This window comes from Fibrisoma limi BUZ 3 (assembly GCF_000296815.2).
GTDB lineage: Bacteria > Bacteroidota > Bacteroidia > Cytophagales > Spirosomataceae > Fibrisoma > Fibrisoma limi.
This window is the reverse complement of record NZ_CAIT01000006.1, coordinates 1,669,803-1,727,473: the sequence shown is the minus strand read 5'-3', so window position 1 is coordinate 1,727,473 and position 57,671 is coordinate 1,669,803. Positions and strand designations below refer to the sequence as shown.

General features: G+C 55.2%; 46 protein-coding genes (2 of these 46 cut by a window edge). 22 read left to right on the top strand and 24 right to left on the bottom strand.

Going from position 1 to position 57,671, the window contains the following annotated elements; genetic code table 11:
* The 15 genes from BN8_RS31775 to BN8_RS15045 all read right to left on the bottom strand — a co-directional run.
* Window positions 1–820: the 5' portion of a glycosyltransferase family 4 protein gene (locus BN8_RS31775; protein WP_009282777.1), read on the bottom strand. It extends 401 nt beyond the left edge of the window; only the first 820 of its 1,221 coding nucleotides appear in the window; its start codon is at window positions 818–820; its stop codon lies off the left edge, out of view.
* 11 nt (window positions 821–831) lie between these two features.
* Window positions 832–1,635: a glycosyltransferase gene (locus BN8_RS15110; RefSeq protein ID WP_009282776.1), complete on the bottom strand. Its 804-nt coding sequence runs from the start codon at window positions 1,633–1,635 to the stop codon at window positions 832–834.
* Between the two features lie 206 nt (window positions 1,636–1,841).
* Window positions 1,842–2,231, bottom strand: coding sequence for a nuclear transport factor 2 family protein (locus tag BN8_RS15105; protein ID WP_192579052.1), 390 nt, complete (start codon window positions 2,229–2,231; stop codon window positions 1,842–1,844).
* 48 nt (window positions 2,232–2,279) lie between these two features.
* Window positions 2,280–3,023, bottom strand: a complete 744-nt coding sequence (locus BN8_RS15100) for a nuclear transport factor 2 family protein (protein WP_009282774.1) — start codon at window positions 3,021–3,023, stop codon at window positions 2,280–2,282.
* Between the two features lie 37 nt (window positions 3,024–3,060).
* Entirely contained in the window at window positions 3,061–4,449 is a 1,389-nt protein-coding gene (locus BN8_RS15095; RefSeq protein WP_009282773.1) for a DUF418 domain-containing protein, read from the bottom strand.
* Window positions 4,450–4,565: 116 nt separating this feature from the next.
* On the bottom strand, window positions 4,566–5,000 hold the full coding sequence (locus tag BN8_RS15090) for a TonB family protein (RefSeq protein ID WP_009282772.1): 435 nt from the start codon (window positions 4,998–5,000) through the stop codon (window positions 4,566–4,568).
* A 74-nt stretch (window positions 5,001–5,074) separates the two neighbouring features.
* Window positions 5,075–6,427, bottom strand: a complete 1,353-nt coding sequence (mgtE, locus tag BN8_RS15085; protein WP_009282771.1) for a magnesium transporter — start codon at window positions 6,425–6,427, stop codon at window positions 5,075–5,077.
* Window positions 6,428–6,498: 71 nt separating this feature from the next.
* A complete protein-coding gene (gene rsmA, locus BN8_RS15080) occupies window positions 6,499–7,332 on the bottom strand; it encodes a 16S rRNA (adenine(1518)-N(6)/adenine(1519)-N(6))-dimethyltransferase RsmA (protein ID WP_009282770.1) in 834 nt (277 codons plus the stop codon).
* A 51-nt stretch (window positions 7,333–7,383) separates the two neighbouring features.
* Window positions 7,384–8,394 carry a tetratricopeptide repeat protein gene (locus BN8_RS15075; protein ID WP_144051672.1) on the bottom strand — a complete coding sequence of 337 codons (1,011 nt, stop codon included), beginning with the start codon at window positions 8,392–8,394 and terminating at the stop codon, window positions 7,384–7,386.
* The gene (locus BN8_RS15070; protein WP_040005835.1) at window positions 8,381–9,046 is read right to left on the bottom strand and encodes an RNA polymerase sigma factor; all 666 of its coding nucleotides are present in this window, start codon (window positions 9,044–9,046) and stop codon (window positions 8,381–8,383) included. The genes BN8_RS15075 and BN8_RS15070 overlap by 14 nt, the downstream gene beginning before the upstream one ends.
* 42 nt (window positions 9,047–9,088) lie before the next feature.
* Window positions 9,089–11,311 carry a caspase family protein gene (locus BN8_RS31770; protein ID WP_009282767.1) on the bottom strand — a complete coding sequence of 741 codons (2,223 nt, stop codon included), beginning with the start codon at window positions 11,309–11,311 and terminating at the stop codon, window positions 9,089–9,091.
* Between the two features lie 40 nt (window positions 11,312–11,351).
* Window positions 11,352–12,773, bottom strand: coding sequence for a C1 family peptidase (locus BN8_RS15060; RefSeq protein WP_192579051.1), 1,422 nt, complete (start codon window positions 12,771–12,773; stop codon window positions 11,352–11,354).
* A gap of 82 nt (window positions 12,774–12,855) precedes the next feature.
* Window positions 12,856–13,617, bottom strand: a complete 762-nt coding sequence (locus BN8_RS31765; protein ID WP_144051670.1) for a hypothetical protein — start codon at window positions 13,615–13,617, stop codon at window positions 12,856–12,858.
* A 10-nt stretch (window positions 13,618–13,627) separates the two neighbouring features.
* A complete protein-coding gene (locus BN8_RS31760; RefSeq protein WP_009282765.1) occupies window positions 13,628–15,280 on the bottom strand; it encodes a LamG-like jellyroll fold domain-containing protein in 1,653 nt (550 codons plus the stop codon).
* A gap of 271 nt (window positions 15,281–15,551) precedes the next feature.
* Window positions 15,552–17,189 carry an Ig-like domain-containing domain gene (locus BN8_RS15045; protein WP_009282764.1) on the bottom strand — a complete coding sequence of 546 codons (1,638 nt, stop codon included), beginning with the start codon at window positions 17,187–17,189 and terminating at the stop codon, window positions 15,552–15,554.
* Between the two features lie 198 nt (window positions 17,190–17,387).
* Between BN8_RS15045 and BN8_RS15040 the strand changes: the two genes are divergently transcribed.
* From BN8_RS15040 to BN8_RS15015, 6 genes are all read left to right on the top strand, one after another.
* Entirely contained in the window at window positions 17,388–18,674 is a 1,287-nt protein-coding gene (locus BN8_RS15040; protein WP_009282763.1) for a hypothetical protein, read from the top strand.
* A 75-nt stretch (window positions 18,675–18,749) separates the two neighbouring features.
* Window positions 18,750–19,124, top strand: a complete 375-nt coding sequence (locus BN8_RS15035; RefSeq protein ID WP_009282762.1) for a hypothetical protein — start codon at window positions 18,750–18,752, stop codon at window positions 19,122–19,124.
* Window positions 19,125–19,244: 120 nt separating this feature from the next.
* On the top strand, window positions 19,245–20,723 hold the full coding sequence (locus BN8_RS15030; RefSeq protein ID WP_009282761.1) for a hypothetical protein: 1,479 nt from the start codon (window positions 19,245–19,247) through the stop codon (window positions 20,721–20,723).
* A gap of 79 nt (window positions 20,724–20,802) precedes the next feature.
* Complete coding sequence (locus BN8_RS15025) at window positions 20,803–24,351, top strand: hypothetical protein (protein WP_009282760.1); 3,549 nt, start codon at window positions 20,803–20,805, stop codon at window positions 24,349–24,351.
* 16 nt (window positions 24,352–24,367) lie between these two features.
* Complete coding sequence (locus tag BN8_RS15020; protein WP_009282759.1) at window positions 24,368–25,216, top strand: hypothetical protein; 849 nt, start codon at window positions 24,368–24,370, stop codon at window positions 25,214–25,216.
* Between the two features lie 118 nt (window positions 25,217–25,334).
* Entirely contained in the window at window positions 25,335–26,816 is a 1,482-nt protein-coding gene (locus BN8_RS15015; protein WP_009282758.1) for a WG repeat-containing protein, read from the top strand.
* Between the two features lie 6 nt (window positions 26,817–26,822).
* Here the strand turns inward: BN8_RS15015 and BN8_RS15010 are convergent, their stop codons facing one another.
* Genes BN8_RS15010 through BN8_RS15000 form a run of 3 tightly spaced genes read right to left on the bottom strand, consistent with a single transcriptional unit; the run spans window position 26,823 to window position 28,915 of the window.
* Window positions 26,823–27,659, bottom strand: a complete 837-nt coding sequence (locus BN8_RS15010) for a hypothetical protein (protein WP_009282757.1) — start codon at window positions 27,657–27,659, stop codon at window positions 26,823–26,825.
* Window positions 27,660–27,673: 14 nt separating this feature from the next.
* Window positions 27,674–28,567 (bottom strand): hypothetical protein, encoded by an 894-nt coding sequence (locus BN8_RS15005; protein ID WP_009282756.1) that lies wholly within the window; start codon window positions 28,565–28,567, stop codon window positions 27,674–27,676.
* A gap of 9 nt (window positions 28,568–28,576) precedes the next feature.
* Window positions 28,577–28,915 (bottom strand): PKD domain-containing protein, encoded by a 339-nt coding sequence (locus tag BN8_RS15000; RefSeq protein WP_009282755.1) that lies wholly within the window; start codon window positions 28,913–28,915, stop codon window positions 28,577–28,579.
* A 199-nt stretch (window positions 28,916–29,114) separates the two neighbouring features.
* Between BN8_RS15000 and BN8_RS14995 the strand changes: the two genes are divergently transcribed.
* Window positions 29,115–32,855 (top strand): PAS domain S-box protein, encoded by a 3,741-nt coding sequence (locus tag BN8_RS14995; RefSeq protein WP_009282754.1) that lies wholly within the window; start codon window positions 29,115–29,117, stop codon window positions 32,853–32,855.
* 70 nt (window positions 32,856–32,925) lie between these two features.
* On the opposite strand, the gene BN8_RS14990 is transcribed toward BN8_RS14995, so the two are convergent.
* Window positions 32,926–33,363, bottom strand: a complete 438-nt coding sequence (locus tag BN8_RS14990; protein ID WP_009282753.1) for a WapI family immunity protein — start codon at window positions 33,361–33,363, stop codon at window positions 32,926–32,928.
* 411 nt (window positions 33,364–33,774) lie between these two features.
* Here BN8_RS14990 and BN8_RS14985 point away from each other — a divergent pair, with 411 nt between their 5' ends.
* The 8 genes from BN8_RS14985 to BN8_RS14950 all read left to right on the top strand — a co-directional run bounded on the left by BN8_RS14985 (window position 33,775) and on the right by BN8_RS14950 (window position 40,745).
* Window positions 33,775–34,155 carry a response regulator gene (locus tag BN8_RS14985; RefSeq protein ID WP_009282752.1) on the top strand — a complete coding sequence of 127 codons (381 nt, stop codon included), beginning with the start codon at window positions 33,775–33,777 and terminating at the stop codon, window positions 34,153–34,155.
* Window positions 34,156–34,251: 96 nt separating this feature from the next.
* The gene (locus tag BN8_RS14980; protein ID WP_009282751.1) at window positions 34,252–35,013 is read left to right on the top strand and encodes an MBL fold metallo-hydrolase; all 762 of its coding nucleotides are present in this window, start codon (window positions 34,252–34,254) and stop codon (window positions 35,011–35,013) included.
* Between the two features lie 49 nt (window positions 35,014–35,062).
* The gene (locus BN8_RS14975) at window positions 35,063–35,890 is read left to right on the top strand and encodes a LytR/AlgR family response regulator transcription factor (protein ID WP_009282750.1); all 828 of its coding nucleotides are present in this window, start codon (window positions 35,063–35,065) and stop codon (window positions 35,888–35,890) included.
* A gap of 123 nt (window positions 35,891–36,013) precedes the next feature.
* Window positions 36,014–36,577, top strand: coding sequence for a hypothetical protein (locus BN8_RS14970; RefSeq protein WP_009282749.1), 564 nt, complete (start codon window positions 36,014–36,016; stop codon window positions 36,575–36,577).
* Entirely contained in the window at window positions 36,574–37,572 is a 999-nt protein-coding gene (locus BN8_RS14965) for an alpha/beta fold hydrolase (protein WP_009282748.1), read from the top strand. The genes BN8_RS14970 and BN8_RS14965 overlap by 4 nt, the downstream gene beginning before the upstream one ends.
* Before the next feature lie 129 nt (window positions 37,573–37,701).
* Window positions 37,702–38,742, top strand: a complete 1,041-nt coding sequence (locus BN8_RS14960; protein WP_009282747.1) for an oxygenase MpaB family protein — start codon at window positions 37,702–37,704, stop codon at window positions 38,740–38,742.
* A gap of 76 nt (window positions 38,743–38,818) precedes the next feature.
* Window positions 38,819–40,198, top strand: a complete 1,380-nt coding sequence (mnmE, locus tag BN8_RS14955) for a tRNA uridine-5-carboxymethylaminomethyl(34) synthesis GTPase MnmE (protein WP_009282746.1) — start codon at window positions 38,819–38,821, stop codon at window positions 40,196–40,198.
* Between the two features lie 136 nt (window positions 40,199–40,334).
* Window positions 40,335–40,745: a hypothetical protein gene (locus BN8_RS14950; protein WP_144051669.1), complete on the top strand. Its 411-nt coding sequence runs from the start codon at window positions 40,335–40,337 to the stop codon at window positions 40,743–40,745.
* 32 nt (window positions 40,746–40,777) lie between these two features.
* Here BN8_RS14950 and BN8_RS14945 read toward each other — a convergent pair whose 3' ends face one another.
* Window positions 40,778–42,922 carry a winged helix-turn-helix domain-containing protein gene (locus tag BN8_RS14945; RefSeq protein ID WP_009282744.1) on the bottom strand — a complete coding sequence of 715 codons (2,145 nt, stop codon included), beginning with the start codon at window positions 42,920–42,922 and terminating at the stop codon, window positions 40,778–40,780.
* Window positions 42,923–43,057: 135 nt separating this feature from the next.
* On the opposite strand from BN8_RS14945, the gene BN8_RS14940 reads away from it, so the two are divergent.
* The gene (locus BN8_RS14940) at window positions 43,058–44,515 is read left to right on the top strand and encodes a zinc-binding metallopeptidase family protein (RefSeq protein WP_009282743.1); all 1,458 of its coding nucleotides are present in this window, start codon (window positions 43,058–43,060) and stop codon (window positions 44,513–44,515) included.
* An 82-nt stretch (window positions 44,516–44,597) separates the two neighbouring features.
* On the opposite strand, the gene BN8_RS14935 is transcribed toward BN8_RS14940, so the two are convergent.
* The 4 genes from BN8_RS14935 to BN8_RS14920 form a co-directional block, all read right to left on the bottom strand.
* On the bottom strand, window positions 44,598–45,410 hold the full coding sequence (locus BN8_RS14935) for an endonuclease/exonuclease/phosphatase family protein (RefSeq protein ID WP_040006110.1): 813 nt from the start codon (window positions 45,408–45,410) through the stop codon (window positions 44,598–44,600).
* A 114-nt stretch (window positions 45,411–45,524) separates the two neighbouring features.
* A complete protein-coding gene (locus BN8_RS14930) occupies window positions 45,525–47,255 on the bottom strand; it encodes a RagB/SusD family nutrient uptake outer membrane protein (RefSeq protein ID WP_009282741.1) in 1,731 nt (576 codons plus the stop codon).
* Between the two features lie 24 nt (window positions 47,256–47,279).
* Window positions 47,280–50,603: a SusC/RagA family TonB-linked outer membrane protein gene (locus BN8_RS14925; protein WP_009282740.1), complete on the bottom strand. Its 3,324-nt coding sequence runs from the start codon at window positions 50,601–50,603 to the stop codon at window positions 47,280–47,282.
* 287 nt (window positions 50,604–50,890) lie between these two features.
* Window positions 50,891–52,099 (bottom strand): metallophosphoesterase family protein, encoded by a 1,209-nt coding sequence (locus BN8_RS14920; RefSeq protein WP_040005833.1) that lies wholly within the window; start codon window positions 52,097–52,099, stop codon window positions 50,891–50,893.
* 420 nt (window positions 52,100–52,519) lie between these two features.
* Between BN8_RS14920 and dinB the strand changes: the two genes are divergently transcribed.
* From dinB to BN8_RS14890, 6 genes are all read left to right on the top strand, one after another.
* Window positions 52,520–53,563, top strand: coding sequence for a DNA polymerase IV (gene dinB, locus BN8_RS14915; RefSeq protein ID WP_229368015.1), 1,044 nt, complete (start codon window positions 52,520–52,522; stop codon window positions 53,561–53,563).
* Between the two features lie 373 nt (window positions 53,564–53,936).
* Window positions 53,937–54,719 (top strand): FHA domain-containing protein, encoded by a 783-nt coding sequence (locus tag BN8_RS14910; RefSeq protein ID WP_009282737.1) that lies wholly within the window; start codon window positions 53,937–53,939, stop codon window positions 54,717–54,719.
* Between the two features lie 73 nt (window positions 54,720–54,792).
* The gene (locus BN8_RS14905) at window positions 54,793–55,740 is read left to right on the top strand and encodes a hypothetical protein (protein ID WP_009282736.1); all 948 of its coding nucleotides are present in this window, start codon (window positions 54,793–54,795) and stop codon (window positions 55,738–55,740) included.
* Between the two features lie 77 nt (window positions 55,741–55,817).
* Complete coding sequence (locus BN8_RS14900) at window positions 55,818–56,348, top strand: FHA domain-containing protein (RefSeq protein ID WP_009282735.1); 531 nt, start codon at window positions 55,818–55,820, stop codon at window positions 56,346–56,348.
* 3 nt (window positions 56,349–56,351) lie between these two features.
* Window positions 56,352–57,158, top strand: a complete 807-nt coding sequence (locus BN8_RS14895) for a PP2C family protein-serine/threonine phosphatase (RefSeq protein WP_009282734.1) — start codon at window positions 56,352–56,354, stop codon at window positions 57,156–57,158.
* 5 nt (window positions 57,159–57,163) lie between these two features.
* Window positions 57,164–57,671: the 5' portion of a caspase family protein gene (locus BN8_RS14890; RefSeq protein WP_040005832.1), read on the top strand. It continues 278 nt past the right edge of the window; only the first 508 of its 786 coding nucleotides appear in the window; its start codon is at window positions 57,164–57,166; its stop codon lies beyond the right edge, outside the window.

Genomic DNA, 57,671 nt, shown 5'->3' with positions numbered 1-57,671 from the left:
TGATGAACTGCTGTAATTGCTGAAAGTAGGCCGGCGCGCGGTAGTCGTGCGGGGAGCCGGTGCAGACGAGTACCAGATCGTCTACCCCCCGCTGCCGGAGCAGGCGAATGGCCTCAAACAGCAGGGCGTGATTCTTATGCTTCCAGAACTGACTGGGAAACAGCAGGTATTTTTCCGGTAAACCATATTGCTGGCGGTACGTTGCTACGTCCGGTTCGGACCAGTGCTGGTCGAGGTACATCGTGAACGGCAATACGGCCACTTTATGAGCATAAGCCGGATACAAGCGTACCGCATCGGTATAGCTAAACTGATTGCTGACGATCACCGTATCGGAAAGGCGCATCAGACGCTCAAAGACCCGATTACGAAACGCGATTTCCTTCGCCGGAAAAAACTGGGGCAGGTGAACGTGCTGAAAATCGGTGATCCAGCTTACCTGCCGAACCGACCGGTGCGGGGCAATGATGTCATTGGCCGGAAAGATCGCATCAATCCGCAGCTCTCGTAACAAACGCGGAAAATCATTCGTCGGATAAGCCAGCTTCCGTTCTAAAATGGCTTTACGGAGTACGTAACGGAGTCGATTGGACCATTCGGGGCGTAACGAAGGAAAATAATCGAGTGCATAAAGGCCCTGAACATATGGCCGTACGGGTTGATAATGATCAGGGCTGTGTTGTTCCCGGCGCAGCAGCAGGTGGAAGGCGGCCTGTTGGTCGGGAGGGAGCAGGCTGTTACCGTACAACAATCCCTGCTGGTAATGAACCCCGGCTATCCATCGTGCATTGCCGTAGCCGATCAAACCAATGTTGTTCATGCGTGCGCCGGTTATAAGGTAGACAACAAAGACAGCGCCTGCGCCAGTCGTCGACGCAGCCGGACTTTCAGATTCAGCAGGCCCCAGCGCCGACGAAGTAGCCAACTGTTGCGCTCAAAAAAGTCCAGCAGCCGCATCCAGCCCAATACCGGCCCATGAAACAGTTGCTGGTGGATTTGCTCTATCTCCGTAAAACACCTTTCCGGATCGCGGCTGCTGATACCCCGTTCGCCGAATAAGGCCACGACTTCCGGTACCACCTGACAGGACAAACCCGCGAGCGCCAGCCGGAGGTGCAGTTCGCGATCGGCCGCGATTTGCCAGGCAGGGTTGTAGCGGAACTGCTCAAAAACCGAACGATGATAGAATGTCCCCTGATGATGCAACCGGCATTGCAGCCAGTAGGGTGAGCCGAATTGAGGGTGCATTACGTAGCCCTGCTCGGCATACTGAACGCTGCCCGCCACCACCTTCGCCCGGGTTTCGGTCATGACGTTGCTTATGGTCGCCAGGGTGGATGCGTCGCGAAGCTGGTCGTCGCAGCCCATAAAGTACAACCATTGTCCGCGAGCTTGCTCAATGCCAGTGTTCATGCTGGCGTAAAGGCCCAGACCCGGGCAGACCAGCAGGTGAAGCTGGGGCAGTGCGCTTTTATAGCCAGCAAGAATGGACATAGTACGGTCACGACTGCCTCCATCGACAACGATCACCTCATAGTCCCTAAACACCTGTTTGGTCAGACTACGGAAGCAGCGATCGAGGGTTGATTCACCGTTGAGTACCGGAATGATGATTGAAACTAATGGAGCGTACACTAACCAAACATACTATACGATTACGCAAGTAAAGCAAATTTCTGCTTTGTAACCTACTCGGCGTTGAGTTAACGGTAACTCAATAATATACTTTTACTTCAATACGACAAGAGTAGTTACGTATAGCTAGCTGGTTTCCTTCAATTCATCAACATCTGGGGGCGTAATCTGCGTAGGGATTACGCCCCAAACAAGTCATGTGCTGCTTAAGGCCGGTAATCGAAGTACACCCGGGCGATTTTGCCAGCCTCAATTTTGTACGTTACAATGGAGTTGACTACGCGGCCATCCGAGCGGCCCGTTACTTTTTCGGCCAGCACGACCGTATTGCCAACGGACAACTGACTGATCACCTCGCAATGAACACCGGGATTTTTGGCAAAAAACTGGGCGTAATACTGTTGAAGCTCCTGCCGGGATTTGAACCGCTGTGTCAGCTTATCCGGAAAGACGTACAACCGGGTGGTGTCGCTGTAAGGAGCGGCAAAAGCCTCGGCATCGTGCCGGTTCCAGGCGTCTATCTGCTGCTGAACCAAGCGTTCCGGCGTGGGAGCATTGCTCGTTTGTCCGGCTGCCATGTTGGCTAGCAAGAGCATTCCAACTATTACCAGTAATTCTGCCCGTAACATCAGATTGTTTTACGTTTATTTGATCTTCTCAGCCCGCCAGCCTTCCTGTCCGCCAACTCGATACGCTGCGTGGATGGTTCGCCCAGTTTGATCTTTACGGAAAATCAGCTCATCAGTCCCGTCGAAGCCGCCCGCGTCGCTGTACTGGATAAAGGTCGTATCGGATTGGGGGATCAGTTCGAACCGGGGGCGAAAGGGGATGTTCCCGATCAGCGTATCGCCGGCTTGACTGATGGTGAGTACACGGTTCGGGTCGATTTGGTAAACGCCGACCATGGCCCTGTAGCTGGTTGGGTTAATGGCAACGGCTTTCGGCCGGTCGGGGAGCTTCGTGGACTGTGAACTGGCCAACTGCCACTGCCCGCCTACCTTAACGTACACCGCCGTGTTGAGGCCACGGTCTTCGCGGTTCAGGGCCTTAAGGTAAAAGATCGTACGCGAAAAGCGGATGGCGGTGTGATTGCCGTAGATGCGCAACGGTTCGTTGATCCGTTTCAGGTCCGCCCGCTGACGCGCCAGTCGGCCGGCAGCCGCCAGTTCCAGGTATTCCTGACGCGTATCTACTTTACCAAAACCGTGGATAAACGTGAAGCCCTCGGCCAGCAGGCGGTCAAGCGTTGCCCGGTCCCGCCGGACCAATGCTTCGGTTATTTCACGCTCAACGGCTTCAACCGCCTGAATGGCCTGGGATACGGTTTGCCCATGTAGCCGGGGCATGGTGCCGCCGAGCGTAGCGATCAGCACAAGTACGATTTTCATAGCGGTTCTCCGTTTAATTGTACCGTGGGGCGTATCACTAAGTCGCCGACGCTACGATCAGGGGTTGCTCATCAACGTCACGCTGCATGGGCTGCCGTTTCCAGTACGTCAGTGAGCGCCATACCCATTCCAGCGGTCCCATGCGAAAATACCGGAGCCAGATAGCCGAAAAGAGGATCTGGAATACCCAGATACCCGCCACAACGTAGTAGAGCTCATGAAAAGCCAGCTTGCCGTAGTAGCCCAGGCCGTAGCCGTAGAAAATCAGCGTACAGATCATCGACTGCATCAGGTAGTTACTGAACGCCATCTGACCAACGTTCGCCAGCGCCTGCATCAGCCAGGGCACTACGTTGGAGCGGAAGAGCAGGAGCAGCAGACTGGCATGACCCAGCGCCGTAGCGGCACGGCGAATCTGATACAGGGCCTGAAACGGAAACGAATCAGAGTCAATAACCCGACCCGGGTTTTTGACAAAAGCAACCTGATCCTGAAACGCCAGCCACCCCAGGGTGAGGCCGATGCCGTAGCCGGCGATGAGCGTTATGACGTACAGGCGGGTTGGTAACTTGTTGGAAAAGAAACCCAGTTTAAACAACGCCATACCGATGAAGATCATAGCCAGCGCATCCCAGATGTAATCGTGGTAAAATTTAGTCGACTCAAATTTGACGTTAATCGGCATCAGAAAGGTAAACACCGTTGCGTAGCTCCCCCGCATGTTGGTGATAATCTCGGCATCTTTTTTCGGATCAGGTTTTACCCGTTTCTCCAGGGCAACCCAGGCTTCTTTGGCTTTCGTCTGCTCCGGCGTCAGCTTCTTTTTCTGCTTTTCGAGTTGCAGAGCGGTCAGGTAGCCTTGCCGGTTTTGCTTGGTTTCCAGTCCCTTCATCAGTCCTTTTCCAAACAGAATAACAATACACAGTCCGGCGATGAGTAACAGGCGGACCGGTTTCATCTTCCGGAACGGAAATAACAGTAAGCCGCAGATACCGTAGGTGTAGAGGATATCGCCAGGCCAGAGCAGAATGAACGCGTTGAATAGCCCAAACACCACCAGCCAGAGCGTCCGGCGGTAGTAATAATCAGCCACCCCGTAGAGGTGATCCGGCCGGTCGGGTTTGGCCAGAAACAGCAGGGCGCTGGCCCCAAACAGCATGGAGAACAATGCCCGCATCGTGCCCTCAAAAATCGTCGATACCACGGCATTGGTTTGGTAATCGATATGCGCTGAGGGCAGGCTTAGCAGGGTAACCGCGTGGGTGAACGGCAGACCAAAATACGGAATGTTCATCAGCAGAATGCCCAGCAAGGCAAAACCCCGGATGACGTCGATGGTTTTGATGCGCTCCGTGCGCAGTACAGGACGGATAGTCGGGCGCTCCGGCGCTTCGTCGGCCGTGAGAGAAAGGGTAACGGTTTCCATGTTGACAGATTAAGATTCTGTAAAGTAACGTACTGTCAATCAAGGATTACTGCGTAGTTCTACGCCATATTCGTCCCACGGTCTGGTTTTTAGGGAACGGTAAAACAGGTGGTGCCTTAGCGCTGAGCGTTATACGCACAACCTTCCGGGCAGAACTCAACCGGAATCACGACGTTGACGCGTAGCGGATGCCCGTCCTGAGCGCCGGGTTGCCAGCGGGGCATCAACCGTACTACCCGCAACGCTTCGTTGATGAAGTCTTCCCGCCGACCGTAGTGCAGCCGAATGTTGGACAACGCCCCGTCTTTTTCAACCGTAACCTGAACGAAAACCCGGTCACGAATCCTCTCGTTCAGGGCCGTAGCCGGATACCGAACGGATGTGCGCAGATAGTCCCGCAGGGCATCAATACCACCCGGAAACTGAGGGGGCGTTTCCACAATCATGTAGGCCGTTGTATCCCGGTCCCATTTGTTGGCAGATTCGGCGGATTGACCAATAACAAGCAGTGGCTTGATGGCGAGAACAAGGAGGAACAGGACCGTACGCATGATTAATGGATGCGAGCTGCGCCTGTTTTGCACAACGATAGCCGCGCTACCGTAGCGCGGCTATCGTTTTACGATTATAATTCTGCCAGCAGGGCGTCGGCGATGAGGAAGTAGACACCAATGCCGATCAGGTCGTTGGCGGTGGTAATAAACGGCCCCGAAGCCACAGCCGGGTTGATACCAATTCGATTCAGAAGGAGCGGAGTGACCGTACCCATGAAGGACGCCAGCAGTACGACCGCCAGCAGCGACATAGCGACAACAAAAAACAGGCGCGGTTCGCCAATGAGGAAGGTGTACGTACCGGCAATCAGCCCAACCACCAGCCCGTTGATGATCGCGACCAGCAGGGTACGCAGCAGCCGCTGGCCCAGCGTAGCGTTCAGGCCGGACGTATCGGAGAGGCTTTGCAGAATCAGCGATGAGGTCTGAATACCGACATTACCGCCCGTTGACCCGATGATGGGAATGAAAGCCGCCAGGGCCGCAATTTTGCCCAGTTCGCTCTGAAACCCGTTGATGACCGTAGCGGCCAGCAGACTGCCGACAGCCCCGGCCACCAGCCACGGAAGCTGAACCTTCGACCGCGCCCAGATGGTGTCGTCTTCTTCTACCTCACCCGACAGACCCGAAATGACCTGAATGTCCTCTTCGGCCTGTTCGGTGATTAAGTCCACAATATCATCAATGGTGATCCGACCCAGCAGACGTTTCTGCACGTTAACCACCGGCACAGCATCCAGGTCATATTTCTGCATGACTTCGGCTACCTCAGCCGCCGGGCGGTACGTCTCCACGTATACGATGTCGTCGTCGTAAATGTCGGCGATCCGGGCGGTTTTGCGGGCCAGTACAATTTTCTTGAGCGATACCAGGCCCAGTAGTTTACCCAGATCATCAACCACGTAGACCGCGTACACGTTTTCTACGTTTTCGGCCTGATCGCGAATCTCCTCAATGCAGGCGTTAACGGTCAGATTAACGCTAATCTTAATCAGCTCCTTCTGCATCAGACCGCCCGCTACGTCCTCGTCGTAATGGAGCAGATCGAGGATAAAGCGGGCCTGTTCGCGGTCTTCGAGCAGCGCAATGACTTCTTCCCGCACCTGAATGGGCTGCTCATTCAGTACGTCCACGGCGTCGTCGGAATCCATCTGGTTGATGAACGGAGCGAGTTCTTCCGACGTAAAGGTTTTCAGTAAATCGACGCGTACGGTTGGATCGAGGTTGGAAATGATTTCAGCCCCTACGGTATGGTCGAGAAGGTTAAGTAAATAATGGGCCTGGTCCGTATCGAGTTCGTACAGAATCCCCGAAATATCAGCCGGATACAGGTCTTCCATCTCAACCCGGAGCGTCGTGTCGTCTCCGGCTTCGATGGCCGTCTGGATACGTTCAAGGTATTCTTTGGTAAGTTCGAATGTCATTTTGAAAGGGAAGAAAGGGGAAGAGGGATAAAGAAGGAAAGGGTGGGGAAATGCCCGGTCCCTTTCGTCCGTTATCCCTCTTCTCCCTTTCCTCCGCCCGGCGGCCCGGCTTTTTCCATCAACTGCGTCAAATCCACAAAATCGGCCACACTCAGTTGTTCGGCGCGTTTATCCATGAAGGGGCTGTCGGCTGCGGCCTCCGTTAAACCTAAAGGTTTGAGCGCGTTCCGCAGGGTTTTCCGGCGCTGATTGAACCCGGCTTTGACAACCTGCTTAAATTTTCGCTCGTCGCAGGCCAATTGGTCAACCGCATTGCGCCGGAGCGTAATCACGCCCGAATGCACCTTGGGCGGTGGATTGAACACCCCCGGCTCCACCGTAAATTCATAGTGAATGTCGTACCAGGCTTGCAGCAGTACGCTTAAAATGCCGTAGTCTTTGTTGCCCGGCCCCGACGCAATGCGCTGGGCCACTTCCCGTTGCAACATGCAGACGACCTCCGGTACCTGGTCCCGGATGTCGAGAATGCGGAAGAAAATCTGGCTGGATATGTTGTATGGGAAATTGCCGATAACCGCAAACGGTTCATCCCCGAAATAATCGGGCTTCAGGTTCAGGAAGTCGCCTTCGATGATGCGGTTTTCGAGGGCGGGTACGGTTTCGCGGAGGTACACCACCGATTCGTGGTCAATTTCGACGACCTTGATGCTGTAGGCGGTTTGCGGTAGGAGAAACTGCGTCAGTACGCCCGTTCCCGGTCCAATTTCCAGTACGTTCCGGTAGTTACCATGCCCGCTCAGCAACTCGGCAATGCGCCGGGCAATGCTCAGGTCTTTCAGGAAATGCTGACCAAGATTCTTTTTGGGCTTTACGTACACGGGACCACGGGTTAAATACGGGCGCAAAGGTACGGCTTTACCCTGTTTTTCCCGCCGATGGTCAGAAAGCTTTCCGGTTTACTGTAACTGATTCAGCAGTTTTTGGGCGTCGTTCCGATACGGATGGTTCGGACTGGCCGAGATCTGGTTCAGCAATCGTTTGCCGGGAGCTGGCTGATTCAGTTGCAGATAACTTAACGCACTGTACCAGTCGGCGGCTTCGCGCAGAGGGGCCTTTACCTTATTCAGTACGCGCAGCGCCTGTTCGGGCTGACCGTTTCGCAGGTAGCTCAATCCGGTGTAAAACTGCCGGTACGTATCGAGTCGCCGGTTCGTCGCTGCGTTGGCAGTCGTAGTGGCCGATTCCGTCGGGGCTGCACCAAACAGCGGCTCATCGTCTGCTACGGCCGTATCGGTGGTCGGGGCCGGTGCGTCGGCCGGGCGGGGTTTGGTGGCCTGGGGCCGGACGCGGCTCAGCAGGCGCAGAGCGGCAGCCGGGTCATCGTTGTCAAGCGCGTCGATGGCCGACCGGAGTTCAGCCGGGGCTTGTCCCGCCAGGCGGGGGCGATCGTTGAGATACGGTCGGCTCTGTTCGCGCGTACTGGGCGTTACGGTGGGTACGGAAGTTTTTTCAGGTTCGGTCGTCGGCTCGGCCGGGCGGGTTGGTGTGGGTTCAGTACGCTGCACAACAACCGGTTTTTCGTCTGTTGTCTGGCGGAGTGAGAACCAGATGCCAAGGCTAAGCACAACCGTGCCGATGGCCGCGGCTGCGAGCCATACGGGGCGGAACGAGCGCCGACCGACCGACTGGTCGGTAGGGAGCGGCATCACCCGGCCGTCCTGATCGGCTGGTGCACTCGGTGTTTCATTCGCTGCCTGACTACGTAACTGCTGGTTAATGGCTTCAACCGTTTCGCGGGTACGTAGCTGCTGGTAATTTTGAATGAATGAGCGAAACCACTCCACCTCAGCCGCAAAATCGGACTCGTTGCGTAGCCGCTCTTCAAGGGCCTGTTTTTCGGACTCCGTCAGTTGGTTATGAAGGTACGCATCAATTTGCGCGTAGTCCGCTTCGCTAAATGCCATCACTTGACAACATGTTTAGAGCCCCGGATTGTCGGAGCTGTTTTATGGCTTTGTATTTTAGATTATAGACGTTTCGTATGTCAGACTGCATCCGCTCGGCCACCTCCTTGTCCGACAGTTCCTGGAAGTAGGATAGCTCGATAGCGATGCGTTGTTGCTGCGGCAGTTGTTCTACGGCCTGCCGCAGTATTTTTTGGTAATGACGGCTGGTTTCGTCGTCCATCAGGGCTTCTTCCACACTCGCCTGGGGATCGGTGAGGGTCGGATTCCAGTCGGCCCCGGTCCAGTCCATGGTATTGGTAGTCCGGAAGGTTTCCTGGCGGTAGCGGTCGATGGCGGCCATGCTGCACATCTGATACAGAATGGTCGTGAACTTCACCTGCCGGGTGGCTGGGTCGCTGAAGCGGCCCGCTGCGATGCGCTCCGAAAACCGGCCGAGCTGTTCGTGAAAGATATCCTCAGCCACTTCATCCGATTCTGTCGCAACTACATTTCTTATTCGTTGGCGAATCTGATTTATAATCATCGACCGGGCTTTTTGTATGAAACATTCCCAGGCCCGGTTATACCTCCGCATACCATCCTGCCGACAGAAAGCCCGGTATTGTGCTTCCTGATCATCAAATTCAGAACAGGGGATTGACGGCTGACTCATGAAGGTATCGTGTGGAAGTAGTTGAGTAAAGGGCTTTGGCGCTTAATAGCGCCGGCTTTTCGGCGTTCGGTTCGGTTCCGGTTTACGGTCTATACCCGTTTGTCCGGCCGGACTGGCCGGGGGCTGAACCGGAACGACTGCCGGGGTCACTTCGGCTGGAGCGACTCCCGTAGGCGTAGCGCCCAGTTCGGGTGTTTTGTCGGTCAGATAAAATACCGGAAAATCGCCCGATTCTCCTGGCTTGAACTGCGGGTGCTGATCCTGCTGCAAAACTGTACGGACCAGATCCGGAACGCGGGTCTGCAAATACTGATACAGTTCCTGGACCGTCACGACGGCATCCCGGTTGACATCGGCCTTGCCATGTTCCAGGGCTTCTGAAATGGCTTCGGTAAACGCGCCGTTCTGCCAGGCTTCGTTTTCGTACGACAATTCGTTCTGGCCGCTGCTGCTGACTACCGCCAGACCCGGGGGGGCGTCGGCAATCAAACGACCGGCATCGGCCATATCAACGCCCGCCTTGCTGCCTTCGGGCATCGAAATGCCACCGCTGTGGCAGGCATCCAGTAAAACTACTTTTTTGCACGTAAGGTTATTCAGATTGGCGATAATGTCGTCGCGGTAACTGATCGACGAACTACGCCAGGCGTTATCTGAGTACGATCGGCCCAGAATCCGGAAGTCGTTGTTTTTGATGATCCCGTGGCCCGATACGAACAGCATGACTACGTCCTGGGGCCGGATAACGTCGCCCCGGTTGCCGAGCCGTTCGAGTTCCTCGCGCAGGTCGCCGGCTTTAGTCTGCTCTTTGGCAAACAACTCCACCGCCACGCGGTCGAACAGCCGTCCCTGCTGCGTTTTGAAGATCCGGGCAATCGTCTCGGCGTCATTCTGGGTGTAGCGCAGGTTCGACTCCACCCCGAACGCATAGACGTAGAGGTTAGGCTTGTTGGCCGGGGTATAGTTGACGATGAGCTGGCGGCTACGGATCTCTTTTTGATTGGGCAACTGCACCGCCCATTCTAACGTATCGCTGCCGACGGGCAGGTTGATGGTCCGTTCGACGAGGAATTCCTGCTCGTGGTGCTTCAGCTTTGTTTCTCCCATTTTGTCGCCCTCCGGCAGGGGTTTGCCGTTCAGGTACAACCGCAGGCTCTGCCGCAGTTCGGTCGGGTTGGCTGCGGCCAGTACGGTCGCCTGTAGGTACAGGGTCGGGCTACTGGCCGTATGCGTTCGATTCTGATAGAGCAGCGGGTTGGGTTGCGTCCAGACCACCCGGGTAATGGCTCCACTGCCCGTAACGGTCCGGCCAGGGCGATCCGGCCAGATGCGCAGGCTCTGATCCACTCCACCACTGACGAGTTGCCGGGCCGATCCGAACGATACGCTGCTGACGGCGGCACTGTGGCCGGTCAGGGTTTTTTGTAACTGGCCCGTTGCGGCATCCCATACGCGTATGGTGCCGTCGTCGCTGCCGCTGGCAATCAGCCGCCCGTCGGCACTGACGGTGACAGAGCGTACGATGCTGGTGTGGCCGGTCAGGGTCTGCTCGGTGGCACCTGACTGCCAGTTCCAGACGCGGATTGTAAAGTCTGAACTGCCGGTGATGAGCTTCTGGCCGGTAGGATCAAACGTAACGGCCCGTACTGCCCGATCGTGTCCGTCAAGTGTAGCCAGGGCGCGGTTGGCCTGCCAGTCCCACACCCGGGCCGTACTGTCGGCGCTGCCGCTGGCTACGTGCCGCCCATCGGGGCTGAAGGCTACGGCCAGTACCAGGGCCTGATGACCAGTCAGTTTAGCTAAAGTCGTTGAATTACTCCAGTCCCAGACCCGCACGGCCCGGTCCCAACTACTGCTGGCCAGGCGCTTCCCGTCCGGGCTGAACGCTAGCCCTGAAACGGCGTTGGTATGCCCTTTGAGCGTTGCCAGAACCCGGCCCGAGGTCCGGTGCCAGATAAAAATCAGTCCATCGGCTCCTCCACTGGCTACCATCTGCCCATCGGGGCTGAGCGCCAGGCTGAGTACGGCACTTTTGTGTTCACTGAACCGAAGCAGGGGGCGGCTACCCGCCGTATCCCAAACCGCCACCGACTTGTCGGAACTGGCGCTGAAAACGTAGCGCCCGGTCGAATGAATTGCCACCGCGTTGATGCTCGCCCGGTGTCCCCAGAAGGCTTTTTCCTGGGCCAGAACCGGAAGGGTCGCCAGCCACAGAACGAGCGGAGCGTAGCGATGGAAAACGGTTTTTTTCGTAGCTGCTTTCATGGCAAATGTGAAACCTTAACTGATCGAGTTATGTACCCGTTTAGGGCGCAGACTTTACTTCCAGCACCAACGGCACAATGTCGCCCTTTTCAAAGATAGCAGAAAAGGCCATACGATCGGGTTCGTACTCGATGCCCTGCGATACCAGCCGGCTGCCCAGCGCCCGCCGTAATCGGGTCTGAACATCGCCCGGTGTCTGGCGCATTCGCTCCAGAATACCCGGCAAATCGGCCAGCAGAGGATTGGTACTATACAGCACGCACACGTAATCGGTCGTGGCCTGTTTGATGACGAGCGCGTCGTTAGGACTGGGAATAACCATCTGGTAACCGGCCATCGGCATCAGATCCGTTTCTTCGCTGCTGGCCGTTGGTTGCCCACCAGCATGGGGTGTCCGGCGGGGATAATGAACATTGGGGCTGTCGCCGGGGCTGAAGCTGAACACGCACATGTACTCGCCCGGGCGAGTGCTCTGCGTGACTAACTGAAACATGTCGCCCTGCTTCCAGTTTTTGCGATCCAGTTGATAGAGTCCAGATGTTAGGTGGTGTGGTCGGACGGTGTCGGCCTGTAGGCTGTTACCGTCGTCGGCGAGGTTCACAAACCGGAACGTACCGCCGAGCCGGTGCTGATTGGGTTTCAGTACGGGTTCCGAATCGGCCAGGGGCATAATGATGCCGCAGCGGGCCACCTGATCGAACGCTCCGTATTTCATCCAGAAGAAACCATCCTGGCCCCAGTTTGGTCCGTAGCTGTTGAGCAGCTTGAACGCCTTGCGAAATTCATCGTAGCCAACCACAACCACGGCGTGGAGCAGGGGCCTGGCAGTCTTGTCAATTACCGGCTCATAGTAGTCGGCTGCTTCGGTCAGCTTGCGGAACCCATCGGTCAGTTCAAGGCCCACTACAACCGGCAAGCCGAGGGATACGTAGTACTTGGTCCAGTAGCTTTTGCTGTCGTTGTTTTTGAATACCCGCAAAGGCTTCTTGACCAGCTTCTGTGGGCTGATTTTGGTAGGAAGCGCATCGGCGCAGGTCAGGTCTGGGACATCGCGGAGCCACACGTCGCCATTTTCGGCCAGGTGGTCGGCAATGGTTTCGAGTTTCTGCCCGGCCGCGCAGTTCTTTCCCATCGACAGCAGCGGATAGATCGGTGAGAGAGCAAAGCGTTGGGTAATGGCCTGCGGATCGTCGCGCAGTTTGGCGTCAATCGCTCGTTGAATGGCATAGGCTCCATAGGCGGTGGAGTAGGCCACGCAGGTATTGCCCGTTTGTCGGGCAGGAACAGGGCAGTAGGGCGACCAGTCGATGCGAAGCGGCAGGGTTGGCATGTCCTTTTCGCCGGTGGGACGGGGCGCAGCCGGTACGTTATTGAACGAGACCGGATCGAAAACCAGACCCTGGGCCAGCGTGGCTAAGGGAAGCAGACAGGCCAGCGTCAATAAGCAGGTAAACAGGCGCATGGATGCAAAAAACAGTTCGAGACAGCGATTTATTCGAACGAACGGCCGGAAGTTCATCGCGGGTGGGTTGTCCGACCGGCACTTACCAGCGATAACGCAGGCCGATCTGGGGTGTCTGTGCGGTTGGATGCCACGATACGCTGGGCACCAGCCGACGGCGCTGAGCATCGTTACGAAGCCCCCGCAACAGGGTAGCCGTCACATCGACCGCCCAGATCAGAGCCGCCGTCCGGGCCGCCACCAGATACCGGCGGTTAGCTGCGTTGGCCTTGTCGTAGAACGGTTGCGCGGTTTCAAGTTTTAAAATCCGTTCGTCTTTGTAACGGGCGTACTGCCGGTTCGATTCGGCACGCTGGGTCAGACCGTAGATCAGCAGGCCCGCGTACGCAGCCGTTACCAAAGGGCGCAGCCCTACTTTATGGCGTGGCTGCACAAAAATATTGCCGATGCCCGGCAGAGCCGCCGAAATCAGGGCATTGGCAGGGCCGCCCCCGATGTAAGTCGCCCGCACGGAAGGTACAACCCCGATGGTTACCGTAACGCTGTCGCCTTCGATGTCGGCATCGCTGGCGACGTCCCAGACAATGGTTTTATTACGTCCCGGTGTCTGACCCAACCCAACATTACCCTGCGTACTCCGTACCGGTAGCACCCCTTTCTGTAAACTCTCGGCCGACAGATACACGGAGTCAAGCCGGGTGGCATTGTCCAGATCGTATATAATCTGGTAGCGAATGCCGTCCCGTTTAATGCGTACGTTCGAGACAGACGCCTTCGACTGAGCCAGGCCGTATCCTATCGGTAGTACCCAGAGCAATAGCAGCAGCCCAGTCCATCGCGTCATATGCTTCATGTTACGGCTTGGCAAGGGCTTTGATTTCTGAGTCGAGCAGCGCCCGATTGTAAAGACGAATGTCATCGATTGAACCTTCCAGGTACTGAGGGTCGGCCCTTGACTGGGCGGCAAACCGAAGCGTACCCCCCCGGCAGTCGTCGATGGTATTACTCAGTGGCAGTCGGGTTTCGGTGGCCAGCAACTCGCCGTTCAGGTATATTTTCAGGGTTTGGCCTTCGTAGCAGAAAAGCAGGTGATTCCAGTCGGACGTCGGGGCTCTGGTCGACGTACCAGTCACGGTTTGCCACCCGCGTCCTTTTTTGCAGTCGCTGTTCTGTTTGATCCCGAACAGGCAGTCGATGGGTCTCTGCTGAGCACTTTGGTTAAGAACCGCTCCGTATTGCTCGGCCTCGCCGTCTTCCCAATAACTTTTCGTGAACAGGCTTTGCTGCGTCAGCGTCACCCGGTTGGTAAGCTTGATCCAGAAACCGACGGACAGGGTGCCGGGCCGAAGCAGCGCGTTGTCGGGAACTTCAAAATAATCGTTACGTCCGTCGAAGCTGAAGGCTGCATTAGCCCTGTTGTTGCGATCCGTAGTGAACGTAGCGCCGTTGAGCAGCGACCCATGCAATTTGTTGGGGCTTTTATCTTCCGCGTTGTTATCGGCGGGGTAGTAAGCAATCAGCCCCCGGTCCAGTTCAACATCGGTCTGGGTTGTCAGCGTCTGAACCAGCCCGTACGAAACTCCGGCTTCGTTGACCGCAAACGCCCGATAGTAGTAGCGCGTATCCGGTTTGAGAGCAGACAGCGGTACGATGATTGAACTCCCTACAACCGTAAAAGTGGGAGGCTGCGTCGCGTCATCAATCGTCGGCAGGGTATTGGTGGCAGAATAACAGATACCGTAGCGCGTGGCGGCCGGGTTGCCAACAGAATCGATGCGCATGTAGACCGTCGCTGAGTTTTTGGTCGTGATGGCTGTTTCGGTCGTTACGCCGGCCAGTGCCCATGTCCGGAACGTAACCGGATCACCATACCCGATGCCCGCGCTGTTTTCGGCAAACGCCCGTACGTAGTACAACGTATTGGGCTTGAGGTTGCTGGCCGACAGGCTATAAGGACGGCCGATAAGCGGCACGAAAGGCAGGGTCATTGAGACCGACTGCGGGTCGCCGACGAACGGTTCGCGGGTGCTGGTCGAGTAGCACACACCACTACGGAGAATTGAACCCCGGCCGTTGTCGCTCACGGTGAATGGCAGCGTAGCCGTACTGATCCGAATATCGGTGGCCGGCCCCGTTGACACCAGCGGGAGGGTTACGTCGCTGACTTCGAAGGACTTGACGACCTCCACCTCATCGGCGCATTTATTACGCAGGATAGCCGTTACGGTATAAGAGCCGGGGTTGCTGTAGGTATGCGTAGTCGATAGCTCGGGCGGGGTCGTAATCTTCTGCTGACCGTCGCCAAAGTTCCAGTGTACCTCATCAATGTCTCCGTTGGGCAGCTTCAACCCGAAATTGACCGTAAGCAGGTTTGCTTTGCGATCGATCTCCGCCGAGGGGGTATCGCAGACAGGAAACTCGCGTTCCGGCAAACTCCACGGACCACAGCCCATCAGGACAGTGAGCAGCAGAATATAGATAGCACTATGGACGCGAGAAACAAACATATTTAGATAAAATACAACGAACAAAGTCGGGCTCGTCGGTTTTCAGCACCAATCTTTGTACAAGTATACACCAGATCCGTTTATTTACCGGCCCAAACCGGAATAAGAAATAGTGACTTTTCGTGAAAGGTAACGAAACGGTGGGATGGATTTCGGTAGCCTGCTGGTTTCAGTAGTTTACTGATTCAGACCCATATTGAGCCGGGATGGTTGCATGATCGTGACCGGCTAAACCCAATGCATAACGAAAAAAGCTGAAATCTATTGAGTGTCAGAAATCATTATCGGTCAGTTCAAAATTCTGCTTGACCAGAATAAAACCGTCTTCATCGCCACCGGGGTAATAGATGATGGGTTCGGGCTGGAGCATCTTCTGGATGTTGCCAGGGTCGCGTCGGCGGTTGCCGTTCAGATCAAGAATCAGCCGGACGCGATACCGGCCCGGTTTTAGTCGCGCAAAGGAGTACGTAGGAGTGCCATACACCGACTGTACTACTACGTTCTTTTCGTCCAGCAACTCGACAATATACTTGTCGCCCACCTGCGCAACCGTGGTGGGGTTAATCCGTCCGGCAATGAGCCCGAAACTCTCTTCATCGGCCAGGGTATATTCGTTTTTGACCCGGGCCACCGTGTCGCCCTGCACACTGATGAACGCTCCTTTTTCCAGCCGCAGGAACAAACTGTCGCGCAGATTGACCGACTTCCGGATGATCAGTCGGCCGAAGCTGTTGCTCCAGGTAAAATTCTCGCTCGTCAGAGGTACGGGTTTGGTACTATCGGCGTAGATGCTGACAAGCTCCGGACTGAATTTGCCCACCGGCCGGTTGAAGGTCAGTGTGAATTCAAGATTGGGGTCAATAGGTTCGCCCGGTGCCGGAACGATCTGTACCGCGAACGCCTGGCGGTTTTTGGCTCTGCTTTTCAACGGCGAGAAGTAAACCCGTTCGCGTAGTTCGGTCAGGTTTCCAGCCGAATCCTGGGCAACCACCGTGAGCGGAATGGTATCGGCGGCTGCCCGGTCGGCCGGGCGGAATAGCCGGATCATCGTTGGCGATTCCAGAAACGACACGAGCGTATCGCCAGGTTTCCCGTAGCGCAGCCGGTAGCCGGCAATGCCGCTGCTCAGTTCCAGTCCCAGCGTTTCGTCGGTTCGTTCGCGTCGGGTAATGCGGGGTTTGCCCGTATTCCGAAAAGCCACGAGGTTAATACCTTCGTAGTTGCGATTCAGGTTCAGGATGCTGTCGCGGAAGGCCACGCGCTCGCCCTGGGTGTTGTTGACCAGGTTCAGGTCTTTATCGTCGAAGCCATAGACCCGGTACTGCCCGGCTTTTACGTTCTCGATCCGGTAGTTGCCGTTGCTGTCGGTGCGCGCGAAATACTGCGGTCGTTTCCGCTGAATGGGCAGCGTATCGGTCGGCGAAAAGAGACCAACCAGAAAGCCCAGGACAGGCCGACGCGACTCGTCGTCGACCACCGTACCGCTCAGGCCCAGTGAGTCGATGGTCGGGCCGGTGCTGAATACTACCTTCGTATTGGTGGCGATATTCCGTTCGGTTATGTCCTTGATGGCATCGGCAAAATCAATGGTATAGGTCGTGTTCGGTTGCAGCGGCTTGTCAAACGTTAGCCGGATACCCAGCGGCTGCGACCGAACAAGGAACGTATTGCTATCCTGAGGGGTGATGGTGACCTTCTGCTGAATGTTTTCCGTATTGACGTATTCGTCAAATTCGAGTTCGACGGTTTTGCCCGTGTAGTTGAGCTGTCGGTTCGTCGGTACGCTACGGACGAGCTTGGGCGGTATGGTATCTTTTTTGCCGCCCGGAGGCTGAGCTACCTGTGCACAATTGTGGAACAGGAGCGGAAGTGACAGCAAAAAGAAAAGAATTAGCGAACGAAACTGCATGATTTAGTAAAGGACGTGCAAAGTAAACGCCGTTTCTTCGTTATACGTTACGGCAGTGGTGAAATGGTGTGTGTACTGAGTACGGTAAGTAAAATTTTAAGAAAAATTAAGCGTCTATGAATCGTCGGTGGGGTAGTCTGTTCCCATTTGGTACCTTTGCCGATTATCCGTTTTCCGCATCTGTTTAAACTGTAATACATGATTCGAACCCGATTTAGTTTAGTACTGCTGCTGACTTTTGGAGCGGCCTGGTGGTTTTCGGGGTGTAATCTGGCCCCTCAGGAAGAAACGCCCACGGCCCCCAAAGCTGATACCATCCGCCAGATCAACGTGTTCCTGGAAACATCGGCCAGTATGAACGGCTACCTGCGCGGCAGCACCGAATTTAAAGATATCGTATCGGAACTGGTCACCAAAGCCGCGCAGATTGAGCCGGTACGTCAGCCGCTGGCGCTCTATACCATCGATAAAGACCTGAAGCCGTATTCGGGTGGGGTCAATGCCTTCAATGAAGGCCTGGCGACCACCCCACTGGCGACCGGCAAAAGCTCCGAGCTGCACCGGATTTTTGAGCAGGTGGGCGCTAAAGCCCGCAACGGTGAGGTGGCCCTCCTGATTTCCGACTGCGTACTGTCGTTTCCGGATGCCGAGATCCGGAAGAACCCGGAGATCAACCGTACCGATGCGTCGAGTGTCCTGAAAAATGCGATCAACCAGCAGTTTGCCCAGCTCCGCAAGGATACCATCAGCGCGTCGGTCTATGCCTTCGAATCGGCGTTTAACGGTACCTACTACGACTACCAGAATAAAAAGCAGACGCTCAACGGCGAAAAACGGCCGTTCTACGTCTGGGCCATCGGCAAGCAGCGCGTACTGACGCTATTCAACCAGCAGTTGCAGGAACGCCTGAATGCCAAACCTGAACACCGGCTCGACTTTGGCGCGGGAAAGACCGTAACGGACTATGACCTGTTCTTCACGCTGAACCGCCAGGGCGAAAACTGGGAAGCCGACAAACCTGCCATCAACAACCTCAAAAAAGTGAAGCCCGATGCTCCGGCTGAGTTCGCCATCGGTGTCGACCTGAGCGGCCTGCCGACCTACGCCCAGACGGAGGATTTCCTGACGAAGAACCTGGTGGTATCGGCCGGGAACGCCAGGGTGAAGCTCGTAAAAGTGGAAGAACGCGACGATGTGAAAGACACTGAACGACTGAAAGCCAACGAATCGCGGATGCTGAGCGAGTCGTCGCACGTACTGACGTTCCGGGTGTCGCAGCTTTTCGACGCCCAGACGCCCGTAACTATTACGCTTCCGGTGCGTTATGATACCTGGTACGTCGGCCAGTCGACCATGGACGACCGGACGCCCGAGAATCGGCAGGGCAAGACTTTCGCGCTCGAACACCTGATGAACGGCGTCCGCGAGGCCTACGAGACCGGCGCGGGTTCGTTCCTGAAATTGTCCATCACGCTTAATCAATAGGTATTCGGTTCGTGGTTATTACCCCAGTAACTACGAACCACAAACCACAAACTGTCTTTAAATCGAAACCCCCTCATGTTTACGGCTCTTTACGAACTGTTCATTGGCAAAAACCCCGATCCTACGTACCGCAATGCGGTGTTCACTTCCGTCGGTACACTTACCCTACTCATCATGCTGGTGCTGGCCGCCCTTTTTTACCTGTTGCTGGGGCGCTGGCGGGCCGTTTTTCACCGGACCAGTCACTGGATTCTCACGCTGGTGATTGCCCTCATCATCGGCTTTTCGCTGGCCATCAGCTACGCCAAAGATGCCACCGGCGAACCCAGCGCCGACAGTTATATGTACGGCTTTGCGGGGGTGAATCTATTGTGGGCGCTGATCGTCTTTGTGGGCGCATCAGCCTTGTTCCGGCGTGGTTCTGTGTACGCCCGGCATACGCCATTTTAAGTTAAATAAAGGTGTTTGGTTTACGGTTTTGAGTTTCTAGTTGCTACCTCAGGTCATACCACCGCAGGTAGCGGAGTACAGAAAACCGTAAAACACAAACCGTACAACCGTTTTTACAACATGAAACTTTTCCTCTTCGCAATTGGCGGTACGGGTGCCCGGGTGCTACGCTCGCTGACGATGCTGCTGGCGTCCGGTGCCAAAACCCCCGCCGACCTGACTATTGTGCCGATTCTGCTCGATATGGATATGCAGAACGGCGATACAGCCCGGGCGCTGGATGGGGTAGAACTCTACCGAACCATCCGCAATTCGGCCTACCCGAACGGTAAAGCGCCGGACACGCGGGCGTTCTTCGCGGCTCCGATGCAGTCGCTGGGTACGTTGCAGAGCGACGGTGCCCAGGAGCGCATCGGCGACTCGTTCCTGCCGCAACTGACCGAGCACCAGGGTACGTTCGAGACATTTTTGAACGTCAGCACGATGGACGACATCGACCGCGAACTGCTCAAAACGCTGTACGATAACTCCGCCCGCCCGACCAGCGCCGAACTGAAACTGGATCTGTCGGTAGGTTTTAAAGGCAATCCAAACATTGGCAGCGTAGTGTTCAACGCGCTGGAAGATGCCCCCCTGTACCGGTATTTCGTCGGGGCGTTCAACAACGATACCGACCGGATTTTCATTATCAGTTCCATCTTCGGCGGAACGGGCTCGTCGGGTTTTCCGCAATTGGTAAAACTCCTGCAGGACCCCAGCCAGAAAACACCGATCCGAAACGCCCGGAAGGGGGCCGTGACGGTGATGCCGTATTTTGCGCTGGACGAGAATTCGCAGAGCGCCATCGATCAGAACCGCTTCAACTCCAAAACGAAGGCCGCGCTCTCCTACTACCAGAGTCAGATTCACCTCGATTCGCTGTATTACATCGGCGATAAGCCCGGCGCGAAACTGTATGCGAACGTAGAGGGCGGAGCCAAACAGACCAACAACGCCCACGTGGTAGAGATGCTCGCGGCCGAAGCCGTGCTGGACTTTGCCAACCGGAGCGCGGGCGAATTTGCCGGTAAAACCTACTACGAATACGGGCTCCGACGCGACGACCGAAACCTGAATCTGGTGCATTTCGCGGATGCAACCTACCAGAACGTGCTGCTGTCGCTGGTCCGGTTCTCCTACGCCAGCAAGTTCTACGTCGATTACATTCCGGCCAACCTGCGCGAGTCGTTCGCCAAGAGCCTGAACCTGCCGCAGCAACTGGGTACCGGCACCTATTACGTTGCCCTGACCAAATTCATGGGCGATCTGTACCGGCGGTGGCTGGCCGAAATGGCCGACAATGACCGGCGATTTGATCCGTTCAACTTCGCAACGGATTTCAACGGACTGGTGCGCGAAAAGCAGATTGAAACCAAAACTTTCATGGGTTTCGGCGATAAAGGCATCACCGACAGCTTCCTGCTCAACCAGGCCGGCGACATCGAACCGAAACTCATGGCCCCGTATCCGCAGCCCGAGGCCCGGCTCATGCACCTGCTGATGGCCGTGGCGGATCGCTGCACGGAGAAACTCGGCGACCTGAATCGACAGCTTGTTTAACTACTGGTTCGACGTAGCTGGTACGACCAGCGCCCGAACAGGAACGTCAACCTACGAATCTCAACCTACGAACTGATCAATGCCTCATATCCTTCGCATCGACAACGACCCGAACGTTATTGAACAGAATCACCAGGGCTGGACGGCCAGCAATACTGGCCTGGTGGGTAATCGTATTGAACACATTCCCGATACCATGCTGAATCAGGCGGGAATGGCCGCTAAATCAGGTACGTCCATTCCGTCGCCATTTGCGCGGCTGTACCTGTTCGACGCGGCTTTCCGGCTGGTGATGAACAACCTGCGGCCGTCGCAGCCGACGATGTACCACGTACTGGTATCGCACTGCCTCGACCTGCTCGAACTGTTGTTTCAGGGCGGCAACAGTCCCGATATGACGTATCGCATCTGGAACCGCGCCGACCGGCTGTCGTCGCTGACCCAGAAAGCTCCCTTAGCCAGTTCACCCAATCGGCGTCACCCGCACGCGGTACTGGCCAAGGCGCTCGAACTGGACATGCGGCACGACCTGGCCGACCTGCAGAACGTGACCCTGATCTATTACAAAGGCGCACTGCTGGGCGGTACGTCGCCCCTGACCCTGGTGTTTACCTCGCCGAACTGGGAGCAGGAGCGCCAGAACAAGTTTCTGGACCCACCCAAGAGCAGCACCGGCCGGACGCTGTTTCAGAATGATTACGTACCGCTCGAAAACCGCGACCGGACATTTGTAACCTACCTGAGTCGCCTGTTCGATGAATACAAAGGGCGGTTGCCGCAAAACAGTGGCCTGACGTTGTTCCTGGACAAACTATTCCGCGACAATCCGTATCCGTTGCCGGTTGATGCGGGCCGTACGCTGGCCGACTTCGATCCCATCCGGACGGGCATTGAAGGCAACAGTACGTTGCAGGTCATCGGTGGGCTGCCGCTCTATGCCGTTCGGGCCGACGACGTGCTGGAGGAAATCGAGCGCGACAGCGATTTTGTGATGCTGCCGACGGTACAGCATTATAAATCGGAAACCCGACCTAATGGTGTTCGGACGGACGTGCGTACCCCGCTGGCGCTGGCGTCGCGGATGGACGTACGCGGCCGGTACGTTAAAAATACTGACTGGGACCCGCGCACGGTGATTCCGGCGGCTTCGCTGAATGATCTGAGTGGGGGCGGTTTGCTGGCCGATCGGCGACTGCCGGGTGTTGACAATGTGCAGTACCCGTTCGTGACGACCGACGATTTCCTGGAGGATTTTCTGATTCGGGTGCCGTATAAGATCAACAACGAACGCTTCTTCACGGGAACGCTTAACCGCGCCGACTGCGACTTCCTGCTGCCGGTACGCAAAGAATACTTCAACTTCTTTACGCTCGAAGACCTGCGCGACAACCTGACGCTCGACGTACAGGAAACAAGCGTCGTTGCTACGTTGCGCATACCCGTGCGGGGGGCTAACATCCGCTACGTGGAGTTCCGCCGGACGTACGACCTGAGCAAAACGGAAACCGCCTACAAACTGCCGGTTGGCATGGGTTTCTTCCCGTTCTACCGCATGACGCGCCCCGAGCAGCAGGCCGTGAACCAGTACACGGTGCTGGTCGCTGATGGCAGTACGTCGCAGGCGACAACGGTCGGTTTCTTCCGCTATGCCGATGTGGTGGGGCGGCAGGCACTGCCCGTGGCCCGGCCAACGCCCCGTAGTCCCAAAGACGGCGAGCGGCCCGCGTCGTATTTCTACAAGGTGCCGCAGGCCTTTGACCTGGTCGAACTGAAGCTGTCGTACGAAGGCATTCCGTACCGGGGGCTGGTGCTGCCGCAGTTTCAGCTGGTGGGGGATAATAATTACCGGGAGTTCACCTTCGCCGTTGACTTCGGTACGTCGAATACACACGTGGCCTATTCGGTACGTGACGAAGGCGCTGAGCCGGACGCACTGACGGTGACCGATGCTGATCTGCAAACGGTGCTGCTCAACAAACCGTACAAGGATGCCAACCTGCCCAACGTCTACAGCAGCTATCACCGGCCCATCAGCTTCGGTGACCTGGAGCAAATAGAACCGCTGATCCGACGCGAATTTGTGCCGTCGCTCATCGGGCGGGACCCGCGGCTGGGAACGCCTTTTGCATTCCCGCTTCGTACGACCGTGTACGAGCGCGAGGGCCTGACCGAAGGGGGCGACTACCTGTTCAGTAAGCTGAACCTCGGCTTCAACATCGACCTCGAACAGGGACGGCCGGACGGTAACCGATACCAGACCAACCTGAAGTGGCTGTTCGAGAACCGGCCGCACGATACGTTGAATGATCTGCGGGTTCGGACGTTCTTTGAAACCCTGCTGCTGCTGATTCGGCACAAAGTGTTGCTGAACAAAGGCGACGTAGCCAAAACCCGGATTGTCTGGGTCGCGCCGTCGAGCATGAGCCGCCGGACGCGCAACCGCCTGACGGCCGAGTGGCAACAGGCCGCCCGCAACGTATTCGGAACCGATCAGAATTTCGAGAGTACACCCATTCTGGAATCGCTGGCGCCGTACTTCTACCTCCAGCAGCAGAACGCCATCCTCAGCACAGCCGACGCCGTTAACGTCGACATCGGGGGCGGTACGTCGGATATTATGGTGTTCGCCAAAGGACAGGACCGCTATTTCAATACGTCGTTCCGGTTTGCCGCCAACGACATCTGGGGTGGGGGACTGGACGAAACGGGTTCGCCATCGGCCACGCGCAAAGACAACGGCTTCCTGACAACCTTCATGGCATTCCGGCGCAACAACCCGAGCAGCCGCGCCACCGAAGCCGACCAGACGCTGGACGCATTCATGGACCCGGCCCGCAACATGACCGCCGAGGATGTGATCAGCCTGCTGTTCAAATACGATTCGCATTTCCAGTTCACGAAGTCGATTCAGAACCAGCAGCCGGCGCTTCAGGTGGTGCTGTACCTGCACTACGCGGCCATCATCTACCACCTGGTGCAACTGATCGAAAACCAGTCGAAGCAGGACCCGACGGCCCGCCCGCTGTCGCTACCGCGCTTCCTGACGTTTACGGGCCGGGGTAGCCAGTACCTCAACCTGCTCGGCACCCGCAACGATCTGGTCGACTATACCCGGCTACTGTTTGAAGCTTATTCGGACCTGCCGGTACCGGGCAACTTCGAGATTCTGATGACGCCGAATCCGAAGGAAACGACCGCTAACGGGGCCGTGCGCTATCAGAACGCGCCGGATCGCAACGCGTATCGGAACAACGAGCCAACGGCCTACTGGGGTACAGAGCCCACCGGAACGGCCGCGTTTGTTTACAACCAGACCCGCGCGGGCGACGTAACGCAACAGGCTGGCTTTCACGAGTCGGTGCTGCGTAACGTACAGACGTTCCTGGAGAAAACACTGAAAAATTCGGCTATTACGGGCTTCCTGCGCGAGTTTGAAATCCAGCGGCCGGAAGAGTATTACCAGTTCCTGACCGGGCCGGATCTGATGCACAGCCGGTTGTACGATAGCTACATGCTGGCTAAGATGTCGCTCGAACGCAGCCCGGACCAACTGTTGTCGGAGACGTTCTTCTTTCTGCCGCTTAAACACGCGCTGTACGAACTATCGAAACACATTGCTCAGGCTTAACCCATCCATCTTCATTATGACGAAACAACTGGTAAAAGCAAACTGGCTGATCGGATTGATGGTATTTGGCTTGGCCACGGTCGTGCAGGCACAGGATTCAACCCGCGTGGCATCGGCCGGGAGCGCAGTAATGTACGGACGGTTGGCCATGATTTTATCGCTGCTGGCGTTGATTGGCGTAGTATTGTTGTGGCGTCGAACAATGAATGCACCTGCTTCAGCGCGCGATACGGCCCGGTCGCCGGACGTAAATCAGAGTGTTATCAACGAACTGAGTGGTCGCATAAAAACGCTTGAACAGGAACGGAATCAGACGAAAAAGCGCCTGGACGTACTGGAAAGCAGTCTGGAACAACTGCGTCAGCGGGCGACGGCTCCGCAAAACCAGTTTCGGGAATCGCAGCCGGTTCGTAACGAGCCGATTCCTGACGTACCGTCCCGGACCAGTGCAGCACCACCACAGCCACAACCCGTGCCCGAACCAGCTCCGGCTCCCGCCGTTAGTCAGTCGCAGTCCCGGACACGAACGGCCCCGGCTCCTGCCATGCCCAGCCGGCTTTTCGCCCGGACGGCCGACGTACCCGGCGGGTTCAGCGTGGGGAGTCTGACCGAATCGCCCAGTCGGCCGATGGTGTTTATCATTACGCCGACCGCTCCAATGCAGGCGACCTTCCGCGTGTCCGACGACCCCGAAGCGCAGCGGCTGGCCCTCAGCGACCCGTATTCGTACCTGAGCGAAGCCTGCCAGTATAATTCGAGACCCGAACCGAACAGCCGAATCGTAACGGTTTCGGAGGGACGGCTGAGTTTGCAGGGCGAAATCTGGGTAATTGTGCAAAAAGCGGAAATTAGTTTTACCGCCTGATGTGTTATGTAGGTTGACGGTTGTGGGTTACAGATTGATGAACGGTCGGGCGATACTGGCCGCGTTACTGTACCTTTGGCCGGTAAACAACAACCATCGTACTACGTAGGCGGTATCTATGACGCTTCATGAATTACAGGAACGTATAAAAGAGGAGGTTATTCTGCACGACGGCGACTTGAAAGAGTGGCAGTGGCGACGGAATGGCCTTCTTACCGAAGCCGAACAGGACGGTCTGTCGGCGGCTGAGTTTATGCGGCAGGTCAACGACGTGAGTTATCGCGTCGGGGGCCTGTTTCCGCGTATCCACGCCCTGCGCGATAAAATCACCGACTACGCCCGCGCCGACCGAAAACAACTAACCTCGGGGCATCTGAACGAAATCGTGACGGAAGCCGAACGGCTGACGCTGTCGCGTGCGTTCGTGGCCGATCGCTGGATTCCGTCGATTCTGGCCACCATTCCCGACCCGGCACCCGTTGCCGAGCCGGTGCGCCCGGTTGCTCCACCCACACCGGCACCCGCACCACTGCCACCCCAGCCGGCTGCTACCATCCCGGCTGAACCCACTCCGCAAACATCAGGACTGAGCCGCGATGAGATTCGCCGGCAGGTAGCCGCCCGACTCGATCAGTACAAAGCCGTGAAGCTGATTCCGGCGCAGGCGTTACGTGGTCTGTACGACATCAGCCCGGCTGATGAGCCGATCATTACGGAGGAAGCGTTTTCGTATCTTGTATCAAATTTCTACCAGGCCACCCAGGAGCCGCACGGCAACTCGCTCCGCGACCGGCTGCTGTCGACCGACTGGCATCACCTGCTGCGCGAGGAGCCGACACCCCCACCCGCCGTACCGAAAACCGAACCCGCTAAAGCCAAACCGATCGTTGTGCGCTCGTTTCGGGCTAATCCGGGCCGCGTTCGGAAAGGCGAAGCTGTTATGCTGGAGTGGGAGGTGGAAGGCGTCCCGTTCGTGACGGTCGATGATCTGGGGTCGATGCTGTCGCCAACTGGTCGGGGCCGCGTGATTCCGTCCAAAACGACCAATTATCACCTCTTCGATCCGTCCGATCAGCCGCTGAGCCAGTTGACTGTGGATGTGATGCCGCCCAACCGCAGCGGGTTCTGGGGTGTTCTGTTCGCGGTGGCGCTATTGCTGATGCTGTACTGGTTTTTGCAGAGTACGTTCGGGCAAAAAAATAACCGGGATACGGATCGAGATAGACCCAAGGTTGAAAGGACGACCAGTGAAACGTCGGAAAAAACCACTCCCCAGCGTTCCCGAAAAACCCGTCGAAAGAAAACAACCGACCAGCCGGAAATGACCCGCTCGTCGGATAATGCCTATCGATCCGATGAGCCTGAGGCAATTCCGCGGGCTGCAAAGGCAATCCGTCCCTACGACGACATCCGGGATGAACGGGGCCAATATGGCGAACAACAGGCGTCGCAGGATGGTGAGTGGGGGCTCTGGCTCGACGACCACTGGCTGATCCAGCCGGTTTATGACGACATCAGTGTGTTCAGAAACAAGCGGGCTACCGTTTTGCAGAACGGGCAGCAATACCAGATCGACATCAACGGCGAGCGCATCCGGTAATCGGCCTCAGTCGGGAATGAGTTGCACCTGTAGATTCAGGAACTTAACGGTGGTTGACGCCGAAATAAAGCCGATGCCATTGCCGTTGAACAGCCTGAAATCGTGGGGACTGTTCTCCACTTCGCGCCCATTGATGTAGAAATGCAGTTTGTCGCCGGCCTTTCGAACCGTCAGCGTGTTCTGCACCGGATCAACGGGGACCTTCGGATCGGTCAGCTTACCGGGCATATACTGGGCAAAAGAAGTGCCGTTCACAACTGTTTTGATGGAAACCTGGTTGGTGCCGACGATCCTGAACTGGCAGTTGTTCTCCGCGTCTTTTACCCCGATCAGCAGGCCCGCATCAGGTTTGACGCCGGGCGGCACAACCATATCGACCGTTACGGTAAAAGAGGCTGCCTTGTTCAGGTTGACCGACTGGGGCAATTTAATGTAGCACTGCGCCGGTTTTGGGCTGGGCGGCAGGGCCTTGCGGATGTAATACCCCCCTTTGGCAATTTCAAATTCGTAGCCGTTTCGCCGGCCTACCAGCCATAGGTTGTTGTTGCTTTCGAACGATTCGCGGAACAGCAGCGCGTTGGGCGCGGCCGTTACGGTTCGGGTCGGCGTGGTGGTTGTGGGGCGTCTGGCAACTGCGGGAGCAGTGGCCGTGTCGGGGCGCGGACGGGCGACGGGGGGCGTTGTAGCCGTGGTGGCGGGCGCTACCCTCACCGGCGGGGGGGCAGCGGTTGCTCGTTTGACGCGAATAAATACCCAATCGCTGGTGGCTGACCCGACGGTCGTTTCCTGCGCCCAACTGGTTGTCGACACGATCAGCAGAGTAATGAAAAGGACTAAACGCATAGCTTTCGTGTGTTTCAGAACGAATAATGCAATACCACCGTGGGCTGACCTGCCTGCCAGCCGGGATGCCAGCTAACGCCCGGCGCTGGTCGTCGGTTGTTGCGGACACCCCGGAGGAAGGTCAGGACAACATCGGTTGCCCAGACGACGGCGGCTGCCCGCGTGGCAATATAGTACCGCTGATGCAACTGATTGGCCTGGTCGTAGTAAGGCTCAGCCTCCGTTACGTTACGCTGCTGTTCGTACAATCGGTACTGCTCGCGTGACTGCTGGCGTTGAATGAGCCCATAGGCCATCAGGCCGTAGCAACCGACGGTGACCATCGGTCGGAAGCCAATCACGGGGCGGGGTGTCTGCACAAAAATGTTGCCGATGCCCGGTGCTACAACCGACAGCAATGCCCAGCCCGGTCCGGCCCGGCGCTGACGCGGCTGAAACGTCGTATCGGGGGTGGTAGGTGTTGCTTGCGGCCGGGCGGGTTCGGTGGTGGCCGGTTCCGGTCTGACAGGCACCGGGCGCGGAGATTGGGTAACGGCGGCCGGTGGCGGTGAGGTAGCGCCGGTTCGTTTCACCAGTACGGTAGCCCGGATGTCGCCCTCAACTTCGTAGCCGTTACCCAGCAGGTTCCAGTACACCCGTCGATTCGGGCCGGGGATTACGTTCAGGCCCAGATCGCCGGTGATGTAGGCTTTGCCGGGTAATAAGACGCGGCCCTGTCGGTTCTGGGCGCGAACGTACACCGAGTCGCCGGGCAGATTCCCGCGGATGTTGTAGATGATTTCGATGCGCTGGCTGTTGACCTGCCGGACACGTACCTGCGTGACCTCGACCTGAGCCATTCCCGGAGCGCTGATGAGCAGGAGCAGAACGGGAAGTAACCGAAACAAAAGGAGTACGGGCTGGGTCATACGGTAGGGTCAATTGCGGACAGTAATTTTTTTGGTAGCCGTGAACGAATCGTTGCAGCGGTTGGCGATGACGATTGTAACGGTATAGTCGCCGGGACGGTCGTAGCTGTACGTAACACGAGTACCAACGCGTCCCCGGTTTTTACCGTCGCCGAAGTCCCAGCCCACGGCCCCAATGTCGCCCTGCGCGTTTTCGACGAAAAACGTAACGTCCAGCAGGTCGGCCGTATAGCCAATATCGGCACGTGGCTGTACACAGGTCGGGAACGTTTTGCGTTCCAGATTGAACGGTTCGCAGGCGGTCAGCGCCAGTACCATACCCAGAAAAATGACCCAGATTCGATGCATAAACGCTGTGCAAAGGGAAAAAACAAAGTACGTAAAAATAGACGTATGACTGCCGCGACTTCGATCAATTGGCCAGTCTACGGCCGGAATCGGTATTTTTCGTATATTTAATCGTACGTTATCGTGGAACAGGCCGTAGTCCGCTCCAGGTTAGCCTGTAACCGACGATACGCTCACTAAGTTACTGACTCACTGCCTCATGCGCTGGTCTGCTAAAACCAAAGACGAACTCATAGCCGAAATTAACCGGCTCCATATCTTAACCGACGGTAGGGCGAACCTGACCGACGGACTGCATCCACCGACTTTCGACGTTCGCCAGACGGTCGACCAACTGAATCTGATCGGCCTGACAATCGAGCGCGACGGAACGCTGAGCTACGTGAATCCGTACACGTACCGCGTCACGGCCTGGCTGCCCGACGAGATTGTCGGCAAAAATTTCTTCGACATTTTCATTCCGGCTGCCGACCGTGCCCGGCTGGAGCAGGACTTCGATGAAGCCCTGGACCGGGGTGGCTTCAACGAACAACGCGAAATCACCCTGCTGGCCCGCAGCGGGGCCGTCCGGAACGTACAGCTCAATTCGTTCATCCCGTACCAGGAAAACGGACACGTATCGTCGTTTACGATCATCGGCGAAGATGTTACGAATAAAAAACGCGTGGCGTCGGCTTTGTCGTACACCAACGCCCAGTTGCAGGACCTGGTCGATAACACCAGTGACCTTATCCAACTGCTGACCCTCGACGGTAAATTCATTTTCGTGAACCGGGCCTGGCGCGAGGCTCTGGGCTATGGTTCCGAACAGATTGCGGCCCTGAATCTGCGTGATGTGCTGCACCCCGACTACGTCGAGTCTACCCTGGCTATGCTCAAACGCATTCAGGAGGGGGGGCAACTGCCGTATTTCGAGACGGTGTTCCGAACCAAAGGTGGGCGGACCATCTACCTGTCGGGGAGTGTTAACTGCCGATTCGACCGGGGGCGCCCCACGGCCTTCCGCTGCATCCTGCACGACACAACCGCCAAGATCCGGGCCGAAAAATCGCAGAAGCTGTATTACAGCATTGCGAACTGGATGATCAATACGCCCAACCTCGACGAGTTTTACCACAAGATTCACGAGGAACTGGGCAACATCATCGACGCTCGAAATTTCTTCATTGCGCTCTACGACCAGAGCAAAACGTACCTGTACTTCCCATACTACGTCGATGAATATTTTGGCGGTAATATGCGGTTCACGAAGCGGAAGCTTGGGAACGGCCTGACCGAATACACCATCCGGGCCAACAAACCGCTGTTTCTGTACGAGAAGGACATCCGGCAGATGGCCGAACAGCATACAATCGACCTCTACGGACAACTACAGCCCAAGGTGATGCTGACGGCTCCGCTACGGATCGGCGACGAAATTACGGGCATCATCGGCGTTAAATCGTACGATAACGCGCTGACCTACGGCCCACGGGATCTCGAACTGCTCGAATTCATTTCGGGGCAGGTGGCGCTGGCTATCGCCCGCAAGCAGTCGGAGGTGGCCCTCGACAAGCAGAACGCCCGGCTCAATGCGATCTTCGACAGCAGTACGTACCTGATCTGGTCGGTCAATAAGGCGCTCCAGCTCACCTCGTTTAACCGGAACTATACCCGCTTGATCGAAAGTCAGTTGGGCGAAGTGCCGACCCTGCACGTCAGTACGCCCAAGCTTGGCTGGCGAATGATCGGCGAGGAGAACCGCCGGTTGCTGGAAGAAAAATACCGGCAGGCGTTTCGGGGCGTACCGCAGAACTTCGAACTGTATTTCGAGACCGGGAAAGGCGAAACCTGGCTGGAGTTTCACCTGAACCCGATTCTGCTGGCTGGCGGTGTTATTGAAGAAGTGTCGGGTATTGCCCGCGACATTACCAACCGCAAACGCGCTGAAATTGCGACGCGCCAGAGTGAAGAGAAATTCCGGGGGATCTTTGAAAACCTGCAGGACATCTACGCCCGGGTGGACCGGAAGGGCCGTCTGACGATGATTAGCCCGTCGGTCTTCAAGCGGATGGGCTACACGCCCGAGGAGGTGCTGGGGCAGGACGTTACGCAGTTTTTCCTCGACAAGAGCGTAATCCACCGGGCCATGATCAAACTCGGGCGCAACCGCAGCCTGCGCAACTTCGAAGCGACCATGCGCCGGAAAGACGGCACCGAGCGGCAGTTTATGTTCAACATGCTGCTGCTGAAAGACGAGCAGGGGACGTATTCGGTGGTGGCGGCCCTGGCCCGCGACATTACGGAGTTGAAACGGCAGGCCGCCGAACTGGTTAAAGCCAAGGACGAAGCCGAACGGTCGCTGAAAGTGAAAGAGCGGTTCCTGGCCAACATGAGCCACGAAATCCGTACGCCGATGAACGGGGTGATCGGTATGATCGATCTGCTCACGGATACGCAACTCAATGACGAACAGCGCGAATACGTCCGGACGATCAAACGATCGTCGGAAACGCTGCTGAACATTCTGAACGATATTCTTGATCTTTCGAAGATCGAAGCGGGTAAGATGGTGCTGCACGAAGCACCGGTGGCCCTTAAAGAGATCTTTGAAAAGCTGATCGCGCTGTTCGGTCAGCAGGCCGCTTCCAAAAACAACCGGCTGACGTATCAACTCGCCGAGGAACTGCCGACGTTTGTGATCGCCGATCAGACCCGACTGCTTCAGATTCTGTCAAATTTGACGTCCAACGCCATCAAGTTTACCGAAAATGGTTCGGTGGATGTAGACGTATCGCTGGTGAGCAAGCGTGGCAAGTTTAACCGGATTCGGATAGAGGTACGCGATACGGGTATCGGTATTTCGCCCGAGAACATCAACCTGCTGTTCAACTCGTTCAGTCAGGTCGATACGTCGTCGCGGAAGTCGTTTGGCGGTACGGGGCTGGGGCTGGCCATCTCCAAAGAACTGGCACATCTGATGAAGGGCGAAGTCGGCGTCGAATCGGAGGTCGGCAAGGGCAGCACGTTCTGGTTCATCATCGAATTGAAAGAAACTGCCATCAGCCCGACGCAGCAGACGACCGAAGCCGCCGAAGTGACGCTGGCCAACTTCTTCAGCGAGTATCACCCCCAGGTATTACTGGTCGACGATAACGCCGTGAACCGGAAAGTTGCCAGCGAAATCCTGCGCAAAGCGGGGTGTATCGTCACGACTGCCGCCAGTGGGCCGGAAGCGATTGCCAGCGTAGCGCATGGGGCAGGGGGCAAGGGGCCAGATGCGACTGTAACCACGGTGACCCCCACGCCCGATACCCCACGCCCCACGCCTTTCGACGTCATCTTCATGGACATTCAGATGCCCGATATGGACGGCGTTGAAACGACCCGCCACCTGCGCGAGCAGTTTAAACAATTACCGCCCATTGTTGCCATGACGGCCTATTCCATGCGTGAGGATCGGGAGCGGTTCCTGAGCCAGGGGCTGGACGATTACATTGCCAAACCCATCAGGGCGCAAAGCCTGATTGCGAAGGTAAAGGAACTGGTCGATGCAGGTCAGTCGAAACGTGCGAGTACCGAACTGGCCCGGAAACAAAAGCGCGTAGCCGAAGAAGCCGCCCTACCGGTTATCGATCAGGAAATTGTGGGGCAGCTACACGACATCGGAGGTCAGGAACTGGTCGACAGCGTATTTGATGAGTTCGTGACCGAAGCGACCGAACTCGTCAATGGAGCCAAAGATGCCTTTACGCTCGGCGACATTCCGACTGTTAAAAGTCATCTGCACACGCTGAAGGGGAGTGCCGGAACGATTGGGGTATCGAGGGTGGCTTTCATTGCCCGTGAAGCGGAAGGAAAACTCAAAGTCAACGACTCACGAACGCTGGGCGAGGAATTGAATCAGTTGGATAAAGCGTTCACGGAATTTCTTGATACGTACGCAGCCGTGAAGAAATAGCGGGGCACGGACCACCAGTCCGTAACGATCTGTTATTGCCAGGCTACATTCAGAGCCTGGCAATAACAGGTTAGTCCCGTACCGGAAAATGGCGGAACTGACTCTCCAGGTCGCCGATTGCGTGCTGAAGTTCCGCACGATCGGGAGTTACCGGCATCCAGAATGGCTTACTGTCAGCGTGCCAGTTTGGCTGCGCTTCGTTGCTCATTTTGATGCGTAGCGTATACTGATTGCCTTTGTGGGAAACGTTGTTGAACCCCAAACCTGGCTCTATAAACGTCAGCTTTGGCGACAGTTCCCGTTCGTTGGCAACGGAGCGCATCCATTTCAGCAGCAGCTCAATCTCCCAGGTTGACAAAAGAGGGGCCGTGCGAACGCATTCATGGCCGTTGTAGCGGGTTCTCAGGCTGACAATTAGCCAGTTGCGGTCCAGAAAAAAAGGAGAATCGCTGTATTCGTAGTCGAGTATATTCAGCTCGAAGACGCCTTCGGGTCCGGTCAGTTTCATGGTTAATTAAGGAAAGTTATGAACGGGTACTCGATTCGGAAGTGCCGGTAACAATTAAGTTAATCCGCCGACGGAGGAGGGGCTGCGTCAACGGTCTAAAGCAGAGCTAAAATTCAGGAAGATCAGTGGCGTAAGAGATTTAAAGTTACGTAAAAAATTGATTAAGCGTGTTACCAAATCAAAAAGCTTTGTAAAATTCTGAGTGCCAATACACAAAAACCCGCTCTTGGTCGTTTTATGGGCTAAAATGGAAGTTAGCTGCTACCCGGAAGAGTTTTTTGGGTTTTCACTTTAATCGCTAATTTCACCACTCGAAGAGAGTTTCCCGTTTGAAGTTAGGTCATTGCCCGTATCTTTGACCAGTCTCAATCCAAGCTCTAAAACAGCAAACTGCAAACATCGTACAGTCTTATGTCAGCTTCCAAGCGTGTTTTGATTGCCGAAGATAGTTCCGTTATTCAAAACCTGGCCCGTAAAATTCTTGAGTTTCAGAATTATGACATTACCGCCGTCAAGAATGGCGAACAGGTCATGCAGATTCTGGACAAGGAAGATTTTAGCATTCTGCTGCTGGACATCAACATGCCGGTGATGGACGGTATGGAGTGTGTCCGGCGCGTTCGGGCGCTACCGGATAAACAAAAAGCTGCGGTGCCTATCGTTGCAATCACCGGTAATGCCAAAAACTACACCGAAGAAGAATTCAAGACGGCTGGTTTCAACGACGTGCTGGTGAAGCCCCTCAACTTCGACCGGCTTGTCGAAGTTGTGAACCAACTGACGGATAAATAAGAAACTAAAGGAGGAGAGGAGGAAGGGAAGAAAAGGGAGAAGGGGGACTGCTCTTGTTCCCTTCGCCCTTTCCTCCTTACTCCCCTTCCTCCTTGTATGCTTATCTCTTTGCTGGGAACCGGAACCTCGTCCGGCGTGCCGTTGATTGGCTGCGAGTGTGAGGTCTGCCGTTCGGTAGATTTTCGGGATAAACGACTACGTTCGTCGGTACACGTTGCCATTGACGGACGTAGCTTCATCATTGATACGGGGCCTGATTTTCGTCAGCAGGTGCTGCGTTTAGGGCTGAAGCAGGTTGACGCTGTGGTCTATACGCACGAACACAAAGATCATACGGCCGGCCTGGACGAGATTCGGGCGTATAATTTCCGGTCCGGTCAGGAAATCCCTATCTACGCCCGCGCGTCGGTGCTGGAGCAGTTGCAGCGTGAGTTTGCTTACATCTTCGCCGAACGCAAATATCCGGGCGTGCCGCGCGTTCGTACGCACGAGATCACCAACGAACCGTTTGACATCCTGGGGGTTCGCATCATTCCCATTGAGGTATTACACCACAAACTGCCGGTGTTTGGCTTTCGCATTGGCGACTTCACGTATCTCACCGATCTGAATTACATCTCCGACGAAGAACTGGAGAAAGTATGGGGCACCAGGGTGCTTGTGCTGGATGCCCTTCAGCAGCAGCCTCACATCTCACACTTTACCCTCGATCAGGCCGTAGCCCTGGCGGAGCGTATAGCCCCGGAGCGGACGTATTTCACGCATATCAGTCATAAACTGGGTTTACACCGGGAGGTTGAACACACGCTGCCTCCGCACATCCGGCTGGGCTACGATGGACTTCGAATCAGCCTATAGCTATATTGTAGCGAACATTGAGCAGGTCATTGTCTAATCCGATTGTACTATGACAGGTATCTACCGCGACCGATGGCTGATCATTGCCGGGAGTTTGCTGAGCGGCTACTTTTTCGTGAACATAGGTCAGGAGGAAAGTGTCTTTGCCCTTTGGAATCAATCATTTTACCTGCGTGACATCGTAGGCGCGTCGCTGATTACGGCTGCGGTCTGGCTGGTTGTTCGCACGATAACAGTCTGGCTGGATGGTCGGTACGATTGGTTTGCGCAACCCGCCAAACGGATTCTTGGTCAGTTGGTGTTGGGGGTTATCGGGCCGGTGGTCGTTTCGTTACTGCTGACCATGCTGTATTTCTACTACGTAGTGAAGCAGCCCATCGCCGAGTCTACATATCCTGTTTACGAATTTCCGATTAGTGTCCTGGTCATAGTACTGATCAATCTAGTGTACGTAGGCTTGTACCTGTACCGGAAAGCGACGGTTCCCGTGCCGCCACACCCCGAACCTGCCAGCCAAACGCCAGAACCTACGTTCCGGAAAACGCTCATCGTCAATAGTGGGCTGCGTAATGTTCCGGTGTCTATCGATGATGTTGCTTACATCTATATTGACGAGGCTACAATTTTTTTGACCACGTTCTCGGGTGGGAAATACGTAGTGAATACGTCTCTCGATGAGCTGGCGCGTGATCTGCCCGAACACGCATTTTTTCGGGTCAATCGCCAGTTTATCATCAACCGAAAAGCGTGTAGTTCATACCTCAATGATACGTACGGGAAGTTAAAAGTGGAACTACGGCCAACGTTGCCTAAGGACATCATCGTTAGTCAGCAGAAAGCGCCTGACTTCAAAAAATGGCTTGAAGATAGTCTCTGATTCAACCTGTATTTCTACTGATTCATCCGTTGTTTTTCCTGATTCAGTCAGTATAACTTATTAGTAAATAGTAGGTTATGTTGATTGCAGGTAGTTTTGTCGCCGTAAACAACATCTACTACCATGCAACGAATCTTCTCTACACTCGCGCTGGTTGTCGTTTGCCTGACAACGGCCGGCGGGCAGGCGTTGAGGGTGGGTTACTACGGCGAAACCGTGACTCACTATGGCCTCAAAGCTGCCTACGAACGAAGCCTCCACAGCTACGTTAAGCAACGGAATCGGGCCTGTAAAACCTTTCTGTTCGCGCCGGGACTGGCCCTCTATCGGCACCCTGCCAACCACTATGGAATGATTATCTCCCCTGAATTCGCTTACCGCCGGATTGGTCGGCGCGGAGGAATGGTCGAGGTAGGTATTGCTCCCGCTTACTTTCGCTATTTTCTGGACGCCAAAACCTACAAAGTTGCCGACAATGGTGAATTCCGACGGGTTCCAATGGCCGGTGGGGACGCCTTTTTGCCGACCGTTTCGGTGGGGGTAGGCAGGGATTTATCCGTACGACGTACCGTTCCGCTGATGTGGTTTACCCGCCTGAACCTGATGCAGCAGCGCCCCTACAACACTTCCTCTTTACTACGCTTCAGTCTTGAAGCGGGCATTAACCTTCCTCTCAAAAAATCATGAAACCGATATACAGACTACTAACCTTTTGCTGGTTGCTGGCCGTTGTCGCGTGCAGCGACCGCGATGTACAGCCGGTTGAAGAAACCAATCTGGTCCTACGCCACAAAGGAGCAAACATGCCCATCTGGGTGCGTGGCAACGCCCAGTCGAATAAAATCATCCTGTTTGTTCACGGCGGGCCCGGCGATTGCGCCATGTGTTATCGCTACTACCTTAAAGGCCTCGAAACCGAAACAATGGTCGCTTACTGGGACCAGCGGGTGGCCGGGTCGTCGACGGGGAAGGTGCCTGAGCAGACACTACGGTATGCTCAGTTTGGCGAGGACATGGTTTACGTCGTCAAGCTGCTGAAGCAGCAATATCCCAATGCGCAGATTTATCTGCTGGCCCACAGTTTTGGGGTGGAGCTGGCCTGGCAGTTTCTGACCACCGACAATTACCAGCAGATGGTAGCGGGCGTGATAGCCATCAATGGCATGTACTCGTATTTCAACTGGCTCTTCAACGTACGGGAGTGGGCTCTGCGCGAAGCAGGTCGACAAAACAACGCTGAAGCGGAACAGTATCTGCTGGCCTATCCTGTCACCCCCGAAAATACCGCGACTATCGACTGGCTGGGCATCTACCGCTGGATGTATAAGCTGGGCGGTAATCCGGTGTCGTTGTACAGCGATAAAAAATTCGTGCTGGATTATGCGTTCGCATCGCCGAACACGGCCTTGGCGCAGTTCACCCACGGAAAGGCCTATAGTTATTACGGTGATGTAGAAAGCCGGCTGTTTGAAAAGGGGCCCCTGTTGAAGCAGGTGCGGGTGCCGGTGGGGTTGTTCTGGGGGGGTAAAGACGGGGTAGTACCGGTGGAAGTGGGTCGCGCTACCAGGCAGGTACTGACCAATGCCCCGGTGACGACCGTCGATTTCAGCGAATCGTGGCATGAACCGTTCGTGACCGAAACGGATAAATTCAACCGGGCGGTGCTGGCGTTTGTGCGATAGGGCGGTCCACGTTCAGCGCTGAGCGTATTTCTGAAAAGTGAGCCTGACGAAGTGAAGCGGGGGTAAACCAATTGGTTGCCCCCGCCGTTGTGTAGACAGAGCTGAAACCAACGCTCTGACCGCTTTCGTATGCAAACTACGGTTAAACCAACTCGTACCTTTCCTGATTCTTTACTGGACCAATACCGTCGGCAGGGCGATCCACCGGCCGATGCGGTGATCGCGGCCGTAACGGAAGCAGGCGGGAAAGACGCGTTGTCAACACTGATGCGCTGGCTGGCCGATACCAGTACGTTTGATGCCAGTACGCAGCCTGAGTCAGTGCAGCGGTTCTTTGCAGACTATGGCGTATTGCCTGCCTGGGCTGATCCGGCGCAGATGGCGCGTGGCATGGCATTCTTTCAGAAACAGGCCGGGGCGATTGGTCTGACGCTGGGTCTGTATTCACTACCGTACTGCTACCTTGGTGCCGATGGAGCCCGGGTGCTGTGGATGACCGAGCGGATCAAAAACGATACGGCCCGGCGCTTGCAGGAAACCGGTGAATGGGTGTTCGCCGTCAACAATCCGAAGCAGTGGCAAAGCGGGAATGCGATTCGATACACACTAAAGATTCGGCTGATTCATGCGGCTTCGCGGTGGTTTGCGCTGCATAGTGGCCGCTGGAATATGGACTGGGGGCATCCGATTAACCAGGAGGACATGGTCGGAACCAACGGCGCGTTTTCATACATCGTGATACGTGGTTTGCGAAAGCTAGGGGCTGGCGCCAGCGAAGCCGACGAAGAAGCATACCTCCACCACATCAACGTAGTCGGTTACCTGAACGGTGTGGTTGAGGAGTTGCTGCCCCAAAACCTTCGTGAGGCTTTCCACCTGGATCGGGTCATCGCCCGTCGGCAGTTCGCCCCATCGGAAGCGGGGGTTGGCCTGACAAAATCACTGCTCAACGCGGTCAGTGAGGTAGTGACCAGGAACTCGGCCGGATCGCGGTCGGAGTCGGTGCGGAACCTCGCAGCCGCCCAAATGCGTTTCTTCCTCGGCGATACGTATGCCGATCTGCTCGGTATCCCGGCGGTGCCCGTCGAGAAGCAGTTGGTAGGCATCGTGAACAAGTTGCCGATTTTTCCAGGATTTATACCCACAAAACCGTCTGTGGCCTCTGCGTAATGCTCAGCGTGCTCTGCGTTTGAGAGAAATTAAACGCAAAGGCGCAAAGATTTACGCTGAGAACGCAACGAGGTACATGACTAGTCTACAATTAGAGCCGATCGCGGCTTTGGCCACGGCACCCGGTATTGGCGCAATCGCTGTTATCCGGGTCTCCGGCGAAGGGGCCATTGAGGTTACCAATCGACTATTTAAAGGCAAGGACTTAACACAGCAGCCGAGCCATACGGCGCATTTTGGTCTATTGCGCAATCCCGACGGGTCCATCATCGATGAGGTGCTGGCCACCGTTTTTCGCGCTCCCAAATCATTTACCAAGGAAGATGTGGTCGAGATTTCGTGCCACGGCTCCGAGTTTATCATCCGGCAGATTCTAAACCGGCTGATGCAGGAAGGTGTGCGCCTGGCCCGGCCGGGGGAGTTCACGCAACGAGCGTTTCTGAACGGGCAGTTTGATCTGGTGCAGGCCGAAGCCGTAGCGGACCTGATTGCTGCCGATTCGGAAGCCAGCCATCGCGCTGCCCTGACGCAGCTTCGGGGTGGTTTTTCGAAGCAGCTCAAGGCGCTACGTCAGCAACTGATCGATTTTGTAGCCTTGGTCGAGCTGGAACTGGATTTTGGCGAAGAGGACGTGGAGTTTGCCAAACGCGATCAACTACGTGGGCTGATGCAGGACATCCGGCGCGTGCTGCGTCCGCTGATCGATTCGTTCACTACGGGCAACGCTATCAAAAACGGGGTGCCAACCGTGATTGTCGGTAAACCCAACGCCGGTAAGTCGACACTTCTAAACGCGTTGCTGAATGAAGAAAAAGCCATCGTATCAGACATACCCGGTACAACCCGCGATGTGATTGAGGACGAACTGTTTATCGATGGCATCCGCTTCCGGCTGATCGATACGGCGGGACTGCGCCAGACGACCGATACCATCGAAGCGATTGGCGTGGAGCGAACCCAGCAGAAAATGAGGGATGCCTCGCTGGTGGTGTACCTGTTCGATGGCGTGAATGTCACGCCCGATGAGCTTCAGGATGCTATTCTGGAGGTGCGTGCGTCGGGTAAGCCATATTTGCTGGTCGGCAACAAAGCCGATGCTACGCCGGACGCCAAACGCCAGACACTGAACGAGGTTGTCGGCGAGCCCGTCGTCTGGATTTCGGCTAAAGATGCCCAGATTGACGAGCTGAAAGCGGCCTTGTCGGCGCGGGTACGTACGGACGCGACTGTGCAAACCGGCAGCGCCGTGGTGACGAACGCCCGCCACCTCGAACACCTGGTCGGTACCGACGATGCCCTGGCACACGCGATCAGTGGACTCGATGCGGGCATCTCCGCCGACTGGCTGGCAATGGACCTCCGGCTGGCCTTAAAGCACCTGGGGGAGCTGACCGGTGAGATCACTACGGATGATTTGCTGGATTCGATTTTCTCGCGATTCTGCATCGGTAAGTAAGCGCTGAGCAGGACTCAGCTTAAATTCAGCGTATGATCAGCAAAAGGTCAGCGACCTTTCGGTAGGGCGGCCTTTATTTGTCGGCAATTAGTGACTTAGTGATTGCTCTCACTTAACGATTGCCACTGCTATGAAAATGCTGTTTTTAGTTCTTCTTGTCGGTAGTTCCGGCTACCAGGTTGCTGCCCAGACCAAATCAACTCCCGCGCAGACACTGCAATTTTGCACATCGGTTGGACCGGTAGAGCTCACCATAAAAGGAGATTCCGTGACGGGGCGGTACCTCCTCACGGTCACTCCCGATCGAAAGCGGGGGATCATTAAAGGGACGCTGCACCAGGGCTTACTTACTGGTACATGGGATGACCCGGACGGCGTCGGACGTATTGTTTTTGGCTTTGATTCAGACAGGACCAGATTCATTGCTATCTACAATCAGGCCCGAAATTCTTCAGAGTGGTATAACGAGTGGAAAGGCGTCCTGAAAGCCAATGTCTTTACACTTCCGGAAGCGCAACGGCGAACATTTTCGTGCGAGTGGAAATGAAGTCAGCCCCAACAGCTATGCTCAGCAACTTTCTACAATCTGATGGCTTTCAGATCCGACTGGGGATTCAGCGGAACTGTAAACAACACCTGGTGGCTGGTTTCGTCGTAGCAAAGGCCGTCGTTGGGCAGGTAGGTCAGCGAATCCAGCAGTACCCGCCGACGGTTGGCCTTCGGTGAATCTAAGACAAGCTGAGCACCCCGAGTGGTCCGCCGGACGCGCACAATACCGGTCGACGTCAGTACCCAGCCTGATTCGTCGAGGGGAGAAAGATCGGGGCACACCGCCGTTATCGCTTTCCACTGCCCGACCTGGACTTTCCACAAACCCGAACGGCCTTTGCCGGTGAATAGTAGTTCCGTCCCGTCGGAAGAAAACTGGCTGACGAAGCCTTCGACGCCTAACGGTTCGGACTCTCTTTTTTTATCCAGCCATAGGCGGGACAACTCCCAGCGGCCCTGGCGGAGTGTACTGTAGACCAGGTATTGTCCTGAAGGATGATAAGTTGGAAACGCATTCAACTGTCGATCAGCAAGCAGTGTATCGACGGCCCCGCTGGTCAGATGGACCCGTACAAAGCAAGAGCCGACCGTACCCTGAACGTCGATTACTACCCAACGCTCATCAGGTGAGATGGCGAGGTGCCGGATCGATTGGCACCGAAAATCAGTCAGTCGCTTCGGGGGCGAATCATCGGTCGTCGAACGAATCCAGACTTCCGGGCTGTCATGCTCGTTGGAGACGTAGACTACCCTTCGGCCGTTGTCCAGGAAGCGTCCCTTGCCGTACTGCCGACCGGGCTGGTGTGGGAACAAGTGCTGGGCTTCTTCAGGTCGGCCGAGCGGTACGCGCTGTAGATTGCGATCGGCTTCGTATTGCTCAAAGACAAGCCACGGTCCGGCGATGATTGGATTAAACAAATTAGCGCCTGTCGAGAGAATCAGGGCCGGCGTGTCCGTCGATGCCAACGGTACATCAACCGACCATAAGTTGCTTTTCCCGGCCAGTGAAGCGCCAAAAATTACCCGACGACCGTTGGAATGCCAACTGGAGCCGGAAATGGCTGGGTAAGTCTGGGTCAAGGGGCGAACCTGCCGGTTAGCAAGCTCAAGCGTATACAGGCGTTCGTTACCTGCGGTTAGTTGCTGCTTAAAGGAAATCTGCGTTCCATCCGGGGAGAAGCGGGGGTACATATCACCGGTAACACCGGCGGGTGGGGTGGAAAGCTGCTCTTCAACAAACGTATCCAGCGCCAGTGAATAGATCCGGTACGGCTGTTCCGGGCTCAGCCGGTAGGCGTACACCATGCTTTTGCCGTTGGGATGAATGTCCACGCCGATCAGGTAAGGGCTCGCCAGGCGATAAAGCTGCTGAACGTCCTGCCACCGATCAACGGGCATACGGCATACAGCAGCGGAGCTTTCGGAGAGAATACGGATAAAATACACAAACCGATTGTCCGGGCTCCATACAGGAAACAGGTCTTTACAACCGGGGGCGGGGTGAGTAATCTGAATAGGAACGCCACCGGGAAATGAACTCACATAAAGGGATTTGCCTACAGGGTGCCGGGCGCCGTAGCCATCTTTGGCAAATACCAGACGGGTGCCGTCGGACGAAGCATCGGCCCATAACTCTTCGCCCGGCAGCGAAACGGCCGTGATGATCTCAGGGCGGGCGGGAGTAGCTTGCTCGCGCCCCCACAAAGCGACTCCTCCCCCTATGACCAGTGCGACGAGAAGCAAACCCAGCATCCAGGGATACCGAAAAAGCCGGGCTGGTTGCAACCCGACGGGCTGCTCAACCGGCTCCAGAACAGGCTGGTGGGAGACTAACGTATCCGACTCGGGTGTATGGGTTATCCATTCAACGGGTGAAGTCAACCGGTAGCCGCGCTTTTTGACGGTTTCAATCCGGATCTGGCCAGGAAATCGTTCGGAAGCCAGTCGGCGGATTTTTGAAATGATCTGATGCAGGGTATCATCGCTGACGATGACGTCGGGCCAAACCTGTTGGAGTAGTTCATCTTTGCTAACCAATTCTCCCTGGCGGGTGGCCAGGTAATGCAACAGGGCGATGATCTTAGGCTCCAGCTTGTGACGGACGCCGTCCGGGCCGGTTAATTCCAGCGTCCAGCAGTCGACCTCAATGGTATCAATTCGGAAAACATTCCTCATGGAAAACGACGGGAGTAGGGCGTAGCATCAGTTAAAAATAAGAATAATATCAGCGATTGCGCACGTCCTTCAGGTGCCGGGGTCATTAGCTTGCCGGCTCTATGCATTCCCCGAAGCGTATTAACCAACTATCAAATGTTAACTAAACTAGTTCAATGGGGGCTGGCCTGTCTGCTGAGCGGCTGCTACGTCCCTTTGGTTGCGCAGCCGACCCTAAGCGATGAGCAACGGGTACTGCTGCGCTTTCTGGACGACAACGCTGAACGATTGTACCGGTACAGTGATTCCCTGTGGGCGCTCGCGGAGCCATCCTTTCAGGAGGTTAAATCTGTCCGGCTGCTTACGAGTATACTGCGCTCGGAAGGCTTTCGAATCGAGGAGAATCCAGCCGGGGCGGCAACCATGTTCGTCGCTACCTATGGCCGGGGCAAACCGATAATCGGGCTGTACGGGGAGTACGACGCCGACCCGAATGCCGCCAACATGGCCGTTCCGTACCGACGGGTTGGGTCGGATAATCCGTATGGTCATGGGGCTGGACACAACCTGTTGGCGGTGGGCAGTCTGGGTGCGGCACTGGCCATTAAATACCTGATTGATCAGGGCCGCCTTCAATGTACCGTTCGGTATTTCGGCACGACGGCAGAAGGCGGACTGGGGGGCAAGACGTACCTGGCGCGGGATGGCTATTTCAACGACCTAGATCTGAGTCTGTATTGGCATCCGAGTCCGGTAACGCAGGCCAGTCCCGGTGGCTGGGATGCTTTGGTAGACGTAGCGTTTCAGTTCACGGGTCGTAAACGGCCCATGCGTCTGCCGGAAACAAACGAAAATGCGCTGGATGCTGCCTTGGACTGGCTGTCTGCCGTCCGGCGTTTGCGGGAAACGCTTCCTGCTCCCTGCCGCATCCATTATACCCTGAAAACATCCGGTACCGACCTGCGCTGGGTACCCGATACCATAACGGTTCAGGTCAGGGTTCAAAGCAGCCGACAGACTGTTATTCGACAGGCACTCGACAGTCTCTCGGCTTTTGCTGACCAGTTTAGCCAGTCGCAGCAGGTCACTTATGCTAAAAGGGTATTGCAGGCCAAGCACGAATTTATCCCGAACCGGACAGCCATGCGACTTGTCCACAATACCATGGTGCTGCTGGGGGATCTGCGCTATACACCCGACGAAATTGCCTACGCCAATCAGCTCCAGGCCTATTTGAAGCAGCCCGTTCAGGAACTGTCCGCTCCGCTACGTCCCTTTACGGAGCGGGCGGTCCCCAACGGGCTAAATGGCTACGCCAGTGATATTAGCGATGCCAGTTGGCTGGCACCGGAGGCCTACTTTACCGTCTGCACGCAGCCATTTGTACCCATGCACGACTGGCCGGCTACCGTCTTTACGGGTCATTCGATCGGTCATAAAGGCTTGCTGTATGCGGCTAAAACCCTGGCCGTAGTCATTGATACGTACGTTCGGGACCCTTCGCTGCAACGGGCCATCCGGCAGGAATACCGGGAGCGAACGCAGCATTACCCATACCGGTCTCTGCTGGAACCAGGCCCGATTCCCATCCGGGCGAACTATCCGACCAACTGAAAACCGTCAGGGCCTACTTTACCTGCACCTGCTTGTTCTGGCGCGTCGATGGCTAAAACCCGCACTAAGCCTATCTATTGCCTCACAATACGTTGAGTTCAGCCACGACGGGCAGGTGATCCGACGCGTACTGTTCGTCAATGACCCGTGTTGCGAGGGGTTTCATGGCGTTGGTCGGTCTGAACATGATGAAATCAATGGCGCGGTTCGGGTTGCGAACGGGAATGGTCGGCTGGCAGTTCTGGCAACTGCGCGTAAAATGCTGGTCCAGCAACTGCATCACCTGACTATCCGGCAGGGCATTAAAATCGCCCGCCAGAACTACGGGCAGGTTGGACGTTTTGAACAGATTGACAATCTGGTCGGCCTGGGTGAGCCGGTTTTGCTCTTTCAGATCGAGGTGGGTGCTGGCGAAGATGATTAGTTTCCCTTTGGCGATCTCCACCGTAATAGCGGCAATCGTCCGGGTTTCGCCACCAATGGCCGGGTCGATTGGCAGAATAAGCCGGGTTGAGTCAATAATCGGAAAGCGGGAGAGGACTGCTACGCCATAATCGCCCCCCTGGTGGTCGATAGCTTTGGCGAAAAAGAACTGCATCCCGGTCTGGCGGGCCAGCTCCTTGGCCTGGTTCAGGCCTTTGCCGGAGCGCTCCGTGTTAACATCAACTTCCTGAAGGGCTACCAGGTCCGGTTTGGCCTTGTTGATGACGCGCGCAATGGCCGCTACGTCGATGGTGGTGCCCGCCGAGGGCGGATTGCAGTGATGAATGTTATAGGTCATCACGGTCAGCTTACGAGCGCGTTCAGCCGGCTGATCAGATGATGACACGCGACTGGTAGTTGCCTGTACCGAGACGGAGATAAGCAGTAAGCAAACAGATAAAAACTTTTTCACGGGTTTGATAACAAATAGGGTAATGATTCGCTGAAGATAGGGGGAATAATGGCAGACCCGTTTGCGGGTTGTTGCCGGCAAACGGGTCTGCTGTCGGTTGACATTGTAGCCAATTTACTCCCAGTTCGGGTTCTGGGTCAGGTTGGGGTTGAGCAGGCGCTCCTGCCGCGGAATCGGATACAGATAATCCCGGGCTTCGTTGAACTTCTTGGCAATGTGGCCGTTCACGACAATGTTGCCGCCTTTGTTGCCGTTTTCGAGCACGATCTCGCTGCCCAGTTTGAGGATCTGTGCCCCCGGTACGGTCGGTTTGGTGCCCTCGTAAATCACCAGATCGACCTTGCCGTTACCGTCCAGGTCGTAGTTACCCGGCCCCGGAAAATACATGCCTTTAAACTGTTTGGTCAGCAATTGGCCTTCTTTCCAGCGGATAATGTCATCCCAGCGGAAGAAGTTTTCCATGACCAGCTCGATGCGCCGTTCCCGACGGATTTCCAGAATGACGCCCGAATTGGCACCTCTCAACTGGGTATATAGCTGCGCCTGATACGGGTCCGGATTCGCATTGGCAGCGGCCAGGTTGATGTTGGGCATACCCACCCGGTCACGGATCGGTTTGATCGAGCGGTCCAGGTCCGCCTGGGTCAACGTACCTCGCTCGGCTTTGGCTTCTGCAAAGTTCAGCAGAACCTCGGCGTACCGGAAAATGGGCATGTCCGTAATATCCTTGTTGAACGTATCCCACTTGGGCGCCGACACGAATTTGATGAGTTGGTAGCCCGTGACCGTAGCACCAAATTCGGGAACAAGCTGGGCGTTTTCGCCGATGCGGGTATAGCCGGGTGTCCGGATGGTCTGCGACAGGCGAGGGTCGCGGTTTTTAACCTCCTCGGCAAACTGCATGGTTTCGTAGCCCTTGATGTCCGTGAAGCGCGAACCGTCGGCCATCAGGTAGCTGTTCACCAGCTTCTTTTCCAGGCCGGGCCGACCGTACGAAGCCGTCATGGTGTAATAGTTCAGGTTGTGGTACACCTGCAACTCGTCACTGAAATCCCGCGCCAGAATCACTTCCTCGGCAATGGCGTTGTCGGACGAGAACAGCCGTTGATAGGCCGTCGACGGGGTCGCTTTGTAGATCGTGTAGCCGCTGCTTTTCATCAACTCCTCCGAAGCCGCGATGCTCTCATCCAGAAACTTGTCCGCGTTCGGCAGACTAAACTCAGGATGGTATTTGCGGAACGTACCTTCGTAAAGAGCCAGGCGTGATTTGAGGGCTAAGGCGGTCCATTTGGTAATGGTGCTAACCTGCCGGGAGCCGTCGAGGTTGGCGATGGCGTAGTTGAGGTCGGCCATGACGGAATCCATCACCATCGTCCGCGGGTCGCGGGCTTTGGTCAGCATATCCTGATCCGTCACCTCGATTACGTGCGAGTACCAGGGCACATCCCCGAACCGCTTGACCATCCCGAAATAGAAGTAGGCGCGGAAAAAGCGGGCCAGTCCATTGTACTTGGCCACGGCTTTGGTATCGGGACACTTTCCGGAATTGGCCAGGAAATAGTTGATATTACGTAGCGTTCCCCAACTCCAGCCGCCCCCGCTGGTGGGAACCACCCGGGTGCCCTGCAGTTCGTCGCGTAAACTGGTTTTGACTACGTTGTCCACGTCTTCGTTGTACACATCCTCGGCGGAAGGGAGGGCACTGTAAAACGAATTGGTGTACAACAGCAGGTCGTTTTCGGTCTTGAAAAAAGTTTCCGGCGAAATGGCGTCCTGCGGGACCAGATTCAGGTCGCAGGCCGTCAGCCCCAGGGCCACGGCCAGGCAACAGATTATTTTTTTCATGTCAATGACTAGCTTGAAGTTGGATTAGAACGTGACGGTAAGGCCGGCAGAAATCGTTTTCGACAAGGGGTACGTCCGCCCGTTGGTAGCGTCGCCGTCCAGTTGCTCCGGATCGATATACTTGGTCCGCAACGGCGTGTAGGTCAGCAGGTTTTCACCGCTTACGTACACCCGGGCTCTCGGTACCCGAATCTTTCGGGTCAGCGTCTCCGGAATCGTGTAGCCGATCACTACGTTCTTTAAGCGCAGGTAGCCAACATTCTGAAGGTAGCGGTCGTTAACGGCCTGTAGGTCACCACCGCTGTTCAGGGCTGTATAGCCGCGCAGAATCGGGAAGTAGGCATCCCTATTTTCCGGTGTCCAGACATCGTCGGCGAAGTTGGCCGGGATGAATGAGTAGTACGGACGCGAATACGGTCCCCAGAACTTATCGGCGTTGTTGCCCGGATACCAGTGTTTGCGCCAGATGCCCTGAGCCAGTACCGATAGGTCGAAGCCATTCCAGGACGCCCCAAGGTTGATACCGTAGCGGTAGCGGGCGCGGCTGTTACCGATGATCCGCAGGTCGCCGTGGTCAGTCAGCGTATTGGCGCCCTGATCGATCTTGCCGTTGCCGTCGAGGTCGATAAATTTCAGATCGCCGGCCTGCAGCTTGCTCCAGTCGCCGGGAGCGTTCAGGCGCTGCCGGTTCACAACCGTCTGATCGACAGTATAAGCCTGCGCTTCTTCATTGGTCTGGAAGAACCCATCGATCGAGTAGCCCCAGATGTCACCAATGGTCTGCCCTTCGTAGCGGCTCGACAGAATCTTGTTCGGATTGTCGTACTTGGTTACGGTTGACTTGGAGTCGGAAACAATAAACGAAGCATTGTAGGAGAGCGGTTTTCCGGCCACCTTAACCCGGTCCCGCCAGCCAATGGCCAGTTCAAAACCCGTAGTTTTCAGGTCGCCCGCGTTCTGGGTGGGTACCGTAGCGCCGTACACGGCCGGCAGCACCTGCCCCGGTACCAGCATGTCCGTAGTTTTGCGGGTGTACACGTCGAACGCCAGGTTCAGCCGGCTTTTCAGCAGATCAACGTCCAGACCCAGGTTCGTCGTAGTCGCTTTCTCCCAGGTCAGGTTCGGTGAAATGGGGTTGGGGCTGTCGACGTAGTACAGTTTCTGCCCGTTGTTGATCCAGCTCGACTGGGCCGTGGGCATGATGGGGATGTATGGGTAGAAGCTGGCCGAACTGGTGTTCGATGGCAACTGGTTCCCCAGCGTTCCGTAGGAAGCTCGTATTTTGAGGTTGTTCACGACGTTCCGCAGGGGCGTAAAGAACGACTCCTCGCTGACACGCCAGCCCGCCGATACGGATGGGAAAAGACCATACCGGCGTCCCTCGCCAAAGCGCGACGTACCATCGTAGCGGCCGTTCACTTCGAGCAGGTACCGACCTTCATAATCATAGTTCAGCCGGAAGAAGGCTCCGAACAGGGAGTACTGGTAGGAATCGCCGGACGAGAGTTGTTCGCCGGTACCCAGGTTCAGGTCGTTCAGGCTCTCGGACAGCAGATTCTTCCGGGCCCCGAACAGGCGCTGGTGTTTCTTCGATTCGTAGTTGATCCCCGCCGTTGCGCCGAGGTAATGCTTGCCGAATGTCTGATTAAACGAGGTATAGACGTTGGTCGCGTGCATGGGGTCGAACCACATCGTTTGCCGGTACTGGTCCGTGTTGTAGTTGGGCACCGTGGTCAGGATGCCGGGTTGGATTGAGTACTGCGCTACGGCCGAGCGGTACCAGTCGTCGGCGATGTAGAACGAGAACGAATAGTTGGCAACCAGATTCCAGTTCTTGGTAAAATCAATCGTTGCGGAGTTGATCGTGGTTAGCTCGTGCACCTTCTTTTCGCCACCCGCTACGCCTTTGAGCAGGTTGGCAAACAGACCGTCGCCAATGGAATAGTTGTTTTTCAGCGTATTGTACGTAGCGGTGCCGTCCGGGTTGCGGGGGGCATAGGCGGGCAGGGCGTGTACCGTGATCGCCACAAAGTTGGCGTTAGCTCCACCTTCCAGACCGGGGTACTTGTATTTTGAATCGAAGTACTGGGTGTTGTTGCTGATTTTCAGCCAGGGCGTCAACTGCGCGTTGATCTTGCTCCGCAGAGTGTACTGGGTAAACTTATCCGTGTTGATCCGCATGATCCCATCTTTCTCATAAAGCGACCCCGAGAGGTAGTAGTTGACTTTATCGGTTCCGCCGGAAAGATTCAGGTTATGCTGGCGAGACGGCTGCGTCATGTTAAACAGCGTGTTCCACCAGTCGTAGTTACCGTAGTAGTTGTAGATTTCTTTGCCGTTCACGGTTTTAACGACCGTCCAGGGGCGGGCTGGGTTTTCGGTTTTATCGTACCGGCGTGCTTCCAGTTCCTTGTAATCTTCCTCGCTGTAGCGGGTGTACGTATTGCCGGTTGCCCGCAGAAACGCTTCGTCGTTGAGCCGGGCGTGTTCGTAGCCGTTGGTCAGGAAGTCGGTGCTTACCGTCGGCGTCGACCAGCCGAAGTTGTTGGTGTAGGATATGGTCGTTTTGCCGTTTTTGGCGGTTTTGGTCGTCACCAACACCACGCCGAACGCACCCCGGGCTCCGTAGATCGCCGAAGCCGCGGCATCTTTCAGCACCGAGATGGTTTCTACGTCGTTCGGGTTGATCCGGTTAATATCGCCCGGAACACCGTCGATGAGCACCAGCGGGCCGCCCCCGTTGAACGACGTTTCACCCCGGACGTTCAGGCTGCCGCCCGAGCCCGGCTGACCGGTCCCGAAGGTAATGTTCAGGTTCGGAACGGTGCCCTGGAGGATTTGGGAGAGGTTGTTCAAGGGGCGATCTTCCAGGTCTTTGGCCTGTACTTGCGACACCGCGCCCGTCAGATTGACCTTCTTCTGCGTACCGTAGCCGACCACAACTACTTCGCTCAGGGCTTTATCATCGGGCTTCAGAACAACGTTGAGCTGCGTCTGGTTACCTACCGGTACTTCCTGAGCCGTATAGCCTACAAAGCTGAACACCAGCACGGCGTTGTTGTCCGGAACCAGGAGTTCAAACTGCCCTTTGGCGTCGGTGTTGGTACCGCGCTGCGAGCCTTTAACGACTACGTTTACGCCGGGCAGGGGCTCGTTGTTTTCCGAAGACACTACCTTGCCCCGCACCGATATGGCCTGAATAGCCAGTTGACTTGACACGGGCCGATCGGGGCCGGCCTTAACCGCCACGGTTGACGTACCCACAAAAGTCGCGAGTAGGGCACAGGAAAGCAGACGTATGCCTGTCTTTGTCGGCTGGGCTGCTGTTGCGTTTAGAGGTTTAAGCATGTTTTAGTTAAAAATTAGGCAAAACGATCCCTTACCACGTATCGGCGTGGTATAAGACAAATCCGTTGAAGGGGATTTAACACGAGCCTGAAGGCCTTCAGGTCGCTATGGGCAGGAGACTCCTGGGTACTGCTTACGGGTTAGTCAACATTGAGTTACAACTCTACTGAATAGATATACAAAAGTAAGGTCGGCTGGTGTGGAACGTCAGGATATACGATTATGAAATCGTTAAGATAGTCGTTGATCTCCAACCGATCCGGCGGACTGGTTAGGCATGAAATCCTTCACACGGTCAGCTTTCCGACCGTTTTACCGGCATCGTTGAGCATCGTTACGGTCAGCGCTGCCTTATCGGCCTGAACACTGATGATGGTCCGGCGACCAGCCTGGGGACCTCCGCCGATAACAATCGGATAGGAATGCTCGCCTTTAACGGCTGGGTGAATACCATATTTGTGCGTGTGCCCCGAAATGAGCAGATCGATATTGGCATCGTTCAGGATCGGTCCCCACACCTTGCGGCAGTGCATCGGTCCGTGCCAGTCGCCGGAGTAAAAGAGGGGGATATGGCTGAAAACAACCCGGTACTTAGCCTGCCGAAACTCCTTCTTCCGAACCTCCTGCTTCAGCCACTCGGCCTGCTCCAGCCGGTACTGGTCAAAATCCACGATACCGGCGTACACGGGCGTATCGTCGGCCTTATCCTCCCCCGAATCCAGCACGATGCCATAGACGGGACCCTGCCGGAATGAGTAATAAAACGGTTGGTCATGACCGTCGAAGTAGTTGACCAACTGCCGGGCAAATTTACCCCGGGTTTCATGGTTGCCCCGGGACAGGATAAAAGGAATCTGGGTAGCGAAAAGCGACGTAACGGGCTTGAGCAGGTGATTGACCAACTGATCCTCGTCTGTCTGATAATCAAACATATCGCCGTTCAGGAACACGAAGTCCTTCTCCGGCAACTCGGGTAGTTGCAGCAAATGAGCGAATGAATCGGGGCGGTCGTGGATATCGTTCAGCACCACAAACCGGACCCGGTCGGCATCGGCACTCGGCGTCGTAAACGTGAAGACGTCGCTGGTGAACGTATCGCCGTAGGTAATCTTGTATGGATCAAAACCCGTTAGTGCTTTGGAGCAGATTCGATAGGCGTACTGTTTGCCGGGAAGGAGGTTTCGGAGCGTAATGGCCTGTACTGTGTTGTTGGCTTCGACCAGACCGGCGTTAACGCGGTGGGCTTTCTGGCTCAGTTGATCGGGCGTTTCACCGAACTCGACCCAGCTATACGATGGAACTGTCGTGATCCAGCGGATGGTAATTGAATCAGGGCGGGGTGCCTGGAGGTAGGGGCCGACTTTCAGAATAGGCGACTCATCGGACTGTGTTGGCTGAGCATCCAGCCTGGGGGCGGCCCCTAACCCCGTCATACTAAGCAGACCCATTGACGCGACGAAACGCCGACGCCCGACCTGTTCCTTCCTGTTTTTCATTGATTGAGTAAACTCGAAACCCTATAGAATGACGTAATCGCCAAATTTAGCCGCAAAACTATCACTTACCCGTTAGAAAGCCTGTTAAGGAATGGTTAAGTATATATTAAGAAGTGACGTGTATAAATACGATTTAGGGGTATAAGCAATGTTACCCCAAACCCCTGAAGGGGCTTAGCGCTGCTAATGTCAGGAGATCATATTTAGCAGCGCTAAGCCCCTTCAGGGGTTTGGGGCGATAGCACGCAGCCGGTGGTCACGTACCAGGCGATTCAATTATCATGCTATTAAAATTTGCATTCCGCGTTTCTACAATAATCTATCCGTTATAATACAAATTTGTTGTATATATTGCAGTTGTATACTAAGGCGATTGGTGAAGTGGAAACGGCACCCCAACGGAAAATCATTCACGTTGACATGGATGCTTTCTTTGCATCCGTGGAGCAGCGCGACAATCCCGACCTGCGGGGTAAACCCGTGGCCGTGGGTGGATCGCGGGAGCGGGGCGTCGTAGCGGCTGCCAGCTACGAGGCTCGTCAGTACGGTGTGCGATCGGCCATGTCGTCACTGATGGCCATCCGGAAATGCCCGCACCTGATTTTTGTCAAACCCCGCTTTGAGGTATATAAGACCGTATCGGCGCAGATTCGGACCATTTTCGCCGACTACACGGACCTGATCGAACCACTGTCGCTGGACGAAGCCTACCTCGACGTAACCGAGCGGGCCAGTGCGGACCTGACCGCTACGCAGATCGCGCAGGAAATTAAGGAACGTATCCGGCAGGAAACGCAGCTCACGGCCTCGGCGGGGGTGTCGTACAACAAGTTTCTGGCGAAACTGGCTTCCGACTACCGCAAACCCGACGGCCTGTTTGTGATCAAGCCGCACCAGGGACTGGCGTTTGTGGAGCAACTGAACGTAGGTCAGTTTCACGGCGTGGGGCGCGTTACAGCCGAGAAGATGAACCAGTTGGGCATCTTCACGGGTCTGGATCTCCGCCAGCAGACCGAAGCCTTTCTGACCCGGCACTTCGGCAAAGTCGGCCACCACTATTATTCCATCGCGCGGGCGATCGACGACCGCCCCGTAACGGCCAACCGCGTCCGGAAGTCGGTGGGCTCGGAAAACACCTTTTCTCATGACCTGACCGAGGAGTCGGAGCTGCTAACTGGCCTGGAACCGCTGACCGACGATGTATGGGCGTACTGCGAGCGAACCGGCGTGTATGGACGTACGGTAACGCTGAAGGTGAAGTACGCCGACTTCCAGCAGATCACCCGCAGCCGCACCCTCCCGACAACCGTAGCCAGCCGGAACATCCTGCAACAAATCACCGCCGACCTGCTCACCGGCCTGTTGCCCCTGCCAAAACCCGTCCGACTGCTGGGCGTCTCCATCTCGAACCTGGACACTGTTACTACTACGTCGGCGAACGGGCAACTGGCGCTGGATTTGTGAGAAGAGTAGTTGTTACGGATTTAGCATGAATGCTGATTTGGAAAAAAAACACGACATAGCCGCTTACACAATTTCAAGGTCACATTTGCCAAAGTAACTTTACTATTACTTAGCGTTGATATTATGTTTTGTTAAATTTGTCCCTAAACCTATAAATTATGTGCTATATGATGAGCGTTTACATAACTTTTGACAGACGCTTACTTATCCGATTAGGTAGTTTAAGGATGTATATATAGCAGCTAATTAAGAGGTGCACTGTTGAATTGTTAAGCCGAGATAGTTTTCAGCTTATAACTGAAACAAAAAATTACTTCTTAGTAGCAGGTTAATAATTAGTTTGATATGTTTTGTTGATCCCTTCTAAATCGATATGTCTGTTTCAGTGCTATCCACTAGCGATGATCAATTCGAGAAATGGATTGATCAACTGAGTAAGCTTCCTACATACACTATTGGTCGCGGGGCAAATAACTCAATAGTGATTGCTAATGGTAAGATTAGTGGTCAGCATGCTCGACTTATATATTGTACAAACACAACCTACGTGTTGGAAGACCTCAATAGTAAAAATGGTACATATGTAAACGGAATGCGTATCACTCGCAAAGTGATTGGTGCGGAGGATAAGTTGCGGTTAGCGGATAGTGATTATACAGTTAACCAATTGATGGACTTGCTGAGTAGTAACTTACCTCAACCAGTAATCGCAGAAGCTGCAAAGCCATTACCCAAGGAGTCAGATCATAAGGGGAATGATACTAAACTTAGCTTTACCCAGGAGTTTGCTGAACTCCGGCAGGTTTTCGAACAATACCCAAAGCTGAGAAAAGATTGCCGTAATCGCGAGAAGATGATTCGTACCGGCAGTGTGATTCTGTCCTCTGTTGTAGGAGTAAGTGCTGCATTGGCTACTGGAGGGACTATGTTTCCATTGTTACAAATTATGTCGGGGGCTGGCTTAAGCATGTTAGTTCCTACACTCTGTTCCACTCTTTTATCTACGGAGGAAAAGCTGGAAATTATTGATAAAGAATATCGAGATAAATACCGCTGCCCTAATCCTAACTGTCGTGATCCGTTTGTGAACCGGGAATGGGATCTGCTTGCTCAGCAAAAGGCTTGCCGTCGCTGCCAGGCTATCTGGGTAAATTGATAAACTTTTTTGACTTACCTTTTTTGTTTCAATCCGATTAACTGCTGTCCGTTAACATAAACTAATGTAAAACATGGCACAATTATCCGATCAAACAGATCTGCAAACAGACACGTATGCAGCGGTTCAGCCAGTTAGCAATAGCAACAGCGAATCGAATAAGATCAATAACCGAAAGAAAATGCTCGGAATTGCAGCGGCTACTATGCTACTAGGAGGGGCTGCCTGGGCAATTACGAACAGAAAGGCTGATAATGGCCCAGAATCAGCTTCTAATGAAGAACAAAGCCCTGAATCTCATCCGACCGTACTGAATTTACCTTCTGATATTGATGTGGCGGATCAGGTCACTGATGAAATGTCATTTGATGATGCCTTTCAGACTGCCTCTAAGCAAGTTGGAGTAGGGGGGGTATTTAGCTGGCATGGACGCTGGTATAATACTTTTTCAAAGGATGAATGGAGCAGCCTCTCATTAGAGCAACGTCTGGAATTTACGGAGATGGTTACTCAGGAACACTTGCCTGTCAAACCCTACAGTGTGCCAACAGCTTCATATGTTACGGCGGTTTCAGATCAGGAAACTGTCCAGCCGGATCCGACTATCATTGAGGGATATATGAATGGTCAAAGGGTTATGGGGCTGGATTACAACCTTGATGGGGTTATTGATACGTTAGTGATGAATGGCGCAGATGGCTACACCTATCGGGTAGTTGATGCTACCGGTGATGACGGGCTGGATACAATCATGCAGTATGATTCCATTAAGGATGAGTTGGTGGGAGTCACAAAGCTTGATCATCCTGTTGTGCTAACTAATGATGAGTTCAGTGAGGATTTAGAAGTTAGAATGGGTAAGGAGGTAGTCGATTCTATTCTTGAAACTGATTCAACTGTAAATACGCCAGAAGTAGAAGCTGAGGCCGCGGAAGAGGTGGATAATGTATATCTGGCGGATTCGTATGAGCCGGATGATACGTACATCAACAACGGTAATGTTCAGGAAATGGATGAATAGAGTTCATGGGTGGATTTAGAACGACATTGATTAGTTGCCAGCAATGTGGTCGCCGAATTATGGTCAGGGCTACTGATATGGAGCGCGGCTCAATTGTATGCTCCCATATTGGATGTGGAGCTATCAACGCACTTAACACCGCCTTCTACTATGACGATAGTATTCTTCAGGGCTTGCCTGGTTTTGGCGAACTGACCTATTTAGAAAGCCCGGGGCGCACCTTCAAACTTCACGTAGGCGGCAACATCATCGGTACGGCCGATGGCTGTGATGTCCGGGTTGATCGCTATATGCACGATGGGCGCTGTTTCATTAGTCGTCGTCATTGTACGTTAACCGTTACGTTCGATAAGTGGACGGGGGTGTTACGCTATCAGCTTCAGGACGGAGCTATTGATCCAAATGAGCAGTCTCTTCGATATAGTCTAAATGGTACAATGCTTAATGGAGTTGGACTACAAAAGACCGAGATTATCGATGTTGATAACGGAGGTGTGATTACGTTGGGAGGAATCGATCGCTTCCGACTTTCACATTTTATGATTAATCAGGCGATGCTTGATACGTATAAAGTTGATCTAGCATACGATCCTGACCGTACCCAATAACCTATGCACATTCAACCAGCACAACCGTTTGCATTTTCGTATACAGGTCAACGAACAATTAACCAGGATGCCTTATACCCTGCTGTCGGTACGGCGGACGAACAAGCTCAGCTTTTTGTCGTCTGCGATGGGATGGGAGGAGCCGATAAAGGAGAAGTGGCCAGTCAACTACTATGTACTGCCATAGTGGAGTATGCAGCAACCCTGGGTTATCCTACATTCGATGAAGTGCACATACAAACGGCACTGGATCGGGCGTACGAAGCGTATTATGGTTTCCTACGCCAGCATCCGCTTGTCAACCGTATGGGGTCAACGTTTGCCATGCTCCAACTGCACTCGCAAGGGGCGACAATCGCTCATATTGGCGACAGCCGGGTGTACCAGTTCAGGGACGGAAAGATAATCTTCAGAACGCAGGATCATAAGCAGGTTAATGATATGGTTGAAGCCGGTATTATTACGGCTACTCAGGCCCTTTCGCATCCCTGGCGTAATCGGCTCAGTCGCGCAGTTGTGGCCAGTTCATCCGATACAAATGAACAGTCAGCCAGATCGAAACCAGACGTTACGTTCATCAAAGATATCCATGTAGATGATTACTTCTTTCTCTGTACGGATGGTGTATACGAACAGCTTGACGACCTTGCCCTGGAAGGCATAATGGCGAGTAACATACCTGACCAGGCGAAGGTACAGTCGCTGCTGGCTATGTGCGAAGGTGAGACTAGAGATAATTATTCAGGCTATCTGGTTGGGGTCAAAAGCGTAACTGAAACAAAAACTCTGGAACCAGCCATCGCTTCTTGACGAATATGCTTGTACGTTGTTTGGTAATTTTCGTAGCGTGGGTAGTGAGTCACACGGCAGTGGCTCAAGGACAAACCTATGCTGTGATAATTGGTATTTCCGATTACGAAGCGCTGACTTATCGGAGTGGTGATTTACGCTTTGCTGACCGGGATGCTCGCCAAATGGTTACATTTCTGCGTAGTAAGCAAGGAGGAAACGTACCAGTATCACATATTCGCCTGTTGACCAATCGACAGGCAACGCGTGCAAATATCCAACGCGCCCTGACTGTGTTTCAACAGGCAAAGGCCGGGGATCGAGTGATTCTTTACTTCTCTGGTCATGGGTTGTCAGATAGCTTTGTTCCTTTTGATGTGAAAGCTAATTCTGTTACTTCATTGCTAACCCATCGTGATATTAAGTCGGCTTTTCACGCGTCGAAGGCTACCACTAAGCTGTGTGTGGCTGATGCGTGTATGTCGGGGGGGATGACCAGGCCACAGGCGGATTCTAAAATTGTAGCACGGACTC

Bases quoted from the DNA above. Each gene is read 5' to 3' on its own strand.
- BN8_RS15010 (WP_009282757.1), bottom strand. From the start codon at position 27,659: ATGCGTTTAGTCCTTTTCATTACTCTGCTGATCGTGTCGACAACCAGT.
- BN8_RS14940 (WP_009282743.1), top strand. From the start codon at position 43,058: ATGTTAACTAAACTAGTTCAATGGGGGCTGGCCTGTCTGCTGAGCGGC.
- BN8_RS14970 (WP_009282749.1), top strand. From the start codon at position 36,014: ATGCAACGAATCTTCTCTACACTCGCGCTGGTTGTCGTTTGCCTGACA.
- BN8_RS15030 (WP_009282761.1), top strand. From the start codon at position 19,245: ATGAAACTTTTCCTCTTCGCAATTGGCGGTACGGGTGCCCGGGTGCTA.
- BN8_RS15045 (WP_009282764.1), bottom strand. From the start codon at position 17,189: ATGCAGTTTCGTTCGCTAATTCTTTTCTTTTTGCTGTCACTTCCGCTC.
- mgtE (WP_009282771.1), bottom strand. From the start codon at position 6,427: ATGACATTCGAACTTACCAAAGAATACCTTGAACGTATCCAGACGGCC.
- BN8_RS15040 (WP_009282763.1), top strand. From the start codon at position 17,388: ATGATTCGAACCCGATTTAGTTTAGTACTGCTGCTGACTTTTGGAGCG.
- BN8_RS14980 (WP_009282751.1), top strand. From the start codon at position 34,252: ATGCTTATCTCTTTGCTGGGAACCGGAACCTCGTCCGGCGTGCCGTTG.
- BN8_RS15060 (WP_192579051.1), bottom strand. From the start codon at position 12,773: ATGCGCCTGTTTACCTGCTTATTGACGCTGGCCTGTCTGCTTCCCTTA.
- BN8_RS31765 (WP_144051670.1), bottom strand. From the start codon at position 13,617: ATGACGCGATGGACTGGGCTGCTGCTATTGCTCTGGGTACTACCGATA.
- BN8_RS14945 (WP_009282744.1), bottom strand. From the start codon at position 42,922: ATGAGGAATGTTTTCCGAATTGATACCATTGAGGTCGACTGCTGGACG.
- dinB (WP_229368015.1), top strand. From the start codon at position 52,520: ATGGATGCTTTCTTTGCATCCGTGGAGCAGCGCGACAATCCCGACCTG.
- BN8_RS15015 (WP_009282758.1), top strand. From the start codon at position 25,335: ATGACGCTTCATGAATTACAGGAACGTATAAAAGAGGAGGTTATTCTG.
- BN8_RS14905 (WP_009282736.1), top strand. From the start codon at position 54,793: ATGGCACAATTATCCGATCAAACAGATCTGCAAACAGACACGTATGCA.
- BN8_RS14990 (WP_009282753.1), bottom strand. From the start codon at position 33,363: ATGAAACTGACCGGACCCGAAGGCGTCTTCGAGCTGAATATACTCGAC.
- BN8_RS14995 (WP_009282754.1), top strand. From the start codon at position 29,115: ATGCGCTGGTCTGCTAAAACCAAAGACGAACTCATAGCCGAAATTAAC.
- BN8_RS15095 (WP_009282773.1), bottom strand. From the start codon at position 4,449: ATGGAAACCGTTACCCTTTCTCTCACGGCCGACGAAGCGCCGGAGCGC.
- BN8_RS15005 (WP_009282756.1), bottom strand. From the start codon at position 28,567: ATGACCCAGCCCGTACTCCTTTTGTTTCGGTTACTTCCCGTTCTGCTC.
- BN8_RS15105 (WP_192579052.1), bottom strand. From the start codon at position 2,231: ATGCTCTTGCTAGCCAACATGGCAGCCGGACAAACGAGCAATGCTCCC.
- BN8_RS14895 (WP_009282734.1), top strand. From the start codon at position 56,352: ATGCACATTCAACCAGCACAACCGTTTGCATTTTCGTATACAGGTCAA.
- BN8_RS15090 (WP_009282772.1), bottom strand. From the start codon at position 5,000: ATGCGTACGGTCCTGTTCCTCCTTGTTCTCGCCATCAAGCCACTGCTT.
- BN8_RS14900 (WP_009282735.1), top strand. From the start codon at position 55,818: ATGGAGCGCGGCTCAATTGTATGCTCCCATATTGGATGTGGAGCTATC.
- BN8_RS15070 (WP_040005835.1), bottom strand. From the start codon at position 9,046: ATGAGTCAGCCGTCAATCCCCTGTTCTGAATTTGATGATCAGGAAGCA.
- BN8_RS14950 (WP_144051669.1), top strand. From the start codon at position 40,335: ATGCTGTTTTTAGTTCTTCTTGTCGGTAGTTCCGGCTACCAGGTTGCT.
- BN8_RS15000 (WP_009282755.1), bottom strand. From the start codon at position 28,915: ATGCATCGAATCTGGGTCATTTTTCTGGGTATGGTACTGGCGCTGACC.
- BN8_RS15035 (WP_009282762.1), top strand. From the start codon at position 18,750: ATGTTTACGGCTCTTTACGAACTGTTCATTGGCAAAAACCCCGATCCT.
- BN8_RS15100 (WP_009282774.1), bottom strand. From the start codon at position 3,023: ATGAAAATCGTACTTGTGCTGATCGCTACGCTCGGCGGCACCATGCCC.
- mnmE (WP_009282746.1), top strand. From the start codon at position 38,819: ATGACTAGTCTACAATTAGAGCCGATCGCGGCTTTGGCCACGGCACCC.
- BN8_RS14965 (WP_009282748.1), top strand. From the start codon at position 36,574: ATGAAACCGATATACAGACTACTAACCTTTTGCTGGTTGCTGGCCGTT.
- BN8_RS14920 (WP_040005833.1), bottom strand. From the start codon at position 52,099: ATGAAAAACAGGAAGGAACAGGTCGGGCGTCGGCGTTTCGTCGCGTCA.
- BN8_RS14960 (WP_009282747.1), top strand. From the start codon at position 37,702: ATGCAAACTACGGTTAAACCAACTCGTACCTTTCCTGATTCTTTACTG.
- BN8_RS15025 (WP_009282760.1), top strand. From the start codon at position 20,803: ATGCCTCATATCCTTCGCATCGACAACGACCCGAACGTTATTGAACAG.
- BN8_RS14910 (WP_009282737.1), top strand. From the start codon at position 53,937: ATGTCTGTTTCAGTGCTATCCACTAGCGATGATCAATTCGAGAAATGG.
- BN8_RS31770 (WP_009282767.1), bottom strand. From the start codon at position 11,311: ATGAAAGCAGCTACGAAAAAAACCGTTTTCCATCGCTACGCTCCGCTC.
- BN8_RS15020 (WP_009282759.1), top strand. From the start codon at position 24,368: ATGACGAAACAACTGGTAAAAGCAAACTGGCTGATCGGATTGATGGTA.
- BN8_RS31760 (WP_009282765.1), bottom strand. From the start codon at position 15,280: ATGTTTGTTTCTCGCGTCCATAGTGCTATCTATATTCTGCTGCTCACT.
- BN8_RS14975 (WP_009282750.1), top strand. From the start codon at position 35,063: ATGACAGGTATCTACCGCGACCGATGGCTGATCATTGCCGGGAGTTTG.
- BN8_RS14925 (WP_009282740.1), bottom strand. From the start codon at position 50,603: ATGCTTAAACCTCTAAACGCAACAGCAGCCCAGCCGACAAAGACAGGC.
- BN8_RS14985 (WP_009282752.1), top strand. From the start codon at position 33,775: ATGTCAGCTTCCAAGCGTGTTTTGATTGCCGAAGATAGTTCCGTTATT.
- BN8_RS14930 (WP_009282741.1), bottom strand. From the start codon at position 47,255: ATGAAAAAAATAATCTGTTGCCTGGCCGTGGCCCTGGGGCTGACGGCC.